Origin of the sequence: Nocardioides hankookensis (genome assembly GCF_042658885.1) — a bacterium.
Classification (GTDB): domain Bacteria; phylum Actinomycetota; class Actinomycetes; order Propionibacteriales; family Nocardioidaceae; genus Nocardioides; species Nocardioides hankookensis.
This window is the reverse complement of the sequence record NZ_JBHSRJ010000002.1, coordinates 279,793-336,906: the sequence shown is the minus strand read 5'-3', so window position 1 is coordinate 336,906 and position 57,114 is coordinate 279,793. Positions and strand designations below refer to the sequence as shown.

At 71.7% G+C, this 57,114-nt stretch carries 51 protein-coding genes and 1 tRNA gene (2 of these 52 cut by a window edge); 26 read left to right on the top strand and 26 right to left on the bottom strand.

Going from position 1 to position 57,114, the window contains the following annotated elements; all coding sequences use genetic code 11:
• On the top strand, positions 1-224 hold the end of the coding sequence (locus ACFPYL_RS04520) for a thioesterase family protein (RefSeq protein WP_379150817.1). Its footprint begins 616 nt before the window's first position; 224 of the gene's 840 nt are visible here — the last part of the coding sequence; the start codon falls outside the window, past its left edge; it ends in the stop codon at positions 222-224.
• Here the strand turns inward: ACFPYL_RS04520 and ACFPYL_RS04515 are convergent.
• From ACFPYL_RS04515 to ACFPYL_RS04505, 3 genes are read right to left on the bottom strand one after another with little or no spacing between them, the layout of a single operon-like run.
• Positions 167-1,579, bottom strand: a complete 1,413-nt coding sequence (locus ACFPYL_RS04515) for an amidase (RefSeq protein WP_379150815.1) — start codon at positions 1,577-1,579, stop codon at positions 167-169. The two genes, ACFPYL_RS04520 and ACFPYL_RS04515, sit on opposite strands and share 58 nt — an antisense overlap.
• 18 nt (positions 1,580-1,597) lie before the next feature.
• Positions 1,598-1,978 carry a DoxX family protein gene (locus ACFPYL_RS04510; protein ID WP_379150812.1) on the bottom strand — a complete coding sequence of 127 codons (381 nt, stop codon included), beginning with the start codon at positions 1,976-1,978 and terminating at the stop codon, positions 1,598-1,600.
• Between the two features lie 22 nt (positions 1,979-2,000).
• The gene (locus ACFPYL_RS04505; RefSeq protein ID WP_379150809.1) at positions 2,001-3,215 is read right to left on the bottom strand and encodes an ROK family protein; all 1,215 of its coding nucleotides are present in this window, start codon (positions 3,213-3,215) and stop codon (positions 2,001-2,003) included.
• A gap of 88 nt (positions 3,216-3,303) precedes the next feature.
• Here ACFPYL_RS04505 and zwf point away from each other — a divergent pair, with 88 nt between their 5' ends.
• Genes zwf through ACFPYL_RS04480 form a run of 5 tightly spaced genes read left to right on the top strand, consistent with a single transcriptional unit; the run spans position 3,304 to position 8,754 of the window.
• Complete coding sequence (zwf, locus tag ACFPYL_RS04500) at positions 3,304-4,800, top strand: glucose-6-phosphate dehydrogenase (protein WP_379150806.1); 1,497 nt, start codon at positions 3,304-3,306, stop codon at positions 4,798-4,800.
• The gene (gene edd, locus ACFPYL_RS04495; protein ID WP_449289702.1) at positions 4,797-6,659 is read left to right on the top strand and encodes a phosphogluconate dehydratase; all 1,863 of its coding nucleotides are present in this window, start codon (positions 4,797-4,799) and stop codon (positions 6,657-6,659) included. The genes zwf and edd overlap by 4 nt, the downstream gene beginning before the upstream one ends.
• On the top strand, positions 6,643-7,257 hold the full coding sequence (gene eda, locus ACFPYL_RS04490; RefSeq protein ID WP_379150804.1) for a bifunctional 4-hydroxy-2-oxoglutarate aldolase/2-dehydro-3-deoxy-phosphogluconate aldolase: 615 nt from the start codon (positions 6,643-6,645) through the stop codon (positions 7,255-7,257). The genes edd and eda overlap by 17 nt, the downstream gene beginning before the upstream one ends.
• A gap of 23 nt (positions 7,258-7,280) precedes the next feature.
• Positions 7,281-7,925 (top strand): class I SAM-dependent DNA methyltransferase, encoded by a 645-nt coding sequence (locus tag ACFPYL_RS04485; RefSeq protein ID WP_379150801.1) that lies wholly within the window; start codon positions 7,281-7,283, stop codon positions 7,923-7,925.
• A gap of 13 nt (positions 7,926-7,938) precedes the next feature.
• Positions 7,939-8,754 carry an alpha/beta fold hydrolase gene (locus tag ACFPYL_RS04480; RefSeq protein WP_379150798.1) on the top strand — a complete coding sequence of 272 codons (816 nt, stop codon included), beginning with the start codon at positions 7,939-7,941 and terminating at the stop codon, positions 8,752-8,754.
• Here ACFPYL_RS04480 and ACFPYL_RS04475 read toward each other — a convergent pair.
• Entirely contained in the window at positions 8,735-9,310 is a 576-nt protein-coding gene (locus ACFPYL_RS04475) for a DNA-3-methyladenine glycosylase I (RefSeq protein WP_379150795.1), read from the bottom strand. The genes ACFPYL_RS04480 and ACFPYL_RS04475 overlap by 20 nt on opposite strands.
• 65 nt (positions 9,311-9,375) lie before the next feature.
• On the opposite strand from ACFPYL_RS04475, the gene ACFPYL_RS04470 reads away from it, so the two are divergent.
• Complete coding sequence (locus tag ACFPYL_RS04470) at positions 9,376-9,813, top strand: CHRD domain-containing protein (RefSeq protein ID WP_379150792.1); 438 nt, start codon at positions 9,376-9,378, stop codon at positions 9,811-9,813.
• 15 nt (positions 9,814-9,828) lie between these two features.
• Here ACFPYL_RS04470 and ACFPYL_RS04465 read toward each other — a convergent pair whose 3' ends face one another.
• Both ACFPYL_RS04465 and ACFPYL_RS04460 read right to left on the bottom strand, forming a co-directional pair.
• Complete coding sequence (locus ACFPYL_RS04465; RefSeq protein WP_379150790.1) at positions 9,829-10,800, bottom strand: pirin family protein; 972 nt, start codon at positions 10,798-10,800, stop codon at positions 9,829-9,831.
• The gene (locus ACFPYL_RS04460; protein ID WP_379150787.1) at positions 10,797-13,157 is read right to left on the bottom strand and encodes an FdhF/YdeP family oxidoreductase; all 2,361 of its coding nucleotides are present in this window, start codon (positions 13,155-13,157) and stop codon (positions 10,797-10,799) included. The genes ACFPYL_RS04465 and ACFPYL_RS04460 overlap by 4 nt, the downstream gene beginning before the upstream one ends.
• 158 nt (positions 13,158-13,315) lie before the next feature.
• Here ACFPYL_RS04460 and ACFPYL_RS04455 point away from each other — a divergent pair, with 158 nt between their 5' ends.
• Positions 13,316-14,170 carry a hypothetical protein gene (locus tag ACFPYL_RS04455; protein ID WP_379150784.1) on the top strand — a complete coding sequence of 285 codons (855 nt, stop codon included), beginning with the start codon at positions 13,316-13,318 and terminating at the stop codon, positions 14,168-14,170.
• Between the two features lies 1 nt (position 14,171).
• A complete protein-coding gene (locus ACFPYL_RS04450) occupies positions 14,172-14,639 on the top strand; it encodes a nitroreductase family deazaflavin-dependent oxidoreductase (RefSeq protein WP_379150781.1) in 468 nt (155 codons plus the stop codon).
• Between the two features lie 153 nt (positions 14,640-14,792).
• Here ACFPYL_RS04450 and ACFPYL_RS04445 read toward each other — a convergent pair whose 3' ends face one another.
• Entirely contained in the window at positions 14,793-16,028 is a 1,236-nt protein-coding gene (locus ACFPYL_RS04445) for a homogentisate 1,2-dioxygenase (RefSeq protein ID WP_379150779.1), read from the bottom strand.
• Between the two features lie 71 nt (positions 16,029-16,099).
• Between ACFPYL_RS04445 and ACFPYL_RS04440 the strand changes: the two genes are divergently transcribed.
• The 4 genes from ACFPYL_RS04440 to ACFPYL_RS04425 are packed head-to-tail and all read left to right on the top strand — an operon-like array spanning position 16,100 to position 19,721.
• Positions 16,100-16,945, top strand: a complete 846-nt coding sequence (locus ACFPYL_RS04440) for a hypothetical protein (RefSeq protein ID WP_379150776.1) — start codon at positions 16,100-16,102, stop codon at positions 16,943-16,945.
• Positions 16,942-18,042, top strand: coding sequence for a fumarylacetoacetate hydrolase family protein (locus ACFPYL_RS04435; RefSeq protein ID WP_379150773.1), 1,101 nt, complete (start codon positions 16,942-16,944; stop codon positions 18,040-18,042). The genes ACFPYL_RS04440 and ACFPYL_RS04435 overlap by 4 nt, the downstream gene beginning before the upstream one ends.
• A gap of 28 nt (positions 18,043-18,070) precedes the next feature.
• The gene (locus ACFPYL_RS04430; RefSeq protein ID WP_379150771.1) at positions 18,071-18,421 is read left to right on the top strand and encodes a hypothetical protein; all 351 of its coding nucleotides are present in this window, start codon (positions 18,071-18,073) and stop codon (positions 18,419-18,421) included.
• Between the two features lie 40 nt (positions 18,422-18,461).
• Complete coding sequence (locus tag ACFPYL_RS04425; RefSeq protein ID WP_379150768.1) at positions 18,462-19,721, top strand: GNAT family N-acetyltransferase; 1,260 nt, start codon at positions 18,462-18,464, stop codon at positions 19,719-19,721.
• Positions 19,722-19,730: 9 nt separating this feature from the next.
• On the opposite strand, the gene ACFPYL_RS04420 is transcribed toward ACFPYL_RS04425, so the two are convergent.
• Positions 19,731-20,396, bottom strand: a complete 666-nt coding sequence (locus ACFPYL_RS04420; RefSeq protein WP_379150765.1) for a class E sortase — start codon at positions 20,394-20,396, stop codon at positions 19,731-19,733.
• Positions 20,397-20,440: 44 nt separating this feature from the next.
• Here ACFPYL_RS04420 and ACFPYL_RS04415 point away from each other — a divergent pair, with 44 nt between their 5' ends.
• Both ACFPYL_RS04415 and ACFPYL_RS04410 read left to right on the top strand, forming a co-directional pair.
• The gene (locus tag ACFPYL_RS04415) at positions 20,441-21,385 is read left to right on the top strand and encodes a metallophosphoesterase (protein WP_379150762.1); all 945 of its coding nucleotides are present in this window, start codon (positions 20,441-20,443) and stop codon (positions 21,383-21,385) included.
• A gap of 6 nt (positions 21,386-21,391) precedes the next feature.
• The gene (locus ACFPYL_RS04410) at positions 21,392-22,117 is read left to right on the top strand and encodes a ZIP family metal transporter (protein WP_379150759.1); all 726 of its coding nucleotides are present in this window, start codon (positions 21,392-21,394) and stop codon (positions 22,115-22,117) included.
• Between the two features lie 3 nt (positions 22,118-22,120).
• Here ACFPYL_RS04410 and ACFPYL_RS04405 read toward each other — a convergent pair whose 3' ends face one another.
• On the bottom strand, positions 22,121-22,831 hold the full coding sequence (locus tag ACFPYL_RS04405) for an acyltransferase (protein WP_379150756.1): 711 nt from the start codon (positions 22,829-22,831) through the stop codon (positions 22,121-22,123).
• 240 nt (positions 22,832-23,071) lie between these two features.
• Here ACFPYL_RS04405 and ACFPYL_RS04400 point away from each other — a divergent pair, with 240 nt between their 5' ends.
• From ACFPYL_RS04400 to ACFPYL_RS04375, 6 genes are all read left to right on the top strand, one after another.
• A complete protein-coding gene (locus tag ACFPYL_RS04400) occupies positions 23,072-23,749 on the top strand; it encodes a hypothetical protein (RefSeq protein ID WP_379150753.1) in 678 nt (225 codons plus the stop codon).
• Between the two features lie 98 nt (positions 23,750-23,847).
• Positions 23,848-24,771, top strand: a complete 924-nt coding sequence (locus ACFPYL_RS04395) for an ATP-binding cassette domain-containing protein (protein WP_379150750.1) — start codon at positions 23,848-23,850, stop codon at positions 24,769-24,771.
• The gene (locus ACFPYL_RS04390; protein WP_379150747.1) at positions 24,768-25,454 is read left to right on the top strand and encodes an ABC transporter ATP-binding protein; all 687 of its coding nucleotides are present in this window, start codon (positions 24,768-24,770) and stop codon (positions 25,452-25,454) included. Before ACFPYL_RS04395 ends, ACFPYL_RS04390 begins: the two co-directional genes overlap by 4 nt.
• 12 nt (positions 25,455-25,466) lie before the next feature.
• A complete protein-coding gene (locus ACFPYL_RS04385) occupies positions 25,467-28,628 on the top strand; it encodes an FtsX-like permease family protein (protein ID WP_379150744.1) in 3,162 nt (1,053 codons plus the stop codon).
• On the top strand, positions 28,625-31,306 hold the full coding sequence (locus tag ACFPYL_RS04380) for an FtsX-like permease family protein (RefSeq protein ID WP_379150741.1): 2,682 nt from the start codon (positions 28,625-28,627) through the stop codon (positions 31,304-31,306). The genes ACFPYL_RS04385 and ACFPYL_RS04380 overlap by 4 nt, the downstream gene beginning before the upstream one ends.
• Positions 31,307-31,335: 29 nt before the next feature.
• Positions 31,336-32,496: an alpha-hydroxy-acid oxidizing protein gene (locus tag ACFPYL_RS04375; RefSeq protein ID WP_379150738.1), complete on the top strand. Its 1,161-nt coding sequence runs from the start codon at positions 31,336-31,338 to the stop codon at positions 32,494-32,496.
• Between the two features lie 53 nt (positions 32,497-32,549).
• Here the strand turns inward: ACFPYL_RS04375 and ACFPYL_RS04370 are convergent.
• A tRNA-Tyr gene (locus ACFPYL_RS04370) sits at positions 32,550-32,631 on the bottom strand.
• Between the two features lie 92 nt (positions 32,632-32,723).
• On the opposite strand from ACFPYL_RS04370, the gene ACFPYL_RS04365 reads away from it, so the two are divergent.
• Both ACFPYL_RS04365 and ACFPYL_RS04360 read left to right on the top strand, forming a co-directional pair.
• Positions 32,724-33,215 (top strand): YajQ family cyclic di-GMP-binding protein, encoded by a 492-nt coding sequence (locus tag ACFPYL_RS04365; RefSeq protein ID WP_379150735.1) that lies wholly within the window; start codon positions 32,724-32,726, stop codon positions 33,213-33,215.
• Complete coding sequence (locus ACFPYL_RS04360) at positions 33,212-34,228, top strand: hypothetical protein (RefSeq protein ID WP_379150732.1); 1,017 nt, start codon at positions 33,212-33,214, stop codon at positions 34,226-34,228. The genes ACFPYL_RS04365 and ACFPYL_RS04360 overlap by 4 nt, the downstream gene beginning before the upstream one ends.
• Here ACFPYL_RS04360 and ACFPYL_RS04355 read toward each other — a convergent pair whose 3' ends face one another.
• The 4 genes from ACFPYL_RS04355 to ACFPYL_RS04340 all read right to left on the bottom strand — a co-directional run bounded on the left by ACFPYL_RS04355 (position 34,229) and on the right by ACFPYL_RS04340 (position 37,967).
• Positions 34,229-35,209 carry a sulfate/molybdate ABC transporter ATP-binding protein gene (locus ACFPYL_RS04355; RefSeq protein WP_379150729.1) on the bottom strand — a complete coding sequence of 327 codons (981 nt, stop codon included), beginning with the start codon at positions 35,207-35,209 and terminating at the stop codon, positions 34,229-34,231.
• A 76-nt stretch (positions 35,210-35,285) separates the two neighbouring features.
• A complete protein-coding gene (locus tag ACFPYL_RS04350; protein ID WP_379150727.1) occupies positions 35,286-36,119 on the bottom strand; it encodes a sulfate ABC transporter permease in 834 nt (277 codons plus the stop codon).
• Positions 36,112-36,957, bottom strand: a complete 846-nt coding sequence (cysT, locus tag ACFPYL_RS04345) for a sulfate ABC transporter permease subunit CysT (protein ID WP_379150725.1) — start codon at positions 36,955-36,957, stop codon at positions 36,112-36,114. The genes ACFPYL_RS04350 and cysT overlap by 8 nt, the downstream gene beginning before the upstream one ends.
• Positions 36,957-37,967 (bottom strand): sulfate ABC transporter substrate-binding protein, encoded by a 1,011-nt coding sequence (locus ACFPYL_RS04340; RefSeq protein WP_379150722.1) that lies wholly within the window; start codon positions 37,965-37,967, stop codon positions 36,957-36,959. Before ACFPYL_RS04340 ends, cysT begins: the two co-directional genes overlap by 1 nt.
• Before the next feature lie 332 nt (positions 37,968-38,299).
• On the opposite strand from ACFPYL_RS04340, the gene ACFPYL_RS04335 reads away from it, so the two are divergent.
• The 3 genes from ACFPYL_RS04335 (at position 38,300) to rarD (ending at position 42,358) form a co-directional block, all read left to right on the top strand.
• A complete protein-coding gene (locus ACFPYL_RS04335; protein WP_379150720.1) occupies positions 38,300-40,237 on the top strand; it encodes a 2-oxoacid:acceptor oxidoreductase subunit alpha in 1,938 nt (645 codons plus the stop codon).
• Positions 40,234-41,319, top strand: coding sequence for a 2-oxoacid:ferredoxin oxidoreductase subunit beta (locus tag ACFPYL_RS04330; RefSeq protein ID WP_379150717.1), 1,086 nt, complete (start codon positions 40,234-40,236; stop codon positions 41,317-41,319). The genes ACFPYL_RS04335 and ACFPYL_RS04330 overlap by 4 nt, the downstream gene beginning before the upstream one ends.
• Before the next feature lie 127 nt (positions 41,320-41,446).
• Positions 41,447-42,358: an EamA family transporter RarD gene (gene rarD / locus ACFPYL_RS04325; RefSeq protein WP_379150715.1), complete on the top strand. Its 912-nt coding sequence runs from the start codon at positions 41,447-41,449 to the stop codon at positions 42,356-42,358.
• A 59-nt stretch (positions 42,359-42,417) separates the two neighbouring features.
• Here the strand turns inward: rarD and ACFPYL_RS04320 are convergent, their stop codons facing one another.
• From ACFPYL_RS04320 to nuoE, 12 genes are all read right to left on the bottom strand, one after another.
• The gene (locus tag ACFPYL_RS04320) at positions 42,418-43,767 is read right to left on the bottom strand and encodes an MFS transporter (RefSeq protein WP_379150712.1); all 1,350 of its coding nucleotides are present in this window, start codon (positions 43,765-43,767) and stop codon (positions 42,418-42,420) included.
• A gap of 145 nt (positions 43,768-43,912) precedes the next feature.
• Positions 43,913-44,917 (bottom strand): polyprenyl synthetase family protein, encoded by a 1,005-nt coding sequence (locus tag ACFPYL_RS04315; RefSeq protein ID WP_379150709.1) that lies wholly within the window; start codon positions 44,915-44,917, stop codon positions 43,913-43,915.
• Complete coding sequence (nuoN, locus tag ACFPYL_RS04310; protein WP_379150706.1) at positions 44,914-46,512, bottom strand: NADH-quinone oxidoreductase subunit NuoN; 1,599 nt, start codon at positions 46,510-46,512, stop codon at positions 44,914-44,916. Before nuoN ends, ACFPYL_RS04315 begins: the two co-directional genes overlap by 4 nt.
• Complete coding sequence (locus tag ACFPYL_RS04305) at positions 46,512-48,041, bottom strand: NADH-quinone oxidoreductase subunit M (RefSeq protein ID WP_379150703.1); 1,530 nt, start codon at positions 48,039-48,041, stop codon at positions 46,512-46,514. The genes nuoN and ACFPYL_RS04305 overlap by 1 nt, the downstream gene beginning before the upstream one ends.
• On the bottom strand, positions 48,038-49,969 hold the full coding sequence (nuoL, locus tag ACFPYL_RS04300; protein WP_379150700.1) for an NADH-quinone oxidoreductase subunit L: 1,932 nt from the start codon (positions 49,967-49,969) through the stop codon (positions 48,038-48,040). The genes ACFPYL_RS04305 and nuoL overlap by 4 nt, the downstream gene beginning before the upstream one ends.
• Before the next feature lie 13 nt (positions 49,970-49,982).
• A complete protein-coding gene (gene nuoK, locus ACFPYL_RS04295; protein WP_028643381.1) occupies positions 49,983-50,282 on the bottom strand; it encodes an NADH-quinone oxidoreductase subunit NuoK in 300 nt (99 codons plus the stop codon).
• Positions 50,279-51,109: an NADH-quinone oxidoreductase subunit J gene (locus ACFPYL_RS04290; RefSeq protein WP_379150697.1), complete on the bottom strand. Its 831-nt coding sequence runs from the start codon at positions 51,107-51,109 to the stop codon at positions 50,279-50,281. Before ACFPYL_RS04290 ends, nuoK begins: the two co-directional genes overlap by 4 nt.
• On the bottom strand, positions 51,109-51,681 hold the full coding sequence (gene nuoI / locus ACFPYL_RS04285) for an NADH-quinone oxidoreductase subunit NuoI (protein ID WP_379150694.1): 573 nt from the start codon (positions 51,679-51,681) through the stop codon (positions 51,109-51,111). Before nuoI ends, ACFPYL_RS04290 begins: the two co-directional genes overlap by 1 nt.
• The gene (nuoH, locus tag ACFPYL_RS04280) at positions 51,681-52,982 is read right to left on the bottom strand and encodes an NADH-quinone oxidoreductase subunit NuoH (protein WP_379151168.1); all 1,302 of its coding nucleotides are present in this window, start codon (positions 52,980-52,982) and stop codon (positions 51,681-51,683) included. Before nuoH ends, nuoI begins: the two co-directional genes overlap by 1 nt.
• A gap of 5 nt (positions 52,983-52,987) precedes the next feature.
• Positions 52,988-55,387 (bottom strand): NADH-quinone oxidoreductase subunit G, encoded by a 2,400-nt coding sequence (locus ACFPYL_RS04275; protein WP_379150691.1) that lies wholly within the window; start codon positions 55,385-55,387, stop codon positions 52,988-52,990.
• A 76-nt stretch (positions 55,388-55,463) separates the two neighbouring features.
• Complete coding sequence (gene nuoF / locus ACFPYL_RS04270; protein ID WP_379150689.1) at positions 55,464-56,774, bottom strand: NADH-quinone oxidoreductase subunit NuoF; 1,311 nt, start codon at positions 56,772-56,774, stop codon at positions 55,464-55,466.
• 50 nt (positions 56,775-56,824) lie between these two features.
• Positions 56,825-57,114: the end of an NADH-quinone oxidoreductase subunit NuoE gene (gene nuoE / locus ACFPYL_RS04265; RefSeq protein ID WP_379150687.1), read on the bottom strand. The gene runs 463 nt beyond the window's last position; 290 of the gene's 753 nt are visible here — the last part of the coding sequence; its start codon lies off the right edge, out of view; its stop codon occupies positions 56,825-56,827.

Here is a 57,114-nt window from a genome sequence, read left to right as displayed (position 1 = left end):
ACGTGCGCGAGTGGGGTTTCCTCAACACGGAGCTGACCGTGCACGTGCTGCGCGAGCCGGTCGGCGAGTGGATCTGCCTGGACGCGGAGACCACCCTGGCCGACGGCTCGGTCGGCGTCGCGACCTCCGCGGTGCACGACGAGCGCGGCCTGGTCGCCCGGTCGGCTCAGGCGTTGCTGGTCGTGCCCAGGAGCGGCCAGGGGGCAGCCTCCTCGAGCTCGTAGGCGAGCTCCAGGAGGGTGGCCTCGTCCCCGGCACCAGCGGTGAACATCATCCCCTGGGGCAGCCCGGCGACCGTCGTCGCGAGCGGCAGGGAGACAGCCGGGTCGCCGGTGGCGTTCTGCCACGGCGTGAACGCCACCCAGTCGAGGACCCGCTCCATCACGACGTCGTACGACGCGGTGGGGTCCAGGTGCCCGACGAGCGGCGTCTCGTGGGCCAGGGTCGGCGAGAGCGCGACGTCGTAGGTGCGGTGGAAGTCGGCCGACACGGCCTGGAGGCGGCGCAGCCGGCGGATCGCGCCGGGGATCCGGTGCACGTTGCGGCGACTGTGCCGGTCCAGGCCGAGGGTGAGGTTGTCGAGCCGGGTCCGGTCCCAGGTCGGGCCGGCGGCGCGACGACCGGTGCGCACGATCATCATCGCGAGCATCGCCCAGTACAGGAGGAAGTCGTCGGGCACGGACGCCGGCGCGGGGTGCGCCACCTCCTCGACCTCGTGGCCGAGCTCCTCGAGCAGCTGCGCGGTCTTGAGGGTGAGCTCGACGACCTCGGGGGCGGCCGCGCGGCCGATGCCGGCGGTGTGCACGGCGACGCGGAGCCGCTTGCGGCCGGGCCGGGTGACGTCGCCGATCGGCGGCAGCCGGAGCTCGCGGTAGACGGCTTCGGACTCCCGCAGGAACGCCGCGGTGTCCCGCACCGAGCGGGTCAGCACGCCGTCCGAGACGATCCGGATCGGCATCTGCCGGCTGAGCGTGTCCTGGGCGAGCCGGTCGCGGGTGGGCTTGAGCCCGACCAGCCCGTTGACGGCCGCCGGGATCCGGATCGAGCCACCGCCGTCGTTGCCGTGCGCGAGGGGTACGGCGCCCGCCGCGACCAGCGCCGCCGTACCGGCAGACGAGGCGCCGGCGGTCCGCGACGTGTCCCACGGGGAGCGCACCGGGCCGAGCCGCGGGTGCTCGGCGGACGGGCTGAAGCCGAACTCCGAGAGCTGGGTCTTCCCGAGCGGCACCAGCCCGGTGGCGAGGAACATCCGGGCGAAGTCGCCGTCCACCGCGACCGGACGGGCACGGTAGGCGTCGCAGCCCTGCTGGGTCGGCATCTGGGCGACGTCGACGTTGTCCTTGAGGAAGGTCGGCACCCCGGCGAAGAAGCCGCCGCGGGGGTCGCGGGCCTCGGCCCGGGCACGGTCGTAGGCGACGTACGCCACCGCGTTCAGGTCCGGCTGGAGCCGCTCCGTGCGGCTGATCGCGGCCTCGACGACGTCCGGGATGGAGACCTCGCCCTCCTGGATGGCGGTGACCAGACCGACCGCGTCGAGGTCGCCGAGGGCATCGTCACCGAACGCGTGGACACGGCTCACGAGCCGAGGCTAGACCTCTCAGAAGGCCTCGGGACCGAATCGCCAGTAGGCGAGCACCACGCACATCACGATGAGGGCGATGGTGCGCAGTGCGTCGGGGAGCAGCTCGCCGCGGCGTACGTGCACGACGAGCGCACCCACGGTCAGCGCGGCCAGGCACGACGCGGCGACGGGGGTGATGACCCCCAGCCCGACCAGGGGCGGGACGACCAGGCCCACGGCCCCGAGGACCTCGGCCCAGCCGAGCGCACGCAGCTGTCGCTCCGAGTAGTCCTCCGCCCAGGTGAGGCCCTCGGCGACGATCTGCTCGCGCGTGCGCGTCAGCTTGAGGACGCCGGTGCCCAGGAAGAGCAGGGCGAGGAATCCGGCGAGGATCCAGAGCCAGGTGTTGGGTTCCACGCCCCGAACCCTAGGCCGAACCTCAGGACGCTGCGGCAGCCAGGCGGGCGTCGACGGCGACCGGCGCGAGCACGTGGTCGAGGGCGAGCGCGGCGCAGCCGACCAGGCCGGCCCGGTCGCCGTGCGTCGCCGACAGGAACTGCAGGTCGCGGGTGGCCAGTGGGGCGGCGAGCGCGTAGACGCTCTCCCGGATCCCGGCGACGTGGAAGTCGAAGGCCGACGCCATGTCGCCGCCGATCACGATCGCGGCCGGGTTGAGGAGGTTGATCGCGATCGCCAGCACCTCGCCCAGCTCGCGGCCGCTGTCGCGCAGCAGCCCGCGGGCGGTCGGGTCGCCCTGGAGCGCGAGCGCGACCAGGTCGCGCAGGTGGCCGACCTCGTGGCCGGACTCGCGGGCCCGGGCCACCAGGGCCCAGCCGCCGGCGAGGGTCTCGAGGCAGCCGGTCGCGCCGCACCGGCACGGGAGCCCGGCGGCCGCGTCGACCTTGGTGTGGCCGATCTCGCCGGCAGCGCCGAGGTGGCCGCTGAGCACCCGGCCGTCGGCGATGATGCCGAGGCCGAGGCCGGTCGAGGCCTTCACGACGAGCACGTCGTCGAGGGCGGCGGAGCGACCCAGGAGCTCGGAGCGGGCCAGCACGTCCGCGTCGTTGCCGACGAAGAGCGGCGCCCGGGTGACCCCGTCGAGGTACGGCGCGAGCTCGACGCCGTCCCAGCCCGACATCACCGGCGAGCCGATGCTCAGGCCGCGCACGGAGTCGAGCGTGCCGGGCAGGCTGAGCCCGATGCCGAGGACGGGAGGTTCGACCCCGTCGAGCAGGCCGGCGAGCCGGGTCGCGATCTCCGGCATCAGCTCGTCGGGCCCGACGCCGACCTCGTGGTCGCGGGAGTCGGACGCGATCTCGTCGCCGTCGAGGTCCATCACGGCCAGCTGGCTCCGGGACCGGCCGATCGCGACCGCCACGACCACGCCGGCGTGCTGGTTGAAGACCAGCGCCCCGGGCGGTCGGCCCCCGGTGGACGCGAGCTCCTCGCCGAGGAGCAGCAGTCCGGCCGAGGTCAGCGAGCTGACCCGGGTGGTGATGGCGGTCCGGGACAGGCCGGTGAGGGCGCGCAGCTGCGACCGGGTGCTGGCGCGGCCGCTGCGCACGAGGTCGAGCAGCTCGCCGGCGGTGGCCGGGGCGGCACTCTCGCGCACGTCGGTGCGCGGCAGCGCGCCACGGGTCGAGGTCTGCGTCACGGGCGAGAGCATAACGCGCCATACTTTGATCGTGAAAGAACCTTAGTTGTGCTTGCAATGAGCCGAACTAGTTCCTACCGTGGATGCCATGGACCCTCACCCCAGCCCGCACGTGCTGCCGGCCGCGTGCGACTTCACCGTCTTCGGTGGCACGGGAGACCTGGCCCTGCGCAAGCTGCTGCCGGCGCTCTACCACCGTGACCTCGAGGGTCAGCTGCCCGCGGACTACCGGATCCTGGGCGTCTCGCGCTCCGACCTCGACGACGCCGGCTGGCGTGCGGAGGTGCGTGCGGCGCTCACCCTGCACGTCGACGCCAGCGACCTCTACGACGGCGCGGTCGACCGCTTCCTGGCGCGGCTCTTCCACCTGATGCTCGACGCCGAGGTCCCCGAGGACTGGGACCGCTTCCACGCGCTGCTCAAGGACCGGCCGCACCCCGAGGACGCCGTCCGCGTCTTCTACCTCGCCGTCGCCCCGAAGCTCTTCGGCTCGATCTGCCAGCGCCTCGACGAGATCGGCGTCGTCGACGAGCACGCCCGGGTGGTCCTCGAGAAGCCGATCGGCCACGACCTGGCGTCGGCCCGCGAGGTCAACGACGCGGTCGGCCAGGTCTTCGCGGAGTCGCAGATCTTCCGGATCGACCACTACCTCGGCAAGGAGAGCGTCCAGAACCTCCTGGTGACGCGCTTCGCCAACACGTTCCTCGAGCCGCTGTGGAACTCGCGCTGGGTCGACCACGTCGAGATCACCGTCTCCGAGACCGTCGGCGTCGGCGGCCGCGGCGAGTACTACGACCACGCGGGCGCGCTGCGCGACATGGTGCAGAACCACCTGCTCCAGCTGCTGTGCCTGGTGGCGATGGAGCCCCCGACGTACGTCGGTCGCGAGACCGTGCGTGACGAGAAGGTCAAGGTGCTCCAGGCACTGCGACCGATGGGGCCGACCGACGTCGACCAGGACACCGTCCGCGGTCGCTACGAGGCCGGCCTCGTCGACGGCGTCGCCGTGCCGTCGTACGCCGAGGACCTCGGTCACGGCGGGTCTCGGACCGAGACCTTCGTGGCCCTCAAGACCGAGGTGCAGAACTGGCGATGGGCCGGGGTGCCGTTCTACCTGCGCACCGGCAAGAGGATGGACCGACGGGCGTCCGAGATCGTGGTGGTCTTCAAGGAGCCGCCGCACTCGATGTTCCCCGGGGCCGAGGGCGTCACCGCGCCGAACCGGCTGCACATCCTGGTCCAGCCCGACGAGGGCATGCGCCTGCACCTCACCGCCAAGGAGCCCGGGCCCGGGGGCTACCGCCTCCGGCCGGTCTCCTTGGACCTCAGCTACGCGACCGCGTTCGACGAGCGGCTCCCCGACGCCTACGAGCGCCTGCTGATGGACGTGATCAAGGGCAACCCCACCCTCTTCATGCGTCGCGACGAGGTCGAGGCGGCGTGGACCTGGACCGAGCCGATCCTTCGGCGCTGGGCGGCGACGCCCGACCGGCCGAAGAAGTACCCGGCCGGCACGACCGGTCCGACCGCCGCCGCGATGCTCCTCGAGCGGGACGGCCGAACCTGGCAGGAGCCCGACCAGTGACCCCTCCCCCGCAGCAGCTGCACCCCACCCTGGCGGCCGTCACCGAGCGCATCGTCGAGCGCAGCGCCGAGAGCCGCGCGGAGTACCTGCGGCGCATCGACGCGGCCGCCGTCGCCGGCCCGGCCCGCGGCCGGCTCGCCTGCGCCAACCTGGCCCACGGCTTCGCGGCCTCCGAGCCGACGGAGAAGCAGGCGCTGCGCGGCCACACCAAGCCGAACGTCGCGATCGTGTCGTCGTACAACGACATGCTCTCGGCGCACCAGCCCTACCGCGACTACCCCGAGGCGCTGAAGAAGGCCGTCATCCGCGGCGGCGGCATCGCCCAGTTCGCCGGCGGCGTGCCGGCGATGTGCGACGGGATCACCCAGGGCCGCGACGGCATGCAGCTCTCGCTCTACAGCCGCGACGTCATCGCGATGGCGACGGCGATCGCGCTCTCGCACGACATGTTCGACGGCGCCCTGATGCTCGGGGTCTGCGACAAGATCACGCCCGGCCTGCTCATCGGCGCGCTCTCCTTCGGCCACCTGCCGACGGTCTTCGTGCCGGCCGGTCCGATGACCTCGGGCCTGCCGAACTCCGAGAAGGCCCGCGTGCGCCAGCTGTACGCCGAGGGCAAGGTCGGCCGCGACGAGCTGCTCGAGGCCGAGGCTGCGTCGTACCACTCGGCGGGCACCTGCACCTTCTACGGCACGGCCAACTCCAACCAGCTGCTGATGGAGGTGCTCGGCCTGCACCTGCCGGGCTCGTCCTTCGTCAACCCGGGCACGCCGCTGCGCGAGGCGCTGACCCGCGCGGCCGGTCGCCGCGCCGCCGAGCTGCCGACGCCGATCGGCCGCGTCGTCGACGAGAAGGCGGTCGTCAACGCCTGCGTGGCGCTGCTCGCCAGCGGCGGCTCGACCAACCACACCATGCACCTGGTCGCGATCGCCCGGGCCGCCGGCGTCGCGCTGACCTGGGACGACCTGTCGGACCTGTCCGCCGTCGTGCCGCTGCTGAGCCGGATGTACCCCAACGGCGAGGCCGACGTGAACCACTTCCACGCCGCGGGCGGCATCGCGTTCATGGTGCGCACCCTGCTGGAGGCGGGGCTGCTCCACGACGACGTGCAGACCATCGTCGGCCATGGCCTGTGGCGCTACACGCAGGAGCCGGTGCTCCGCGGTGACGACCTCACCTGGGAGGACGGGCCGACCGAGTCGCTCGACCACGCTGTGCTGCGGCCCGCCGACGCACCGTTCTCGCCGGACGGCGGCCTGCGGATGCTCACCGGACCGCTCGGCCGCGCCGTCATCAAGACGTCGGCGGTCAAGCCCGAGCACCGGTTCGTCAGCGCACCGGCCGTCGTCTTCGACGACCAGCACGACTTCCTGGAGGCCTTCGGTCACGGCGAGCTCGACGGCCGCGACTTCGTGGCCGTGATCCGCTACCAGGGTCCGGCCGCCAACGGGATGCCCGAGCTGCACAAGCTGACCCCGGCACTCGGCGTGCTCCAGGACCGCGGCCAGAAGGTCGCGATCGTGACCGACGGCCGGATGTCCGGCGCGTCGGGCAAGGTCCCCGCTGCCATCCACGTGACGCCCGAGGCCGCGCTCGGCGGCCCGCTGTCGCGGATCCAGGACGGCGACGTGGTCACCGTCGACGCCGACGGCGGCCTGCTCGGCCTGCACGTCGACCACGAGGTCTTCGCCCGTCGCCCGATCACCGGGCGCGCCCCGCAGGGCCCCGAGTGGGCCGGCACCGGTCGCGAGCTCTTCGCGGCCTTCCGCGCCACGGTCGGCTCCGCCGACACCGGCGCCAGCGTCTTCCCGGGCGTCACCGCCCCCGGCCAGGAGGTCCCCGTTGTCCAGCCTGCTTGATGTCGTCCCCGTGATGCCGGTCGTCGTCGTCGACGACGTCGACCACGCCGTCCCGATCGCACGGGCACTCGTCGCGGGCGGCCTGCCGGCGATCGAGCTCACCCTGCGTACGCCGGTCGCGCTCGACGCGATCCGGGCGATCGCCTCCGAGGTGCCCGAGATCCTGGTCGGTGCCGGCACCGTCGTGGCGCCGGGTCAGGCCAAGCTCGCGGCCGACGCCGGCGCCCAGTTCCTGGTCTCCCCCGGCACGACGGTGCAGCTGCTGCACGCCATGCAGGACACCGGGCTGCCGTTCCTGCCGGGCACCGCCACCGTCTCCGAGGTGCTCGCCGCCCTGGAGGCCGGCTGCACGGAGCTGAAGTTCTTCCCGGCGGCGGCGTCCGGCGGCACGGCGTTCCTCAAGGCCGTCGGGGCCCCGGTGCCGGCGGCCCGCTTCTGCCCGACCGGCGGCATCACGCTCGGCTCCGCGCCGTCGTACCTCGCGCTCGACAACGTCGGCTGCGTCGGCGGCTCCTGGATCACCCCGGCCGACGCGCTCGCCGCCGGCGACTGGGACCGGGTCACCCGCCTCGCCGCGGAGGCTGCCGCGCTCGGCTGACGGTTCGTCCTAGTCTCGCGGGCGTGGACCGACAGACCGAGGAGCTCCGCGACGCCCACGACGTGCTCGCCGACGTGTACGTCGAGCGCCTCACGGGGCTGCTCGACCAGATGCCGATCGAGCGGGCGGTGCTCGGCCTCTTCGCCGAGCTGGTGCGCGACGCGGGCCCGGGTCGGGTCGTGGGCGACCTCGGGTGCGGGACCGGTCGGCTGGCGCCGTACTTCTCCGCCCAGGGGTTCAGGATCCGCGGCGTCGACCTGTCCCCGGAGATGGTGCGGGTGGCGCGGCGCGACCACCCCGACCACTCCTTCGAGGTCGGCGACCTGCGCGCCCTGCCGATCGGCGACGCGGAGCTCGACGGCGCCGTCGGGTGGTACTCGATGATGTACCTCGACCCCGACGACCGGGCGCTCGCCTTCGCCGAGCTCGCCCGCGCGGTGAAGCCCGGCGGGTACGTCGCGACGGCGTACAAGATGGGCGACGACACGCTCCGCCGGGACGGCAAGACGCTCGACCTCGGGATCGGCTTCGACATCTACTGGCACTCGCCGACGGAGGTCGAGCGGCGGTTCGAGGACGCTGGCTTCGAGGTCGTGTTCACGGCCGGTCGGCCCGCGGACCCCGACGAGGTGCAGCCGCAGGGCTACCTCGTCGCCCGCCGAGCCTGAGAGGAGCTCGATCATGCTGCCCCGCGTCCACGACGTCGACCTGCTGACCCACCGGGTCGGGCTCCTCGAGTGGGGCCCGTCCGACGGCCGTCTGGTCGTCGCGCTGCACGGCTTCCCCGACACGGCCTGGACCTGGCGGCGGGTCGCGCCGCTGCTGGCCGAGCACGGCCTGCGGGTCGTGGCCGCGTCGATGCGCGGCTACGCGCCCTCGGGGATCCCGGCGGACGGAGACTTCTCGGTGCGCGCCCTCGTCGCCGACGCGCGGGCGCTGCACGAGGCCCTCGGCGGTGACGCCGACAGCGTGCTGCTCGGCCACGACTGGGGCGCGATCACGACCAACGCGGTCGCGGCCGACCCGGCCTCGCCGTACGCCCGGCACGTCGCGCTGGCGGTGCCGCCGTTCTCGGCGATGAGCGGGTGGGATCCCGCCCTGCTGCGCCAGCCCCTGCATTCCTGGTACATCGCCTACAACCAGGTGCCCGGGTTGGCCGAGCGGACCTTCGACTGGCTCACCGAGCGACTGTGGCGCGCGTGGTCGCCGGCGTACGACGCCCGCGAGGACCTCGAGCTGCTGCGCGCCGCCGTGCCGGACCGCGAGCACGCGCGGGCGGTGGTGTCCTACTACCGCGCGATGCTCGGCCGCGGCATCACGCCGGCGCTGGCCGAGCCGGTGCACCCGCTGCTGGTCCTGCACGGTGACGGCGACCGCTGCATGGAGCCGGGCCTGGCGCGACGTGCGGGTGCGACCGTGGTGCCCGGCGCCGGGCACTTCCTCCAGCTGGAGCAGCCGGAGGCGGTGGCCGAGGAGATCAGTCGCTTCCTCGCCTGAAGCAGCCGACCAGGTGGGGATCGAAGATGCCGATCGCCTCCATCAGGGCGTACATCGTCGTCGGTCCGACGAAGGCGAACCCGCGCTTCTTCAAGCCCTTCGAGAGCGCCACCGACTCGACCGACGTGGTCGCCATCTCGGTGGTGTCGGCCCAGGCCGGCGGCTCGTCGGGGGCGAACCCGAGCACGAACGCCTCCAGCCCCTCGGCATCCCGCAACGCCACGCTCGCCCGGGCGTTGGTGACCGCGGCCTCGATCTTCATCCGGTTGCGGACGATCCTCGGCTCCTGCATCAGGCGCTCGACGTCCGACTCGTCGAACGCCGCGATGGCGCCGGCGTCGAACCCGTGGAAGACCTCGCGGAACGCCGGTCGCTTGTTGAGGATCGTGGACCAGGACAGCCCGGACTGGAACGCCTCGAGGGTCAGCCGCTCGAGGTAGGCCGCCTCGCCGTGGACGCGCCGGCCCCACTCCTCGTCGTGGTAGTCGCGCATCACGCCCGCGCCACCCGCCCATGGGCAGCGCGCGACCCCGTCCTCACCGATCAGCGGTCCCATGCCTCCATCCTGGCCCAGGCCGCCGACACCCTGAACCTCGCGGCGCCCACCCCCGTGTCATCCCCATGACGAACCGCACGCCCGCCGTGCTGGCGCTGAGCGCCGCACTCCCGCTCCTCACGTCGACGTTCCTGGTCGACACCTCCGCCCACGCCGATCCCGCCCAGCGCGCCGTCGTACGCCTCGAGACCCGGCTGCGTCCCAGCGGCGACCCGGACGGGGCGGGCCAGGCCCACCTCACCTTCGACCGGGCGCGCGGCCGGGTGTGCGCGACGGTCGAGTGGCGGCGGATCCAGCGGCCCGACTCCGCCCACATCCACCGGGTGTCCGACGGCAGCATCGTCGTCGACCTCGGCGGCTCCGTCACCGGCGGTCCGCGGTGCACCACGGGTGTGCCGAGCAGGACGATCGCGCAGATCCTCCGGCACCCGCGTCAGTACTACGTCAACGTGCACAACCCCACGTACCCCGCGGGCGCCATCCAGGGCACGCTGCACCGCTGACGGGTAGAGGAGGCGTCAGCGTCGCTCCTTCAGGCGGGCGTTGGGCAGCGGCGGCGCGGGGATCGGCGGGCGCTCGTCACCGACCGGGACGCCGAACCACCCGTCGGTGAGCCGGCCGTCGACGATCTGGTCCTGCCACGCGTTGCGCCACTCCACGACCTCCTCGTGGGTGCGAGCCACGATGTTCCACCACATGACGATGCTCTCGCCGAAGGGCGGCCCGCCCAGGAGCAGCAGCCGCACCGGCTCGTCGTACGCCGTCAGCGTGAGCGTCGTCGACCCGGGCGGGACGTAGGCGAGGTCGTGCTGCTTGGTCTCGGTGCCGTCGACCGTGAGCACGCCCGCGTCCACGAGGACACCGTGCTCGAAGGCCGGGTCGACGTCGAGCACCACGGTGGCGCCGGGCTCGAGCAGGATCTCGGCGCCGAGCAGGGGTGTGTACGTCGGGACCGGTGAGGCGTCGCCCAGCAGCGAGCCGAGGAAGACGCGCGCCACGTAGCCGTCACCGGTGACCGGCTCCGGCGCGTGGTGCGCGAAGTCGGGGTCGACGGCGCGCGACGCGTCGGGCAGCGCGACCCAGAGCTGGGCGCCGTGCAGGGTCGTGGTCGTCGGCGGCGAGACCTCGGAGTGGCTGATGCCGCGGCCGGCGGTCATCAGGTTGACCTCGCCGGGGCGCACCATCGCGTGGTGGCCGGCGCTGTCGCGGTGCTCGACCTCGCCGGTGAAGAGCCAGCTCACGGTCTGCAGCCCGGTGTGCGGGTGCGGCGGCACGACCATGCCGCCGGTGTCGGCGACGTCGTCGGGGCCGTAGTGGTCGACGAAGCACCACGCACCGATCAGTGACCGCTCGCGCTGCGGGAGGGTACGCCGCACCCGCATCGCCCGCGGCCCGCCCAGCGGCACGTCGCGGGGCGTCATGATCTCGACGCCGGACGCGGGCGCCGTACGGCAGTCGAGCTCCGGCGGCTTCTCCTCCAGGTTGCTCATGACAGGTGCTCGGGCTCGACGGTGCGCTTCTTGTCCCCGCCCTCGACCTGGCCGGCGTCGCTGCTCTCGACGCCCTGTCCGCCGGTCGGCGGCTCGAGCCGGACGATGACCGACTTCGAGGTCGGGCAGTTGCTGCCGATGGCTGTAGAACCCAGTGGGACAAGGGGATTCGTCTCCGGGTAGTACGCAGCCGCGCAGCCGCGGGGCTGCTCGTAGGGCACCACCCGGAACTCCGGCGCCCGACGCTCGGAGCCGTCCGACCACTCGCTGACCAGGTCGACGACGGACCCGTCAGCGAGCCCGAGCGCCGTGATGTCGTCGGGGTGCACGAAGACCACGCGCCGCCCGTTGTGGATGCCGCGGTAGCGGTCGTCGAGCCCGTAGATCGTCGTGTTGAACTGGTCGTGCGAGCGCAGCGTCTGGAGCAGCAGCCGGCCCTCGGGGACGTGCAGCACGTCCGTGGGACTCGTCGTGAAGATCGCCTTGCCGACCTCGGTCTTGAAGGTCCGCGAGTCCCGCGGCGGGTGCGGCAGCACGAAGCCGCCCGGCTGGCTGACCTTCTCGTCGTACGCCGCGCAACCCGGCACCACGCGGGCGATCCGGTGCCGGATCTCGGTGTAGTCGGAGCGGAACGCGTCCCACGGGATGCCGTGCCGGTCACCGATCGTCGCGATCGCGAGCGAGCAGATGATGTCGACCTCGGACCGCAGGTACGGCGAGGCCGGCTTCAGCGGGCCGTGCGAGGCGTGCACGGCCGACATCGAGTCCTCCACCGTCACGCGTTGCAGCCGCCCGCCGGTCAGGTCGCGCTCGCTGCGCCCCATCGCGGGCAGGATCAGCGCCTCGCGGCCGGTGACGACGTGTGAGCGGTTCAGCTTCGTGGAGACGTGGACGGTCAGGTCGGCGCTGCGCATCGCCTGCTCGGTGACCTCGGTGTCGGGCGCGGCCGAGACGAAGTTGCCGCCCATGCCGACGAAGATCTTGGCCTTGCCGTCGCGCAGCGCCTCGATGGCCTGGACGGTGTCGAAGCCGTGCTCACGGGGCGGGTCGAAGCCGAACTCCTTCTCGAGCGCGTCGAGGAAGTGCGCCGGCGGCTTCTCCCAGATCCCCATCGTCCGGTCGCCCTGGACGTTGGAGTGGCCGCGCACGGGGCACAGACCGGCGCCGGGCTTGCCGATGTTGCCCTGCAGGAGCGCGACGTTGACGATCTCCTTGACGGTCGCGACCGCGTTGCGGTGCTGGGTGATGCCCATCGCCCAGCAGATGACCGTCGCGTCGGACTCCTGGAACATCCGCGCCGCGGCCACGATCTCGGACCGGTCGAGCCCGGTGGCCCGGCGTACGGCGTCCCAGTCGAGGTCGCGCGCGGCCTCGGCCCACTCCTCGAAGCCGGCCGTGTGGTCGCGGACGAACTCGTGGTCGACGGCGTCCCACTCGAGCAGCAGCGCGCCGATCGCCTGGAAGAGCGCGAGGTCGCCGTTGACGCGCACCGGCAGGTGCAGGTCCGCGAGCCCGGTGCCCGCGCCGGCCCAGCCGCGCACCTTCTGCGGGTTCTTGAAGCGCACCAGCCCGGCTTCGCGGAGCGGGTTGATCGCGATGATCCTGGCGCCGTTCTGCTTGGCGATCTCGAGTGCACTGAGCATCCGCGGGTGGTTGGTCCCGGGGTTCTGCCCGGCGATCACGATCAGCTTGGAGCGGTGGATGTCCTCCAGGCTGACCGATCCCTTGCCGATGCCGATCGCCTCCGCGAGCGCGACCGAGGTCGACTCGTGGCACATGTTGGAGCAGTCCGGCAGGTTGTTGGTGCCGAAGGCACGGGCGAAGAGCTGGTAGGCGAACGCCGCCTCGTTCGACGTCTTGCCGGAGGTGTAGAACACCGCCTCGTCGGGCGACGCCAGCCCGTTGAGCAGGCCACCCATCAGCTCAAAAGCCTGGTCCCACGCGATCGGCTCGTAGTGCGTGGCCCCGGACCGGAGCACCATCGGCTCGGTGATCCGGCCCTGCTGGCCCAACCAGTAGTCCGTCTTGTCGCGCAGGTCGTCGATGGAGTGCTCGAGGAAGAACGCCCGGTCGACCCGGCGCCGGGTCGCCTCCTCCGTGACCGCCTTGGCGCCGTTCTCGCAGAACTCGGCCGTGTGCCGGTGGCTCGGGTCGGGGTCGGGCCAGGCGCAGCCCTGGCAGTCGAAGCCGTCGGCCTGGTTGAGCCGGAGCAACGTCTGCGCCGTACGACGCACGCCCATCTGCTCGACGGCGAGCTTCATCGAGATCGCCACCGCCGTCGCGCCCGCCGCCGCCTGCTTCGGCCGCTCGACCTCGAGACGCTCCTCGTCGATGTCGTGCTTCGGTGCCTTCCTCATGCCACCATCCTGCCGCGCGACTCCATGGAACCGACGTACCCATCGGCCCGGCAAGGGATGTGCCAGTCTCAATAGCCCGTCCCGGCCCTGTCCGCGAGCGCCCCGATCCCGCTAGGTTGCAGGGGTCTGCCGCTCGAGCGACGAACGAGGAGTCATCCATGTCCACGAACGAACCCCCTCCCGAGCAGCCCGCACCGCCGCCCTCGGGCGAGTACGGCGAGGCTCCCCCGCCGCCTCCGCCGCCGCCGCCGACCGGCGGCTACGGGCAGGTGCCCCCGCCTCCCCCGCCGGCACCTCCGGGCGGCAGCGGCGGCTACAGCGTCGGCAACGCCTTCTCCTACGGCTGGACGAAGTTCACCCAGAACGTCGGGCAGATCCTGATCGCGGTCCTGGTGCTCGTCGGGGTCCTCATCGTCATCCAGGCCATCGGGTTCTTCCTCGGCCGCGCGGCGGCCTGCGACCCCTCGTTCACCTACAACTCGTCCACCGGCGAGTCGCACCTGGAGACCTGCAACGGCGGGATCTTCGTCGTCCAGAACATCATCAGCTGGACCTTCAGCCTCATCTCCTGGGTCATCTCGATGATCATCGGCGCCGGCATCGTGCGGGCCGCGCTCGACATCACCGAGGGCAAGGAGCTCAACCCGAAGACGATCCTCACGCCGACCAAGCTCGGCGAGGTGATCGTCGCGTCGCTGCTGATCGGCGTCGCGACGTTCGTCGGCTTCATCCTCTGCGTGATCCCGGGCCTGCTGGTCATGTTCTTCACGTCGTACACGCTCTACTTCCTGATGGACAAGCAGGAGCTCGGGGCGATCGACGCGATCCGTGCCAGCTTCGAGTTCACGAAGAACAACGCCGGCAACGTCATCCTGTGGTTCCTGCTCAGCGTCGTGGCGTGGCTCGTCGGTGCGTGCCTGTGCGGGATCGGCCTGATCGTGGCCGTTCCCGTGGTGCTCATCGGCACGGCGTACACGTACAAGACGCTCAGCGGCGAACCGGTCGCCGCCTGACGTGGGGCTGCTGACGCCGCTGGCGATCAGGATCGGCGCCATCCCCTGGATGCCGAAGCTGCTGCCGCAGATCGTCTGGACCGATCGCGGGCTGCAGCGCCTGACGAGGGGACGGATCTCCGTCCTCGACGTCGCCGGGTTGCCGAACCTGGTCCTCACGGTCGTCGGCCGCAAGAGCGGGGTGCCTCGCAGCACCCCGCTCCTGTGCGTGCCCGACCAGGGCACCTGGCTGATCGCGGGCTCCTACTTCGGGGGGCCCGACATGCCCGTCTGGGTGGGCAACCTGCGTGCGGCCGGCGAGGCCCAGATCGCGTACGACGGGCAGCGGGTGCCGGTCGTGGCCGCCGAGCTGGCTGACGACGACCGGGCCGCGGCCTGGCAGGTGATGCTGCGGACCTGGCCCAACTTCGCGAAGTACGAGGAGCGCACCGACCGGCTGATCCCGGTCTTCCGGCTCACGCGCCGTTAGCGGTGGCGATCGGCTGGTGGGCCCGAGCAGCTGATTCGGCCCCGCGCCGCCGTACTCCTGGGGCACTTCGCCAACTTCTGGGGCTTTGCAAAGGCCCAGAAGTTCAGGGATACCCGGTTAACCGGGTATCCCTGGGACGGACGGCAGCACGCCTCAGCTGTTCGAGAACACCGCCGGGTCGTCGGGTCCTCGTCCGGCCCAAGTCCACGCGTACGCCGGGTCCTCGACGGCCAGCCCGCCCTCGCCGAGGTCGAGCGGGGCGAAGGTGTCGACCATGACGGCCGACTCGTCGAAGTAGTCGACCCCCAGGGACGCCTCGATCGCGGACGGCTGCGGGCCGTGCGCGTAGCCGCCGGGGTGCAGCGAGATCGAGCCGAGCCCGATGCCCGAGCCCTTGCGGGCCTCGTAGTCGCCGCCGACGTAGAACATCACCTCGTCGCTGTCGACGTTGGAGTGGTAGTAGGGCACCGGGATCGACAGCGGGTGGTAGTCGACCTTGCGCGGCAGGAAGTTGCAGACCACGAAGTTGTGGCCCTCGAAGACCTGGTGCACCGGCGGCGGCTGGTGCACCTTGCCGGTGATCGGCATGTAGTCCTCGATGTTGAACGTGTACGGGTAGAGGCAGCCGTCCCAGCCGACCACGTCGAAGGGGTGCGTCGCGTAGGTCATCCGGGTGCCCACGATCCCGGCGCTGGTGCGGTGCTTGACGAGCACCTCGACGTCCGCGCCCTCCTGGAGGAAGGGCTCGGACGGGCCGTGCAGGTCGCGCTCGCAGTACGGCGCGTGCTCGAGCAGCTGGCCGTAGCGGGACAGGTAGCGCTTCGGCGGCGCGACGTGGCTGTTCGCCTCGATCGCGTAGAGCTGGCTCGGCTCCGCCGGCACCCACCGGTGGGTCGTCGCGCGCGGCACGATCACGTAGTCGCCGGTGCGGTAGGCGACGACGCCGAACACGGTCTCGACGACGCCGGACCCGGCCTCGACGTACACGCACTCGTCACCGATGGCGTTGCGGTAGTACGGCGACGGCTCGGTGCCGGTGACGACGTACGAGATGCGCACGTCGTTGTTGCCCAGCACGAGCCGCCGGTCCTGCACGGCGTCGGGGTTTCGAGACAGGCGCTGCGCGCCTTCCTCAACCACCGGAAACAAGGAGTGCAGCTTGAGGTGACGCGGCTTGAGCGGGTGGTTGGGGGTCCGGCTCTGGTCCGGCAGCTCCCAGACCTCGCTCGCGACGATCGCCGACGGCACCCCGCGGTGGTAGAGCAGCGAGGAGTCGGAGGAGAAGCCCTCCTCGCCCATCAGCTCCTCGTAGTAGAGGTGCCCGTCGGGGTCGCGGTGCTGGGTGTGCCGCTTCGGCGGCACCGAGCCGAGGCATCGGTAGTGGGCCATGACGTCGTCTCCATTAGTCCGATAATCGAACACATCTGTCCGATATCTGATCTCTGGCTAGAGTAGCCAGCGTGTCAACGGAACCACTCCCAGCGACCTGGCGCGGCCTCGTCGACGACGCCGCCATCTTCCCCCCGGGCGACGCGCCCCTGCACCAGGCGTCAGCCGCGCACGCCGAACGCCGGCACGCGCCGTACGCCGACCTGGTCGGCACCTTCGTCGCCCGCGACACCGACATCCCGCTGCTGCGCGGCACTCCCCTGGCCCTCTCGGTCGTCGTGACCGGCGGCGCCGGACAGGTCGCCGGCGCGGCCGGTCTGGGTCGCAAGCTGCACGTCGCGATCGAGGGCCTCGAGATCGCGCTGCGCGACCCGGCCGACCCGGTGGGTGCCGCACGCCGGGTCGTCGCCGCCGTCGACGCGGCCCGGGCGGAGGGCGTCCTGGACGACCACGTCCCCGTCTTCGTCGAGATCCCCGCCTCGTGCCCGGAGCCGCTCTGGCTCGCGGCCGCCGACGAGGTGGCCGCGGCCGAGCACCGGCTCAAGCTCCGCACCGGCGGGCTGGAGGCGCACGCGTTCCCGCCCGCGACCACGCTGGCCGGCTGGATCGACGCGGCCCTGGACCGCGAGACGCCGTTCAAGTGCACGGCCGGCCTGCACCGCGCGGTCCGTCACACCGGCGAGGACGGCTTCGACCACCACGGCTTCCTCAACGTCCTGGTCGCCACCCGGCAGGCCTTCGACGGCAGCAGCCCTGACGAGGTCGCGGGCGTCCTCGACGAGCGCGAGCCCGCCGTGCTGGTGGAGTCGGCGCGCGACCTCGACCTCGCCGGCGCCCGCCGGTGGTTCACGTCGTTCGGCTCGTGCTCGGTCAGCGAGCCGCTCGATGACCTGCTCCAGCTGGGCCTGGTCGGATGAGCGGCTTCGGTCTCGACCACCTCCCGTACGGCGTCTTCTCGTACCTCGGCGACGCACCGCGCGTCGGCGTCCGGTTCGGCGACGCCGTCCTCGACCTCGCCGCCGCGACCGGTCGGCCGGAGCTGGCGACCTCCTCGCTGAACGCCTTCCTGGCACTCGGGCCCGAGGTCTGGAGCGAGACGCGCGCGCAGGCCCGCAGGCTGCTCGAGGACGGGACGCAGACGATCCCCCTGGCCGACGTGGTGCTGCACCTGCCGGTCGAGGTGGCCGACTACGTCGACTTCTACGCCTCCGAGCACCACGCGACCAACGTCGGCAGGATCTTCCGGCCCGACGGCGACGCGCTGCTGCCGAACTGGAAGCACCTGCCCGTCGGCTACCACGGCCGCGCCGGCACCGTCGTCCCGTCAGGCACCCCGGTCGTGCGACCGAGCGGCCAGCGGAACGGCGGCACCTTCGGCGCGTCGACCCGCCTCGACATCGAGGCCGAGCTCGGCTTCGTCGTCGGCGTCGGATCACGGCTCGGGACACCGGTGCCGTACGACTCGTTCGCCGACCACGTGTTCGGCATCGTCGGCCTCAACGACTGGTCGGCGCGCGACATCCAGGCCTGGGAGTACGTGCCGCTCGGACCGTTCCTCGGCAAGTCCTTCGCGACGTCCATCTCGCACTGGGTGACTCCGCTCGAGGCCCTGGACGTGGCCTGGGTGGACCTGCCCGGCCAGGACCCGGAACCGTTGGCCTACCTGGGTCCTGGCGCCACCCGAGGTCTCGACATCGAGGTGGAGATCGAGGTCGGCGGCGAGGTCGTCAGCCGACCGTCGTACCGCGACATGTACTGGTCGCCGGCCCAGATGCTCGCGCACCTCACGGTCAACGGCGCCTCGCTGCGCACCGGCGACCTCTACGGCTCCGGGACCATCAGCGGGCCTGCCGAGGACCAGCGCGGGTCGCTGCTGGAGATCGGCTGGGGCGACGAGTCGGCGTTCCTCTCCGACGGCGACGAGGTGGTGCTCCGCTACTCGGCGCCCGGCACCGGTGGTGGTCGGATCACCCTCGGTGAGGTCGTCGGACGGATCGAGCCCGCCCGGGAATGACGCAGCCGCAGCGGGGAAGACCGGAACCATGAGCGATCGGACCAACGCCGGCAACCTGGTCGGTGTCCTGGCGATCGGTGGCATCGTCGCCATCGGCCTCGGCACGTTCGTGGCCACTGTCGAGTGGCCCCACGACTCGGTCTACAACGGCGACGACGACGGCAGTGCCGCACTCGCCTACCTCGGGCTGGTGATCGCCGGGATCGGGCAGCTGGCGCTCTTCGCGGCCGTCGTCGCGTGGGCGGTGACCATCGGCATCCGCTGGTCCGGTCTGCGCGAGGACATCCAGTACTCGATCACGCGTGCGGGCGAGCGGACCGGCATCGAGCCGCTCGGACCGGTCAGCGACGTCAGCTACCTCGACGAGGACAACCGCTAATCCGGTTGTGGGCGCCGGTCCGCGGCGGTTTGCTGAGGACATGACGGACCTGCGCGTGGGCCTGGCCTCGGACGCCGACCGGTATCTCGCGACCGACCAGACGGTGTGGTTCGCGGAGGTGCTGTCAGCCTCGACCGAGGAGCAGCTGCTCGGGCTGCCCGTCGACCAGCGCTTCGCCGTCGACGTCGACGGCGCCGACCCGGCGACGTACCCGGGCATCTACGGCGTCTTCCCGATGACGCTCGCGATCCCCGGCGCGGCGGACGCGCCCCGCCAGGTGCCGTGCGCCGGGCTGACCTGGGTCGGCGTACACCCGGACCACCGCCGGAAGGGCATCCTGACCACGATGCTGCGCCACCACTTCGAGGAGGTGCACGCGGCGCCCGGCACGCACGTCTCGGCGCTGCACGCGAGCGAGCCGGCGATCTACGGGCGGCACGGCTACGGCCTGGCCTCCCACGAGCTCGTCGTCACCCTGTCGCGGGGCGCGACGCTCACCGCGCCGGACCTGGAGGACGCGGCGGGCACGATCACCACGCAGATGGCCACTGCGACCGACCCGGGCGTGCCGGCCCGGCTGCGCGAGTGCCACCTCGCTGTCGCCGAGCTGGGCTCGGTCGTCGGCGAGCAGGCGTACTACGAACGCGTCTGCCAGCAGCTCCCCGAGAACCTCCGCGGCAAGGAGCCGTGGCGGGTGCTCTTCGCCCGGCGCGACGGCGTCGACGTCGGGTTCGCGGCCTTCCGCCGCAACGAGAAGTGGGAGCACGCCCGCCCCAGCAGCACGCTCGACGCCTGGGCCGTCGTCGGAGAACCCGCGACGCGACTGGCGCTGCTGCGACGCCTCCTCGACTTCGACCTCGTCTCGACCGTCAAGGTCGGGACCGTCGGTGCCGACGACCCGCTCGTGCTGTGGGCCGGCGGCCCGCGCGCCACCGGCGGCATCGAGACCTACGACAGTCTCTGGATCCGGCTCGTGGACCTGCCCGAGGCGCTGATGGACCGCGCCTGGAGCGCACCGTGCGACGTCGTCGTCGACGTGGTGGACCGCGCCGCACCCTGGAACGAGGGCCGCTGGCGGATCCGTGCCGACGACACCGGCGCCGCGACGGTGGAGCGGTCCGAGGCCGACGCCGACGTACGGCTCCCGGTGGCGGCGCTGGGCTCCGGCTACCTGGGCGGCGCCAACCTGCTCGGCCTCGCCCGGGCGGGCCTGGTCACCGAGCAGCGTCGTGGCGCGGCCCGCGAGCTCTGGCACGCGCTGCGCGCGGACGTCACTCCGGTGGCCGCCGTCGGCTTCTGAGCCGGGCGTTCAGTCGATCGGTCGCTTCGAGACGAGGTGACCGAAGGCCACCAGGCGCTCGTCGGTGTGGAACAGCTCCGCGCAGGTGACGAGGGTCAGCAGCCGCTTCGACCCGGCAGTGGTCGAGACGGCGGTCCCGGTGTCGGGGTCGACGGGGTCCGGCGCGACGACCCAGCCGGCGTCGTCGTCGACAGTCAGCGCGTCGCCGTCGGTGTCGAGGACGTAGGTGTAGACGGCGTCCCGGGTCTCGACCAGCACCTCGTCACCGGCGTCGAGGTCCGGCATGTGGCGCAGCGGCTCGCCGTGGGTGATGCGGTGCCCGGTCATGGCGAAGTTCCCGACACCGCCCGGCGCCGGCGAGCTCTCGAAGATCCCGAAGCCCCGGGCCAGCACGTCGTCGCCCGTGCCCTCGGCGGCGGGCACGACGTAGTCGTCGCCGAAGGCCGGGATCCGGATCAGCGCCACCACGTCGGACGCCACGTCGTCGTCGTGCGAGGAGACGGAGCCCTGGCCCCAGGAGCGCTCCGTGGACTCGACGATCGAGCGCTGCTCGCGCTTCGAGACCCAGGTCGTGCCCCAGAGCTCCCAGCCGATGTAGCCGATCACGCAGAGGCCCGCGAGCATCATCGCGACACCGACCCACACCAGGGGACGCCCGCGCCGCTTCCGTGCCACCGGGCCAGTCTGCCGTGTCCCCGCCGCCCCGGTAGCGTGTCGACGTGCAGTTCGGTCAGTACCCCGCGCCCGGCCACACGGTGGCCCACCTCAGCGACCCGCACCTGCTGGCCGCCGGGGAACGCCAGTACGGCGTGATCGACACCGAGGTCGGCCTGGCCCTCGCGCTCGCGCGGATCGCCCGCCTCGACCCGCTGCCCCAGGCCCTGGTCTTCACCGGCGACCTCGCCGACAAGGCCGAGCCGGAGGCGTACGCACGCCTGCGTGAGCTCGTCGAGCCGATCGCCGCGGAGATGGGCGCCCAGGTGATCTGGGTGATGGGCAACCACGACGAGCGCGCGACGTACGCCGACGCGCTCTTCGACGAGAAGCCGGGCGAGGGCGAGGCGCGCACCCAGGACCGCGTCCACGACGTCGACGGACTGCGGATCATCTCGCTCGACACCAGCGTCCCGGGCTACCACCACGGCGAGGTCACCGACGCCCAGCTCGCGTGGCTCGCGGCCGAGCTGGCGACCCCGGCCGCGCACGGCACGCTGCTCGCGCTGCACCACCCGCCGATCCCGATCCCGATGATGCCCGCCGCCGAGGTGATCGAGCTGCTCGACCAGTCGCGCCTCGCCGAGGTGCTCGAGGGCACCGACGTGCGCTGCATCCTGGGTGGTCACTTCCACTACTCGACGTACTCGACCTTCGCCGGCATCCCGGTCTCGGTCGCCTCGGCGACCTGCTACACCTCCGACCCGGCGCCCCTGGCCCGTTTCGTCTCCGGGGTCGACGGCCACCAGGCGATGACGATGGTGCACCTCTACGAGGACCGGATCGTGCACACGGTCGTCCCGGTCGATGAGGCACCCGAGGTGAGCGGCTTCCCGTCCGACGTACGCGAGCAGGTCGAGGCACTCTCGCCCGAGGACCGACGGGAGCTGCTGTCGCGCAAGGACTCCCCGATCTACACCGGCGAGATGCAGGTCCCGGGGATGGTCTGACGGGCCATGTGGTCTGCGCTCTTCTGGGGTCTCCTCTCCTCCGCCGCGCTGTTCCTGGGCCAGGCGCTCGCGAAGCCGCTCGGCAGGTCCGAGCGCGCGATCGGCCTGATGATGGGCTTCGGCGGCGGCACCCTGCTCGCGGCCGTCGCCTACGAGCTGATCCCCGAGAGCACGCTCACGGACGGCTGGCAGATCTGCGGGTGCGCGCTGGTCGGCGCGCTCGTCTACTACGTCGGCGACCGGCTGGTCGACCAGGGCGGCGGTGCCGCGCGGGTCTCGGTCGCCACCGGCAAGGGCGAGGGCGGCTCGGGGATGGCGATGTTCCTCGGCGCCCTGCTCGACGGCATCCCGGAGGCCTTCATCCTCGGCCTCGGGCTGGCGCTGGGCGGCCAGATCAGCCTCGCGTTCCTGGCCGCGATCTTCGTCTCCAACATCCCGCAGGGCCTCGCCGGCACCACCAGCCTCCAGGAGGCGGGCACGCCGGACCGCCGGATCACCGTGATGTGGGGGCTGCTCACCGTCGCCTGCGGCCTGGCGTCGTGGCTCGGCTACCTGATGGCCGACCACCTCAACCACGTCGGCACCTACGCGAGCGCCTTCGCCGGCGGCGCCGTGCTGATGATGCTCGCCGACTCGATGATCCCGGAGTCCTACAAGCACGGCGGCCGGACCGTCGGCCTGCTGACCGTGGTCGGCTTCCTGGTCGCCGGGGTGCTGACCGTCCTCCAGTAGGACCTACGCGGTCTCCTCGGCCTCGGCCTCGGCGGCGGCCGCCGCGGCGAGGCCGAAGGGCCCGTGCAGCACCGGTCGTACGTCGCCGCGGGTGCCGACCCAGCCCACGCCCGGCTCGAGGCGCCGCAGCACCTTCGCGGGCGCGCCGCCGACGACGGTGTGGTCCTCGACGACGCCGCGGACGACGGAGCCCGCCGCCACGACGACGTTCCGCCCGATCCGGGCACCCGGCAGGATGATCGCGCCGTGCCCGATCCAGGTGCCGTCGCCGATCTCGACCGGGTCGTGGGTCCCGAACTGCTCCCCGATGGGCAGCTCCGGGTCCTGGTAGCCGTGGCTCGCGTCGGAGACGAAGATGTCCTGGCCGAACCACACGCCGTCGCCGATCACGATCGACTCGTGGGCGATGATCGTGCAGCGGGCGCCGATCACGCTGCGGTCGCCGATCACGAGGGCCCGCTCCGGCGCCCGGGTGTCGAGCACGCCGTACCCGACCGCGAGGCTGACGTGGCGCCCGACCAGGGTGTCCTCGCCGATGTGGATCGAGCGCTGCCCCATCAGGGTCGCCATCGGGTAGCCGATGCTGCTCCCCCGGCCGAGGCTGCCGAACTGCTCCGCCGCGCGCGTCCCGGGGACGATCTGGCCGACCTTGTCGAGCCAGCGCGAGGACGCCAGCACGGCGCGGTTGAGGAGTCGGTTCATCGGGCCGGTCACGACCGCGAGGCTAGCGGTTCCAGCGGACGTTGTGGCGAAGACCACGACGACCTCCCCGCGTATATGCGACAGGTCACGTCCGAATCGGGATAACGGAGCGGGTCCGGGTCGTTGATCCCCGTAGCGCCTGCGGTGGGTGATGACCCGCCGCGCGCCCTCCCTCGCCAGGACCGCGCGATCAGGTGTCGTCGTCAGGCCGCCGTACCGGCCGCCGCTGGCTCGTCAACGAAGGAGTCAGCAATGCCATCGTCCCTGTCCGTGCTGCGCCGCGCCGCGAACGCGCCCCGGTGGGTCGCCGTGGTTCTCGCGGTCACCGTCGTCGCGAGCATCGTGGTCGTCGCCGGCCACCGGCACCTCGCGCCGACCCCGGCGGCCGACGCAGCCCCGGCACCGTCCGCCCCGGCAGCCGTCGTACGCCGGGAGCCGGTCGCGTCGCGCGACCTGGACCGGACCGCCGACCGCGAGGTCGAGCAGCGTGTGCGACCGTCGATCCCGGTCGTCCGCAAGCCGATCCCCACCGTGCCCGTGGCGAGCAGCGACGCCGCCGAGACGGTCGCCGCCGCCGAGGCCTCGACGTACAACGTCCCCGGACAGTGCCTCGGCTGGGCGCGCGAGCAGGCCGACATCCCGTCGCGCTACTCGACCGCCGCCACCGCCTGGGACCACGCCACGGGCCGGCACCCGCACGACCTGACGCCTCCGAAGGGCGCGGCCGTCTACTGGACCGGCGGCAGCGCCGGCGCCGGGCACGTCGCGATCTCCGTCGGCCACGGCCGGGTGCGCTCGTCCGACGCCGGTGGCTCGGGCGTGGTCGCGACCATCTCGGTGCGCAAGCTGACCCGCGACTGGCACCTGACGTACGTCGGCTGGGCCGACTCGATCAACGGCTACCGGATCCAGGGCGTCGCCCGGACCTGAGTCGCCACTCGCCTCCCGCGCGACGCCTGACCGATTCCCGCCGACGAGACCCCGAGAAGAACTAGGATCACGCGGGGTCGCCGACGGGAGGGAACGCGATGGGACGAGAGCTGGCACTGCCGGCGGCTGCCCCCCACGAGGCGGAGTTCGGGCACGACGCCCTGATCGTGTGCGACAACGTCGTGCGGATCTACCAGACCGAGAGCGTCGAGGTGCAGGCGCTGCAGGGCCTCGACCTGCTGGTGCACCAGGGCGAGATGATCGCGCTGGTGGGCGCGTCCGGGTCCGGCAAGTCCACCCTGCTGCAGGTCCTGGCCGGGGTCGACGCACCGACGGCGGGCCGGGCGCGCGTGGCCGGCCACGACCTCGTGGACATGAGCCGCTCCGAGCGGGTCGACTACCGCCGGCACGTCGTCGGGTTCGTCCGCCAGCAGTCGGCGCGCAACCTGGTGCCCTACCTGACGGCACGCCAGGTGGTCGACCTCCCGATGACCATCGCCGGCGTACGACGCAAGGAACGTCGGGCCCGCACCGACAGCGTGCTGGAGACGCTCGGGGTCGCGGACTGCTCCGACCGCCGGCCCGATCAGATGTCGGGCGGTCAGCAGCAGCGGGTCGCGATCGCGGTGGCGCTGGCGAACCAGCCGCGCGTCCTGCTCGCCGACGAGCCGACCGGCGAGCTGGACAGCGAGAGCGCCGCGGAGGTCTTCGCCGCGCTGCGCACCGCCAACCGCGAGCTCGGCGCCACGGTCGTGGTCGTCACGCACGACGCCGCGGTCAGCGGGCAGGTGGCGCGCAGCGTCGCGATCCGCGACGGCCGGACCAGCAGCGAGACCCTGCGCAGCGAGGCGACGGGCGATGCGCCCGGTGCCTCCGAGGAGTACGCCGTCATGGACCGCGCGGGGCGGGTGCAGGTGCCGCGGGAGTTCCGGGAGGCGCTCGCCCTCACCCGCCGGGTCCGGCTCGCGCTCACGGCCGACCACGTCGAGATCCGCTCCGACGACCGCGGCGAGGAGGCATGAGCGCGACCGACGAGCCGGTCATCGAGGCGCGGGGACTCACCCGCACCTACGGGTCGGGCCCCACGACGATGCACGCCCTGCGCGAGGTCTCCTTCGACGTCCGACCCGGGGAGATGGTGGCCGTGGCCGGCCGGTCGGGCTCGGGCAAGACCACCCTGCTCAACCTGCTCGGCGGCCTCGACAAGCCCGACGGGGGCACGCTGCGGGTGGTGGGCAGCGACGTCGCCGCGCTCGACGACCAGGAGCTCAGCCGCCTGCGCCGCGAGCGGATCTCCTACGTCTTCCAGACGTTCGGGCTGATCCCGGCACTCACGGCGAGCGAGAACGTCGGCGTACCCCTGCGCATGCGACGCATGCCGGTGGTCGAGCGCGAGCAGCGGGTCGCGTTGCTGCTCGACCTCGTCGGGCTCCGCGACCACGGCGGACAACGGCCCGGGGAGCTCTCCGGCGGTCAGCAGCAGCGGGTGGCGATCGCCCGGGCGCTCGCCGGGTCACCCCGGCTGCTCCTGGCGGACGAACCGACCGGCCAGCTCGATGCCGAGACCGGCCTGGCGGTGATGGCGCTGCTGCGTGCCATCGTCGACTCGGAGGGTGTCACCGCGGTGATCGCCACCCACGACCCGACGATGATGGCGCTCGCCGACCGGGTGCTCACGATCGCTGACGGGCGGGTCGAGGGCTGAGATGACGGACCGGTGCTGACCCTGACCCTCCGGCGCGCTCGCGTGCAAGGAGGGATGCTCGCCGCCGTCGTCCTGCTGATCGCCGCGGCCGCCTGCCTCGTCGGCGTCTGCGCTCTGTTGCTGAGCGCCACCCAGGCGCGGGCCTTCCACGCCGACGTCGAGCGCGCCCAACCCGACGACGTCGACGTGACGGCGTTCCTGGTCGACCTGCCGGGCAGCGAGCTCGAGGATGCTCGGTCGCAGGCCCAGGACGTCGTGACCGACGTCCTGGCCCCGATGCGTCCGACGGTCAGCGCCAGCGCGGTGGGGGCGATGCGTCAGCTCGACGGCGACCGGGTCGCCTACCTCGGCACCGACGACGACCTGGCCGGCCGTGCCGTGCTGACCAGCGGGCGCCTGCCGGAGGACACCCGTGCGGCGCGTCCCGAGGCCGTGGTCCCCGCCTCGGCCGCCCGCCAGCTCGGCCTGCACCTCGGCGACACCGTGACGCTGGACCGCGAGCTCGGCCTGTCCGGCGTGACGAGCGTGGCGAAGCCCGTCACCATCGTGGTCGTCGGCACGTTCGACGCCCGTCCCGGCGGCGGCTGGGAGACGGACCCGCTGACGGGCCAGGGGGTCGGGACCTGGACGCACGGGTCGGCCTCGGCCGCGGCGTACGGGCCGTTCCTGGTCGGCGACGCGGCGTTCCGCTCGACCGCGTCGTACGTCACCGGGCTGCGCGTCACCGGCCACCCGACGCTGGCGCTGGCCCAGCGCTCGACCCTGGCCGACGCGTCCCAGGGTCTCGGTCGTGCCTCGGCACTGCTCACGGACGGCGTCGGCGACGACGTGCAGATCACCCGGGTGGGGTCCAACCTGACCGGCACGCTCGACCGGATCGAGGCCCAGCAGGCGACCACCCGGTCGACGGTGCTGGTGGTGGTGCTCCTCGGCGCGGCCCTCGCCTTCGCGGCCGCGCTCCTGGCCGGCTGGCTGGTCGCCTCGCGGCGCGACGACGAACGCGCCCTGCTCGTCGCCCTGGGCCTGAGCCGGCGCCAGCAGGTCACGGCCGCCCTGACGGAGGCCGGGCTGCTCGCCGCCGCGGCCGCGGCGCTGGCCGTCCCGGCCGCCGCGCTGACCCACTCCCTGCTCACCCACGCTCCCGACCTGCGGGCGGCCGGCCTCACGCAGGGGCCGACGGTCACGGTCGCGCTGGTGGCGGGCGTGCTGGTCACCAGCTTCCTGCTCGCGCTCGCCCTGGTCCTCACCGCCCTGGACACCGGCACGGCGACGGACCGCGGCGCGCGGCACCGAGCGGCGGTCCGCGGCGGTCTCGACGTCCTGGTCGCGGTCGTGGCGGTCGCGTGCTGGCTCCAGCTGCGCTCCCGGCCGGCGACGACCGGCAGCGGCGACCTCGTCCTGACGGTCGCGCCCGTGCTCTGCCTCGCGGCGGTGACGGTGCTGGCGGTCCGACTGGTGCCGATCGCGCTCGGCGCGGCCGCCCGCGTCGGCGCGCGTTCGCGCGGTCTCGTCCTGCCGCTCGCCGCCCAGCAGGCGGCCCGCCGTCCGCACACGGGCACCGCCATGGTGGCGATCGCCGCCGCGGTCGCGGCCGGGACCTTCGGGCTCGGGCTGCACACGACCTGGGAGCGGTCGCAGGACGACCAGGCCGCACTGCTCCTCGGCACCGACCTGTCCCTCGTCCCGGGGGCGACGGCCGGCCAGCGGGCGACGACGGCCGTCGAGTCCGCGACGGAACGCGGCACCCTGGGCGCGACGGTCTCCCCCGTCATCGACCGGCCGCTGACGCTCGGCAGCTACGTCGGGCAGAAGGGTGAGCCGCCGGTCCTGGTCGCCGTCGACACCACCCACGCCGGGACGCTGCTGCGCGGCCGCCTCGACGACGGCAGGTCCTGGGGGCAGATCGGCGCAGGACTGGCCCCGTCGGCTCCGGTGCAGGGCATCCCGCTGCCCGCCGACGGCGCGGGCATCGAGGCCCGCGGGCAGGCACCGTCGCGGGCGGCCCTGCGGATGACCGTGACGGCCGTCCTCCAGGACGCGGCGGGGATCCGCAGCTCCGTCGATGCCGTACCCCTGCCGATGGACGGGCGCACCCATCCCGTGTCGTGGCTCGGCCCGATCAGCTCGGAGCAGGCGCTGGTCGGCGTCCGGCTGGACCTCGACGGGCCTGGCGCTCCGACGACGGCCGACCTCTCGGTCTCCCTCCGGGTCCCGGGCCCGGCGGCGCCGGCCGGCACGGCCTGGACCGCGATGCCGCCGGGCGACAACAGCGTGCTGAGCCGGACCGACGCCACCGTCGAGCCCGACGGCAGCGGCACGGTGATCACCGCGACGGCCAACGCCGACCTCACCTACTTCGGCTACGCGAGCAACACGCTCCTCGCCACCGGCATCCCGGTCGCCCCGGACGTCCCCGTGGCCGTCTCGCAGGACCTGGTGGACGACCTCGACGCCCCGGTCGGCAGCCGGCTGACCGCGAGCCTGGACGCCACGACGGTGACGCTGCGGGTGGTCGACGTCGTGCCCGATGTCCCGTCGGCACCCGGCCGGCCGGCGGTGCTCGCCGACGGTGACCTGCTCACCCGCGCCCTGGTCGACGCCGGGGACCTCGACCCGGGCTACGACGCCTGGTGGATCGCCGACACCTCGCCCGCGAGCGTGCGGGCGGCGGAGCGGCTCGGGGTCGGCGAGGTCACGAGCAGGTCCGAGGTGGCAGCGCAGCTCGCCACCGGGCCGCTGCGCGTCGGCGTACCGACCGCCCTGCTGACCCTCGTGGTCGTCGCGACCCTGATGCTGCTCCTGAGCGTCGGCCTGCTGCTGGCCAGCGACCGGCACCGGCGTTCGGCCGAGGTCTCCCGGCTCCGGGCCCTGGGCATGTCCGCTCGCGACGCGCGGCGGCTACTCCTGGCCGAGAACGCCGCGTTCCTGCTGCCCCTGGTGGTCGTCGGCGCCCTCGTGGGCAGGGCGATGTCGGGCGTGCTGGGTCCGCTCCTGATCCGCTCCGACCTCGGCGGCGCGCCGGTCCCCCCGGCCGTGGAGGCCTGGCCGTGGGGGGCGGAGGCACTGCTGGTCGGCGGATCGGTCGTCGGCGCCCTGGCCATCGCCGCGGCCCTCACCGCCGCCCACGTCCGCCGCGCTTCTCCGGCACGCCTGCACGCCGGGGAGGCGGGATGATCCGGCGCCCACGCTGGCACCTGCCGACCATCGTCGGCCGCGTGCGCGGTGACGCCCCGCTCCTGGTGCTGACCGGTCTGGTGGTGGCGGTGACGACCCTGCTGACGGCGGCGGTGGCGCCCGTGAGCGACCGCGCCGCCGACCGCGCGATCGTCGCGGCGGTGCGCGACGCCGGGCTCGGTGGTGCTGTCGTCGCCACGCTGCCGCGCGACCCCTACGCGCCCATCGCCACGATCCGGGACCCGCACTCGCCCCGGACGCTGCGGGCGGTCATCGGCCAGGCCCAAGACGAGCTCCCGCCCGGGCTCGCCGCGATCCTGGACCCCGGGATCGCGACGGTCGCGACCCCGTCGCTGCACCTGCTGGACCGGGGCCCGGGCCGCTCCCTCCGGCTGACGTACGCCGACACCCCGGCCGGCCCACCCGCCGTGACCTACGTCGCCGGCCACGCACCCCGCTCCAGCGCGCCCGCCGGCGACGCCGACGTCACGCTGGAGCCCGACGGCGCGCCGTGGCCCGTCCAGGTCGCCGTCTCTCGGCGGGTGGCCCGGGCCCTCGGCGTCGGGCCCGGCGACCGGCTGCCCGCCGAGGACGACGACCACAACCCGGTCCGGATCCGCGTCAGCGGCGTCTACGTGCCCGCCGACCCGCAGGACCCGGTGTGGCAGCTCGCGCCGGACCTGCTCGAGCCGTCGCAGGGCGTCTCGGAGGGCCTGCAGCGGACGGCGGGGGGCGCCCTGGTCGCCTCGGCGTCGCTGCCGGACCTGCAGCTCGCCGTACGCACGGACGAGCTGGCGCAGCACGTCACCTTCCTGACCCGACCGTCCACGGTCCGCTGGCGCGACACCGGCACGATCGCGGGCGAGGTCGCCCACCTCCAGGCCGCCGACGTGACGGGGAGCGACCTGCGGTGGGACAGCGCCCTGGGTGGCGTGCTTGCCGACGGACGGGACCGGGTCGTCGCCGCCCAGGGACAGGCGCAGGTCGTCCTCGTCGGGCTGGTCGTCGCCGCCCTGCTCGTCCTCGCCCTCGCGGCGCAGCTGCTGGTCAGCCGTCGCTCGGGCCCGGTCACGGTCGCACGCGAGCGTGGCGCGTCGCTCCTCGACATCGCAGGCGAGCTCTTCGTCGAGGCGCTCCTCGTCGCGGTGACCGGCACCGCGCTCGGGCTCGTCGCCGCGAGGCTGCTGGCCGGCGGCGTGGGCTGGGCCTGGTGCGTCCCCGTCCTCGTCGTCGCGGTGCTCGCGACACCCGTGCACGGCGCTGTCGTGGCCGCCCGCTCGACCAGCGTCCGGCGAGCCCCCGCCAACCGCTCCGCGCGACGCACGCTCGACCGCGCCCGGCGGACGCGGAGGCTGGCGGTCGAGGTCACCGTGCTGGCGGCGGCGGCCCTGTGCCTCGCGGCGCTGCACCAGCGTGGCGTCACGCAGGGCAGTGGATGGGGTGGCCTGACGGCAGCGGCCGCTGCCACGGCGTGTGCCGTCGCCGGCACCCTGGTCGCCGTGCGGTTGCTGAAACCGGCGCTGCAGGTGGGCCTGCGCGCGGCCCGCCGTTCGGAGCACGGCGTCGGCCTCCTGGTCACGGCGCGGCTCAGCCAGACGGCGGCACGGGTGCTCCCGGTGCTCGCCGTCTCGGTGGCGGTCGCCCAGCTCACGTTCGGCGTCGCCCTGGCCGCGACCGAGCACCAGGGGCAGGGGGCCGGAGCTCTGCTGGCGGTGGGCGGCGACGCGCGACTGACGTCGACGACGGGCGGCGATCTCGAGGCGACGGCACGCCAGGTCGCCGCAGCGCCAGGCGTGCGGGCCGCGGTCGCCGGGCTGGTCGCGGACGACGTCAAGCTCGTCTCCCGGCGCACCGCCGCACCGGTCCGCCTGGTGGTCGTCGACGCGACGGCGTACCAACGGCTGCTCGCGAGCAGCCCGCTCCCCGACGCGCCCCAGCTGGCCGGGCTCGGCGACGGCGAGGGGACCCAGGTCCGTGCCCTGCTGCTCGGGGGCTCCCCGGACCTCCGGGACGACCCGACCGTGCGGTGGCAGGACGTCACCGTCCACCTCGACGTCGTCGGCACCGCCCCGCGCGTGGACGCCTCGATCGAGCCCGTCCTGGTCGTGGACGCGGAAGCCTTCGCCGGCGCCGGTGCGTCCGCGACGCCGAGCACGGTGTGGGCGGTCGGGCCGGGTGCGGCCGAGGCCCTGCGCGACAGCGGCGCCGGCTCCGTCACGACGTACGCCGACGAGCTGGACGTCCGCCGCGACGCTCCGCTCTCCTCCGCGTTGTTCCTGCTCGCCGCGGCGTCGTCGGTGCCGCTGCTGCTCTTCGCCGTCCACTCCGTGGTCCTCGCTGCGGCCGCCGAGGCTCCCGCCCGGGGCCAGTCCCTCGGGCGGCTGCGCGCGCTCGGCATGACCGACCGGGACCTGCGCCGAGTCCTGTCGGGCGAGGTGCTGACAACGGTCGCCGTCTCCACGCTGCTGGGCCTGGGGCTCGGTCTCGGCTGCATCGTCGCGACCTTCGGATCCCTGTCCCTGGAACGGATCACCGGTCAGACACTGACGCCGGACGTCGTCGTGCCGTGGTGGGTCACCCTCTGCGCCGGCCTCGTCGTGCTGAGCGCCCTGGGCGTGGCGCTGTGGGAGTGGCGACACCTGCAGCGGCGGGTCCTGGCCGAGCTGCTCCGCAGCTGAACCGCGGGCCGGCTGCTTGGATGGGCGGCATGGCGAACTACTCCGACTTCCAGCTCGGGCTCTACTTCGCGGGACTCGGCGGCGAGACGCCGGCGTACCCGCTCACCTTCGCCGGGCTCGAGGCCGCGGCGCAGGAGAAGATGGAGCACCGGCTGTGGGACTACGTCTCCGGCGGCGCGGGCGACGAGCACACCCAGCGGGCCAACGTCGCGGCGTTCGAGCGCTGGGGCATCCTGCCGCGGATGCTCTCCGGCGCCGCGGAGCGCGACCTGTCGGTCGACCTCTTCGGCCACACCCTGCCGGCGCCGGTCTTCATGGCGCCGATCGGCGTGCTCGGCGTGATGACGGACGACGAGCACGGTGACGTCGCGACGGCGGCTGCCGCTGCCGCGTCCGGAGTGCCGATGGTGGCGTCGACGCTGATGCAGGACCCGATGGAGGACGTCGCCGCCGCCCTCGGCGACACCCCCGGCTTCTTCCAGCTCTACACGCCCAACGACCGCGAGCTCGCCGAGAGCTTCGTACGCCGTGCCGAGGCGGCCGGCTTCCGCGGCATCGTGGTCACCCTCGACACCTGGACGCTCGGCTACCGGCCGCGCGACCTTCAGCACGCGACCTTCCCGCAGCTGCGCGGCGCCTGCCTGGCCAACTACACCTCCGACCCGGTCTTCCGCGCCAAGCTCGAGGTGCCACCCGAGGAGGACCTCGGCGCCGCCGCGATCCAGTGGGCCTTCACGTTCGGCAACCCGACGCTGACGTGGGACGACCTCGCCTGGCTCCGCGAGCTGACCGACCTGCCGCTGCTGCTCAAGGGGATCTGCCACCCCGACGACGTACGCCGGGCCAAGGACGCCGGCGTCGACGGCATCTACTGCTCCAACCACGGAGGTCGTCAGGCCGCCAGCGCACCGGCGCTCGACCTGCTGCCCGGAGTCGTCGACGCCGCCGAGGGCATGCCGGTCCTCTTCGACTCCGGCGTGCGCTCCGGCGCCGACGTGGTCAAGGCGCTCGCGCTCGGCGCCACCGCGGTCGGCATCGGCCGGCCCTACGGGTACGGCGCCGTGCTCGGCGGGACGGCCGGCATCGAGTTCGTGCTCTCGTGCCTGCTCGCCGAGGCGGACCTGACGATGGGCCTCAACGGCTACGCCAGCGTCGCCGAGCTCACCCGCGACGTGCTCGTCCGCGTCTGAGACACCCGGAAAGCGCGCTGGCCCCCGCCTGAGGCGGGGGCCAGCGTTCCCTGTGGCAGGTGAAGGATTCGAACCTTCGAAGGCAAAGCCGACGGATTTACAGTCCGCTCCCATTGGCCGCTCGGGCAACCTGCCTGGGTGTCCTCGCGAGCCGTTTGGCTCCACGACAACAAGGCGAAACAATAGCGCAGGCTCACCAGCATCAGGAAAACGCCAGAGGAGAAGACATGGCCGACTCGTCGTTCGACATCGTCAGCAAGATCGACCGCCAGGAGGTCGACAACGCGCTCGGCCAGACCGCCCGCGAGATCGCGACCCGCTTCGACTTCAAGGGCACCGGCGCCACCATCGAGTGGCAGGGCGAGCAGGCGATCGAGATCTCCGCGTCGGCCGACGACCGGGCCAACGCCGTGCTCGACGTCTTCAAGGACAAGCTGATCAAGCGTCAGCAGAGCCTCAAGATCCTGGACGCCTCCGAGCCGCGTCAGTCCGGCCAGCAGTCCAAGATCGGGATCGCGCTCAAGGAGGGCATCTCCTCGGAGGACGCCAAGAAGATCTCCAAGCTGATCCGCGACGAGGGCCCCAAGGGCGTCAAGGCGCAGATCCAGGGCGACGAGCTGCGCATCTCCTCCAAGAAGCGCGACGACCTCCAGGCCGTGCAGGCCCTGGTCAAGGGGCAGGACTACGACTTCGCGGTGCAGTTCACCAACTACCGGTGAACCGGTACGCCGCCCTGCTCCTCGCCGTCGCGCTCGCGACGGCGGGGTGCTCGGGCGGTGATGGCGGCGATCCCGCGGCGGATCGAGGCGGCGGCACGACGCGGCAGGAGCCCCGACCCTTCCGTCCGGCGACGAGCGGCGTGCCCACGGGGTTCACGTTCGCGCAGTGCTCCGACCTGCGCCGCCCGGACAGCAACACCGGGCTCGCGGTCCAGGTGAGCGTCCCGCCCGGTTACCACCCGACGTCGCGCGGCGGCGCCGGCTGCGACTTCGCCGGGCCGGGCTTCGGGCGAGACCTGGCCATCTCGGTCGGCCCGCTGGGGACGCTGAAGGCGGAGAAGGAGCGCGACGTCGACCCGTTCGAGGACGAGGGAGGCGACGACTCCGTCAGCGACATCCGCTACGCCGCCGACGTCCCGGTCTTCGACCCGCACCGCGGCGAGCGGCTGGCCTACTACTGCTACTGCGACGGCCAGGACCTCGACGTCCGCGTCGTCCAGGCCCGCGGCGTACGCCTGAGCTGGACCACCCCGCACCGCAAGGGCCCGGACGCAGCGACCTCGCGCGCCGTACGCCGGAGCGTGGGGCTGGTGCGCAGCGACCGGAGCACCTGTCGCTCGCGCGGCCGCACCGTGACCTTCCGGCCGCCGGTCCCCCAGACCGAGTCGATCGACTTCTACTCCGACCGGTGCCACCTCTACCTGCGCCCCGGCCGGGCATCGCTGCTGAGGTACGCCGAGATCGAGCTGGACCCGCCGATCACGCTCGACGAGCGTGCCGACCGGCTGCGCGCCCGCAAGAGCGTCACCGAGGTCGAGCACGAGCCGGGCTCCGACCGGCTGACCTGGCTCACGGTGCGGCGGAAGCCCGGTCCCTACCAGGCGCCGACCGGCACGTGGCGGGCCGTCACGGTCGCCACCGGCGACGCCTGGGTCACCTGGAGCGCCCGGCCGAGCCAGTGGCGGACCGAGGCCGACGACGCTCGACGCTTCGTCTCCTCGGTCCGCCCCTGATCAGCCGGCGGCCGCGCTCAGCGCCGGCATCGTCAGCGCACCCGACGCGGCGGTGACCCAGACCCGCACGCCGGTGTCGAGACCCAGCTGGCGGGCGTGCGTGCGGGTGAGCACGACGGTGACCTCGTCGCCGTCGTCGGTGAGCACCGTCGCGCGCACCTCGAAGCCGACCCGGAGCAGGCGCGAGATGGTGCCCTCGGCCGCGCCGGGCAGCTGCGGAGCGAGCGAGATGTGCACGTCGTGCGGGCGCAGCATCACGCCGTTGAGCGTGGTGATCTCGCCCAGGAAGCCCATCACGAAGTCGTTCGCCGGCTCGTCGTACAGCTGGTCGGGGGTGCCGACCTGCTCGACCCGGCCCTCGTTGATGACGACGATCTCGTCGGCGACCTCCATGGCCTCCTCCTGGTCGTGCGTCACGAAGACGGTGGTCACGTGCACCTCGTCGTGCAGGCGACGCAGCCAGTCGCGCAGCTCCTTGCGGACCTTCGCGTCGAGCGCGCCGAACGGCTCGTCGAGCAGCAGCACGGTCGGCTCGACGGCGAGCGCCCGCGCCAGCGCCATCCGCTGGCGCTGACCGCCCGAGAGCTGCGACGGCAGCCGGTGGGCGAACTGCGAGAGGTGCACCAGGCGGAGCAGCTCGTCGACCTTCGCCGCCACCTCCGCCTTCGGCCGCTTGCGGATCTCCAGGCCGAAGGCGACGTTCTTCGCCACCGTCATGTGCTTGAAGACCGCGTAGTGCTGGAAGACGAAGCCGACGTTGCGCTTCTGCGGCGGCAGCTCGGTGGCATTGGTGCCCTCGATGCTGATCGTGCCGGAGTCGGCCGAGTCGAGGCCCGCGATGATGCGCAGCAGGGTCGACTTGCCGCCACCCGACGGCCCGAGCAGGGCGGTCAGCTGGCCGGTGGGCAGGGACACGTTGACGTCGTCGAGCGCGACGAAGTCACCGAACTTCTTGTTGACGCCCTTGATCTCGATGCTCATGCACGTACTCGCTTCGCTCCGTGCGCGCATGAGGCACCTAGCACGCTGTACTGAATGGTTCGCTCACTTCGTTCGCTCATGACTCTTGCTCCTTCGGACGCAGCAGGGCGACGACGACCAGGCACAGCACCGCCATGAAGACGAGCATGAATGCCACGGAGTACGCCGTGTCCTGCTGGAAGTTCTGGTACTTCTGCTGGACGAGGACGGTGGCCACCTGGGTCTCGCCGCCGACGTTGCCGGCGACGACCTTGACGGCCCCGAACTCACCGAGGGCGCGGGCGAGGCTCAGCACCACGCCGTACACGACCGCCCACTTGATGCCGGGCAGGGTGATCCGCCGGAAGGTCTGCAGCGCGTTCGCCCCGAGGCTGCGCGCCGCCTGCTCCTGGTCGTCCCCGAGCTCCTCGAGCACCGGCACGACCTCGCGGATGACCAGGGGCAGGATCACGAAGCAGGTCGCCATGATCATGCCGGGCTTGGCGAAGATGACCTGGATCCCGTGGTCCTCCAGCCAGGGCCCGAACCAGCCGAACCGGCCGTTGTAGACGAGCACCAGCGCGAGGCCGACGACCACCGGCGACACCGACAGCGGCAGGTCGATCAGCACCGACAGCGCGCGCTTGCCGATGAACGTCTTGCGCACCAGCAGCAGGGACATCCCGACACCGAAGACAGTGTTGATGACGACCGCGATCACGGCGATCTGGGCCGTGAGCTTGAGGGCATGCACGACGTCCGGGTCGGCGAGTGCGTCCTGGATGCCGGTGAGGCCGTCGGCGAACGTGTGCTTGACGACGTACGCCGTGGGCCACGCGACCAGCATGAACAGGTAGCCGATGACCAGGAGCCGCAGCACCCACTTCACGACCGGCGACCCGTTGGCGACGGCCCGGCTCGAGCTAGCCACGTCGGGCCACCCGTCGCTGGATCACGTCGAGCGCGACGATCGCGAGGAGCGCCACGAGCAGCATGATGGTCGCGACCGCGGCAGCTGCCTCGGTGTTGCCGCCCTCGAGGAACGAGAACAGGCGCACCGAGACGACCTCGGTCTTGCGAGGCAGGTTGCCGCTGATCAGCACCAGAGCGCCGTACTCACTGATCCCTCGGGCGAAGGACAGCGCGGCACCGGCGAAGATCGCGGGCACCAGCGAGGGCAGGACCACCCGGCGGAACGTCGTGAACCGGGTCGCGCCCAGCGACGCCGCGGCGTCCTCGACGTCGGTGTCGAGCTCCTCGAGCACCGGCTGCACCGTGCGCACCACGAAGGGCAGCGTCACGAAGGCGATCGCGAGCAGGACCGCCCAACGGGTGCTGCTGACCTCGACGCCGATCGGGCTCTCCGGCCCGTAGAGCGAGAGGAGCACCAGGCCCGCGACGATCGTCGGCATCGCGAACGGGATGTCGATGATCAGGTCCAGCAGCGCCTTGCCCGGGAACCGGTCGCGGACCAGCACCCACGCGATGATGGTGCCCATCACCATGTTGATCGCGGTGATGATGAGCGAGGACACCACGGTGAGGGTGAGCGCGGCTCTGGTGTTGTCGTTGGTGAGCACGTCCGTGAACGTCGACAGGCCACCACCGGCGGCCTTGACGATGATCGCGGACAGCGGGATCAGGACCAGCAGGCTGAACCAGATCATGGAGACGCCGAGCCCGAAGGCCGACCCTCGTGTCAGGGAACTGGACGAGGCCGACCGACGCTTGCGCGTCGGCCGGCCGCCCACTGCTACGGCTGAGGCCATTACTGGCCCGATTCCGCCTGGATCTTGGTGAGGATGCCGTCGTTCTCGTCGAAGAACTTCGTGTTGGCCTCGGCCCAGCCACCGAAGTCGTTGTCGATCGTCAGCAGCTTCGCCGGGTCCGGGTAGGGGTCGCTCTCGTCGTTGGCGCCCTTGACCTCGAGGTCACCGACGTCGGTCAGCGGGCGGTAGCCCGTCTCGGCGTACAGCTTCTGGCCGTCGGCGCTCTTCTGGAAGTCGAGGAACGCCTTCGCCGAGTCCGAGGCGTCCGTCGTCAGGGCGCACGGGTTCTCGATGAGCAGCGTCGAGTCGGGGATGACGTAGTCGAAGTCGGTGCCGCTCTGGCGGGCCAGGATGGCCTCGTTCTCGTAGGAGAGGAGGACGTCGCCGGTGCCGCTGGTGAAGGCGGTGGTCGCGTCGCGGCCCGAGTCGGGCAGCGCGACGACGTTGTCGAAGAAGCTCTTCATGTAGGTCTCGGCCTCGGCCTCGGTGCCACCGTCGCCGATGACGGAGCCGTACGCCGCGAGCAGGTTCCACTTCGCGGAACCGGAGGAGGCGGGGTTGGGGGTGACGATGCCGACACCGGGCTTGGCCAGGTCGTCCCAGCTGTCGATGCCCTTCGGGTTACCGGACTTGACGACCATGACCACGACGGAGGTCGTGCAGATGCCCTTGGTCTCGTTGTCCTTCCAGTCCTTCGCGACGATGCCCTCGTCGACCAGGCGGGTCACGTCGGGCTCCAGCGACAGGTGCACCTCGTCGGCCTTCTGGCCGGCGACGACGGCGCGGCTCTGGTCGCCCGAGGCGCCGTACGAGCCCTTGATGTCGACGTCCTTGCCGGCGTCGGTGTCGTTGAAGGCGTCGATGACTCCCTCATTGGCCTGCTGGAGAACGGAGTAACCAACGACGTTGACGGTGTCGCCACTGTCGCCGGACGAGTCACTGGAGCACCCCGTCAAGGCCAGCACCCCGGCGGCCGACAGGGCCACCGCAACCTTGATCGTCTTGTTCATCGCCTTCTCTTTCCTGACCCCGCACCCGGGACCATTTTTAGTCAATGACGAGCAGAGTAGTGAACTTAGTCAAAGTAACTGGCATTGGGGTCATTGTGGCGGGAAAATATATGATGTGTGGTGGATCACGGATCCATCAGGGGAGACGCGTCCGACGGCCAGGGGCGGCGGACTATCGTGGGAGGCCGTGCACGCGGGGTCCACGCGAGAAACTGAAACGTGTTCCAGTTTCTCCGTACCGTGAGTACGATCGAGGAGGCCGTCCGCCGCCCTGCGGCTGGAGTGCGGGCACCGACAGCACGAGCAGAGCAACAGAGGGAAGTGGGCGCACAGTGTCCAAGCAGGTCAAGCAGCTCGACCGGGTGATCATCCGGTTCGCGGGCGACTCCGGTGACGGCATGCAGCTCACCGGTGACCGGTTCACGTCGGAGTCGGCCGTCTTCGGCAACGACCTGATGACGCTGCCGAACTTCCCGGCCGAGATCCGGGCGCCGCAGGGCACGCTGCCGGGCGTCTCGTCCTTCCAGGTGCACTTCGCCGACCACGACATCCTCACCGCCGGCGATGCGCCGGACGTGCTGGTCGCGATGAACCCGGCCGCCCTGAAGGCCAACGTCGGAGACCTGCCCAAGGGCGCGGCGATCATCGTCGACACCCACGACTTCACCAAGCGCAACCTCGACAAGGCGGGCTACGAGGCCAACCCGCTCGACCTGCTGGGCGACGCGAACGACCCGCTCGGCGAGTTCCAGGTGACCCCGGTCGACCTGACCGGCATGACCGTCGAGGCGGTCAAGGAGTTCGGCCTGTCCCGCAAGGACGCGGCCCGTGCGAAGAACATGTTCGCGCTCGGCCTGCTGTCGTGGATGTACGGCCGTCCGACCGACCCGACCATCGCGTTCCTCGAGAAGCGCTTCGCGAAGGTCGCCGACATCCGCGACGCCAACATCACGGCGTTCAAGGCCGGGTGGAACTTCGGCGAGACGACCGAGGCCTTCGTAATCCAGTACGAGATCAAGCCGGCCCCGATGTCGCAGGGCACCTACCGCAACATCACCGGCAACCTGGCGCTGGCCTACGGCCTGATCGCCGGTGGCGTCCAGTCGGGGCTCCCCGTGTTCCTGGGCTCCTACCCGATCACGCCGGCCTCCGACATCCTCCACGAGCTCTCGAAGCACAAGGCGTTCGGCGTGACGACGCTGCAGGCCGAGGACGAGATCGCCGGCATCGGCGCCGCGATCGGCGCGTCCTTCGCGGGCTCGCTCGGGGTCACCACCACCTCCGGCCCGGGCATCGCGCTGAAGTCCGAGGCGATCGGCCTCGCCGTGATGACCGAGCTCCCGCTGGTCGTCGTCGACGTCCAGCGCGGCGGCCCGTCCACGGGCCTGCCGACGAAGACCGAGCAGGCCGACCTGCTCCAGGCGATGTTCGGCCGCAACGGCGAGGCCCCGGTCCCGATCGTCGCGCCCCAGTCACCCGGTGACTGCTTCACCGCCGCGCTCGAGGCGGTCCGGATCGCGATCACCTACCGCACGCCGGTGATGCTGCTCTCCGACGGCTACCTGGCCAACGGCTCGGAGCCGTGGCGGATCCCCGAGATCGCCGACCTCCCGTCGATCGACCCGAAGTTCGCCACCGAGCGCAACCAGACCGTGGTCGCCAAGGACGGCACCGAGTCCGAGGAGTACTGGCCCTACCTGCGCGACGAGGACACCCTCGCCAGGCCGTGGGCGATCCCGGGCACGCCCGGCCTCGAGCACCGCATCGGTGGCATCGAGAAGGCCAAGAACACCGGCAACATCTCCTACGACCCGGCCAACCACGACTACATGGTGCGGATCCGCCAGGCCAAGGTCGACCGGATCGCCGACTCGCTCCCGCCGCTCCAGGTCGACGACCCCAGCGGCGAGGCCAAGGTCCTGGTGATCGGCTGGGGCTCGACGTACGGCCCGATCGGCGCCGGCTGCCGCCGGGTCCGCAAGGCCGGCTTCAACGTCGCCCAGGTGCACCTGCGTCACCTCAACCCGTTCCCGAACGACCTCGGCGAGATCCTCAAGCGCTACGACAAGGTGCTCGTGCCCGAGATGAACCTCGGCCAGCTCTCCCTGCTGCTGCGCGGCAAGTACCTCGTCGACGCCATCGGCTACAACCAGGTCAACGGCATGCCCATCAAGGCGGCCGCGCTCGCCGAGGCCATCGGCGGCCTGGTCGCCGAGGCCGAGGGCGTCGAGATCGACCTGTCCGTCACGACCTCCGAGGAGGCGAAGTGAGCACCAGCACCGAGCTGCCCTTCCCCGGGCTGCGCTCCGGCGTCGAGCTCGTCCCGACCAACGACCAGCCGCAGACCGGCAAGGAGTACACCTCCGACCAGGAGGTCCGCTGGTGCCCCGGCTGTGGCGACTATGCGGTCCTCAAGGCGGTGCAGGGCTTCCTGCCCGAGCTGGGCCTGCGCCGCGAGAACATCGTCTTCGTCTCCGGCATCGGCTGCTCGTCGCGGTTCCCCTACTACCTCGACACCTACGGCATGCACTCGATCCACGGCCGGGCGCCGTCGATCGCGACCGGCATCGCCACGGCCCGCGAGGACCTGTCGGTCTGGGTGGTCACCGGTGACGGCGACGCGCTCTCGATCGGTGGCAACCACCTGATCCACGCGCTGCGCCGCAACGTGAACATGACGATCCTGCTCTTCAACAACCGGATCTACGGCCTCACGAAGGGTCAGTACTCCCCCACCTCCGAGGCCGGCAAGATCACCAAGTCGACCCCGATGGGCTCGCTCGACCACCCCTTCAACCCGGTCTCGCTGGCGCTCGGCGCCGAGGGCTCGTTCGTCGCGCGCACCATCGACTCCGACCGCAAGCACCTCACCTCGGTGCTCTCCGCGGCCGCCGCCCACCGCGGCACGTCGTTCGTCGAGATCTACCAGAACTGCCCGATCTTCAACGACGGCGCGTTCGACGCGATCAAGAACAACGACACCAAGGCCGACGCGATCATCCCGCTGGTGCACGGCGAGCCGATCCTCTTCGGCAACGGCTCGAAGGGCCTGGTCCGCGACACCGAGACCGGCGGCGTCAAGGTCGCGCTGGTGGCCGATGTCGGCGAGGACGCGATCATGGTCCACGACGCGCACAACACCGACCCGACGACGGCGTTCGCGATCTCGCGGCTGACCGACTCCGGCTACCTCAACCAGTCGCCGATCGGCATCTTCCGTCAGGTCGAGCGGCCGACGTACGACGACGGCGCCCGCGCCCAGATCGCCTCGGCCCAGCAAGCGGCTCCCGGCGACCCCACCGACCGCCTCGCAGCGCTCATCGGCGGTGGCGACACCTGGACGATCGTCTAGGTCACCGCACCGCACCACCGGCACAGACAAAGGGTCCCCGCCCGAGAGCGGGGACCCTTTTGTGTATCAACGCACCGCCCGAATACCCATTGGCGGCGCCCCCTAACCATCCCCCTATCCTGAGCCGGTGCCCGATGCCCGCCGTGGTCTGCTGCTCGGCGTCGCGGCGTACGCGATGTGGGGCCTCTTCCCGCTCTACTGGCCCCTGCTCGAGCCGGCCGGCGCGTTCGAGATCCTGGCCCACCGGGTGCTGTGGTCGTGCGTCACGATGTTCGTGCTGCTGCTGGTGCTGCGCCGCGGCCCGCAGCTCCGGGCGATCTGGCGCGAGCGGCGGGTTCGGCTGCTGCTGACGGTCGCCGCCTTCGTCATCAGCATCAACTGGGCGACGTACATCTGGGGCGTGAACAACGGCCGCGTCGTCGAGACGTCGCTCGGCTACTTCATCAACCCGCTGGTGACGGTGCTGATGGGCGTGGTGATCCTGCACGAGCGGCTGCGACCGCTCCAGTGGGTCGCCATGGGCATCGCGACCGGTGCCATCGTCGTGCTGACGCTCGACTACGGGCGCCTGCCGTACGTCGCGCTCGTGCTGGCCTTCACCTTCGGCAGCTACGGGCTGTGCAAGAAGACGGCGAACGTGGGCGCCACCGACAGCCTGACCTACGAGACGGCGGTGATCGCGCCGTTCGCGCTCGCGTACGTCGCGTGGCTGGGTGCGACCGGTGGCTCGAACTTCGCCTCGCACGGCGTCGGGCACTCGCTGCTCTTCATGACCACCGGCATCATCACCGCCGTCCCGCTGATCTGCTTCGGGGGCGCCGCGACGCGGGTCTCGATGGTGTCGCTCGGGCTGCTCCAGTACCTCGCGCCGATCATCCAGTTCGCGCTCGGCGTGCTGTGGTTCCACGAGGACATGCCGGCCGGGCGGTGGGCCGGCTTCGTGCTGGTCTGGATCGCGCTGGTCATCTTCACCGTCGAGGCGGTCAACCACCGGCGCCGGCAGCTGCGCCTCACGGTCGAGGCGACGACCGCCGCCTGACGCTCCCGGCCCGACTCGGGCGCGCACGAGGCCCAACTCGAGCGTGCGCGAGGCCCAGCTCAACCGCCAGGACGGGTCGCCGGCTGCTCGGTGTCGATCAGCGAGGGCGGGCCGGTCGCGATCTCGTCCTCGGCGACGTGCGTGGACGCCCGGGCGTCGGCGAGCACATCGGCCGGGACGTGCTGCTCGAGGAAGCGCCGAGCGAGGCGGGTCGAGGGGTGGATGGCGATCGTCGCCACCACGATGATGCCGGCGATGACGATCCAGCCGGCGGCGCCCCAGCTCATCGCCAGGAAGGTGTAGAGCGCCGGCGCCCACACCTTGCCGAGGGTGCCGCTGAACTCGGCGGCACCGTTGTAGGCGCCGCGCTGGCGCGGGTCCATCAGCTCGGCCTCGAGGGCCCAGGTCGCGGCGGAGAGGTAGAGCTCGGCGCCGGTCACGGTGACGTGACCGAGCCAGACGAGGGCGATCGTGGTCCACCCGAGGGTGTCGTGCGTCGCCAGCGTGATCAGGCAGGAGACGACGAAGAAGGTGGAGGAGATCCGGACCGCCTTCAGCGCCGTCGGCACGTCCTCGACGCCTCGCGCCGCCGCCATCGGCAGGAAGATGCACATCACGGTGTTGGTGCCGAACAGGAACGCCAGCAGGACCCGGGGGGCGTCGGTCTGCTCCACCAGCCAGAGCGGGATGACGATGTTGAGCAGCACCTGGTTGGTCCAGAAGACGCCGGTGAAGAACGACGTCAGCAACCAGCCCAGGTTGCGCATCGGACCGGGTCCGGGGACCTTGGCCTTGCGGTCCTCCGGCGTACGGTCGTCGTGCGGAGCCCGGGGCAGCCGGCTGATCGCGACCGCGTTGACCAGGAAGACGGCCGCGGTGAACCAGGGCACCGAGTGCAGCAGGTCGTCGGAGTGGAAGGCGAGCGCGATGCCGCCGACCAGGGAGCCGAGCGTGAAGCCGACGTTGAGCGCCGAGTACATGTAGGCCCGCGAGCGCACGCGCTCGTCGGGCGGCAGCACGTCGATCGTGTAGGCGCCGTGCGCGGCTCCGCCGAGTGCGCCGATGACCTCCATGCCGACGGCCATCAGGACGTAGCCCTGGAAGTCGGTGATGAACGGCCACAGCGCGAACATCGCCGCCTGGCCGGTCGCGCTGAGCGCCCACATCTTCTTGGGGCCGAAGCGGTCGACCAGCTTGCCCATCGGCAGGGCGGCGAGGAAGGACGCCACCCCGGCCAGGGTCAGGCCGAGGCCCACCTGGGCGGCCGAGAGCCCCACGATCTGGGTGAAGAACACGGCCGAGCCGGTCATGAACGTCCCCTCGCCCAGCGCGAAGAGGAGCGACTGGACGGCGAGGCGACCGGCGAGGGGCGACGGCGGGCGCGCGTGGCGCAGGAGGGCGGCGAACATCACCGACACTCTCTCCCGCGGGGACCTCCCCCGTCGCCCCAGTTTCCGCCGAATCGTGAGTTCTGGTCACTCCAATCGGGAGTTCTGGTCACCAGGACTGACCAAGACTCCCGAATCGAGTGACCAGAAGTCCGGACTCGGCGGTTCAGGTGGATCGGGTGGCGACGATGTCGGCGAACGCCTCGAGGGCGGCGCGGACCGGGCCCTCGGGGACGACGGCGAGGTGCTGCTTGGCGTCGTTGGCCTGGGCGACGACGTACGCGCGGGCCTCGTCGAGCGCCGGGTGCTTGCGCAGCAGGTCGAGCGCCTCGGCGTGCAGGTCGTCATCGGTGAGCTCGCCGTCGAGCAGCTCGTGCAGGCGGGCGTCGGCGGGGTCGGTGGAGGCGCGGGCCATCAGCACGGGGAGCGTCGGGACGCCCTCGCGCAGGTCGGTGCCGGGGACCTTGCCGGACTCGACCGAGTCGGAGGCGATGTCGAGGATGTCGTCGGAGAGCTGGAAGGCCGCGCCCACGATCTCGCCGTACGCCGTGAGCGCGTCCTCGACCTCGCGCGTGGCGCCGCCGAAGCGGGCGCCGTAGCGGGCGGAGGTGGCGATCAGCGAACCGGTCTTGCCGGCGACGACCTCGAGGTAGTGCGCGAGCGGGTCCTCACCCGGACCGGGCGCGACGGTCTCGAGGATCTGGCCCTCGACCAGCCGGGTGAACGTCTGCGCCTGGATCCGCACGGCGTCGGCGCCCAGCTCGGCGGTCAGCTCGGAGGACTTCGAGAAGAGGAAGTCACCGGTGAGGATCGCGACGTGGTTGCCCCAGCGCGTGTGCGCGGCGACGGCCCCGCGGCGCAGGTCGGCCTCGTCCATCACGTCGTCGTGGTAGAGCGACGCCAGGTGGGTCAGCTCGACCACGCAGGCCGCGGTGATGACCTCGTCGGAGCCCGCGCGGTCGCCCAGCTCAGCCGCGAGCAGCACGAGCAACGGACGGAACCGCTTGCCGCCGGCCTCCATCAGGTGGCTGGCCGTCTCGGTGACGAACTCGGCCCGGCTGCGGACGTGACCCGCCAGCGCCACCTCGACGAGGTCGAGGCGTTCGAGCAGCCGGGCGGCGAGGGCGTCGTCGCCGACGGGGAGTGCGAGAGCGGCAGATCCGGACGTCACCTGAGGAATTGTCCAGCATGGTCGGCCAAAGTGAGCACCGGGCCGGGTACGACGCCCAGGACGATCGTCGCGGCGAGGCCGACGGCGATGGTCGCGGAGGTCAGCACCGAGGGCCGCGCGACGCTGGCGAGCTCGCCCGCGTCGGGGGTCACGTCGACGAAGAACATCAGCACGATCACCCGCACGTAGAAGAAGACCGCGATGATGCTGCACAGGATCGCGGCGATCACGACCGGCCACGCGCCGGCCGACAGCGCGACCGTGAAGACCGCCCACTTGCCCACGAAGCCGGCGGTCAGCGGGATGCCGGCCATCGACAGCAGGAAGAACGCGAACAGCCCGGCCACCAGGGGCGAACGGCGTCCGAGGCCCTGCCAGCGCGCGAACGTCGACGCCTCGCCCGAGGAGTCGCGCACCAGCGTGACCACCGCGAAGGCGCCGAGCATCGCGAAGCCGTACGTCGTCAGGTAGAAGAGCACGGCCTGCATCGACGTGACCTCGCCGTCGGAGAGCTCCGAGGCCTGCTGCACGCCGAGCACGCCGGTGAGGAGGAAGCCGGTGTGCGCGATGGACGAGTACGCGAGCATCCGCTTCATGTCCGTCTGGACGACGGCGAGCACGGCACCGACGACCATCGTCAGGATCGCGATGATCCAGAGCATCGGCTGCCAGGTCCACCGCTCCGAGCCGAAGGCCACGTAGAAGAGGCGCAGGATCGCGCCGAACGCCGCGATCTTGGTGCCGGCGGCCATGAACGCCGTCACCGGCGTGGGTGCACCCTGGTAGACGTCGGGCGTCCACGAGTGGAACGGCGCCGCGCCGACCTTGAACAGCAGGCCGACGGTCAGCATGCCGAGCCCGAGCAGCAGCAGCGTCTGGTTGGAGAGGTCGTTGCGGACCGCCTCGTTGATGTCGGCGTAGGACATCGAGCCCGCGAAGCCGTAGGTCAGCGCCACGCCGTACAGGAAGAAGCCGGAGGAGAAGGCGCCGAGCAGGAAGTACTTCAGTGCGGCCTCCTGGCTGAGCAGCCGGCGCCGACGCGCCAGGCCGCAGAGCAGGTAGAGCGGCAGCGAGAGCACCTCGAGCGCGACGAAGAGCGTCAGGAGGTCGTTGGCGGCCGGGAAGAGCATCATGCCGAAGACCGCGAACATCAGCAGCGGATAGATCTCGGTGTGCTCGAGGCCGCTCTTCGACGCCTGGCGCTCCGCCTCGGTGCCGGGCAGCGCGGCGGCCTGGCCGGCGAACGCCGACACCCCGCCCTCGAGCCGGCGCTCGGCGAAGAGCAGCACGCCGCCGATGGCGACGACCAGGATGAGTCCCCAGAAGAAGACGGCGGGACCGTCGACGGCCAGGGTGCCCTCGACGTCGATGGCACCGCGGGCGGCGCCGTCGTTGTGCACGGTCAGGTCGCGGGCGACCAGGATCGTGCCGACCAGCGCCGCCACCAGGCCGGCGGCGGCAAGCACGGTCTGCACCAGGAAGCGGCGCTGCCGCGGGACGAACGCCTCGACGACGACTCCGACGCAGGCCACCCCGAAGACGAGGATGAGCGGCCAGATGTCGGCGTACTCGATGGTGGGCTTGGTGAAGTCCATCAGTGAGCACCTTCCTCAGCGGCAGGCACGGTCGGCGGGTCGTCCGTGACCCCGACGTGGTGGAGCAACGAGTCGACGGTCGGGTTGACCGCGTCGAGCATCGGCATCGGGAAGAAGCCGAAGACGACCAAGGCGGCGACGAGCGGTACGACGGCGACGAGCTCGCGCTTGTCGAGGTCGCGGATGCCCGCGTCCTCCGGCACCTCCGGTCCGGTCATCGTGCGCTGGTAGAGCCAGAGCACGTAGACGGCGGCCAGCACGATGCCGGTGACCGCGACCGCGCCGACCCACCAGTGGTAGTCGAACGCCGCGATCATCACCAGGATCTCGGAGACGAACTGGCTCAGGCCCGGCAGACCGAGGGTGGCCAGGCCGGCGACCAGGAAGAGACCGGCGAGCAGCGGCGCGCGGTGCTCGACGCCGGTGATCTCGCTGATCAGGGACGTGCCCTTGCGCTTGATCAGGTAGCCCGCGAGCAGGAACAGCGCGGCGGTGCCGACACCGTGGTTGACCATGTAGAGGATCGAGCCGGAGCCGCCCTGGCTGGTCAGCGCGAAGATGCCGAGCGTGATGAAGCCGAAGTGGCTCAGCGACGTCAGGCCGATGAGGCGCAGGATGTCGTCCTGGCCGATCGCCAGGAACGCGCCGTACACGATCGAGATCAGCGCCAGGGTGATGACGACCGGGGTCGCCCACTGCGAGGCGTTCGGGAAGATGCCGAGGCAGAACCGCAGCATCCCGAAGGTGCCGATCTTGTCGAGGATGCAGACCAGCAGCACGCTCGTGCCCGGGGTCGCCTTCTCGGTGGTGTCGGCCAGCCAGGTGTGCAGCGGGAAGAGCGGCGCCTTCACGATGAACGCGATCATGAAGCCGACGAAGAGCCAGCGCTCCCAGGTGGTGCTCATGTCGAGCTGCTGGAGGTCGGAGAGCAGGTACGACGGCTTGCCCGCGTCGGCGGAGACGACGTAGAGACCGATCACCGCGGCCAGCAGCACGAGGCCGCCGCCGAGCTGGTACATCAGGAACTTGAGCGCCGCGAAGCCGCGACCCTCGCGCCCGAAGCCACCGATCAGGAAGTACGCCGGGATCAGCGTCGCCTCGAAGACGACGTAGAAGAGGAAGACGTCGGTCGCGGCGAAGACGCACAGCGCGAAGCCCTGGAGTGCCAGCGCCCAGGCGAAGAACGCCGCCGGGTTGCGCCCGTCGGCCTCGTGCCACGACGCCACGAAGACGACCGGGACCAGCCCGACGGTCAGCAGGATCATCAGCAGGCCGAGCCCGTCGACGCCGAGGGCGTAGTGGACGCCCAGCGGCTCGATCCAGGTGTGCGTCTCGGTGAGCTGCATGCCGTCGCCGGCGTGGAACTGGGTCGCGATGACGACACCGACCGCCGCGGTGACGAGCGCGAAGGCCAGCGCCACCTGCTTGGGCAGCGCGGTCTCGCGTCCGGCCTTGGGCAGCAGCGCCGTGACCAGCGCGCCGACGAGCGGCACGACGATCAGCGTGGTGAGCCAGGGGAAGTCGCTCATGCGAGGTTCACCGCCAGGAGGGCCGCGGCGACGATGAGAGCGCCGACCAGGATGGACAGGGCGTACGAGCGGACGTAGCCGTTCTGGACGCGTCGGGCGAGCCCGGCGAGCGCCCCGACCGCGACCGGGCCCCCGGTGAGCACGCCGTCGACGGCGTACCTGTCGGTGGCCAGCAGCGCCGTCGTCAGGTGCGTGCTCGGGTTGACCACCAACGTGTTGTTGATGGTGTTGCCGTAGAGCTCCTCGCGACCGGCACGGGTGGCGAACGAGACGTCCTGGGGAGCCGTGCGCGGGACGTCCCGCTTGCCGACCAGGAACCAGGCCGCTGCGACGCCGACGGCGACGACCAGGACCGCGATCACGCTGACGGCGAGCGCCGGGATCGGCGGGTCCTCGTGCGGGGCCGTGCCGGTGACCGGGGCCAGGAAGTCGACGATCCAGTCGTTGATCAGCACCACGCCACCGAGCACCGACAGCGCGGCGAGCACCATCAGCGGCACCGTCATCACCGACGGCGACTCGTGGGGGTGGACGCCCTTCTCCCACCGCTTGTCGGTGAAGAACGTCATCAGCATCATCCGGGTCATGTAGAAGCCGGTGACGCCGGCGCCGGCGAGAGCGCAGAGCCCGATGATCCAGTTGTCGGCGAGCGCGGTCTCGATGATCTTGTCCTTGGACCAGAAGCCGGAGAAGCCCGGGAACCCGATGATCGCGAGGTAGCCCATCGAGAACGTCAGGAACGTCACCGGCATCATCGTGCGCAGGGCACCGTAGTGGCGCATGTCGACGTCGTCGTCCATGCCGTGCATGACCGAGCCGGCCCCCAAGAACATGTTGGCCTTGAAGAATCCGTGCATGAGCAGGTGCATGATCGCGAACGCGTAGCCCGCGACGCCGAGCCCGGCCGCGAGCATCATGTAGCCGATCTGGCTCATGGTCGATCCGGCGAGCGCCTTCTTGATGTCGTCCTTCGCGCAGCTGATCCACGCGCCCCAGAAGATCGAGATGACGGCGACGATCACGACGACCGTCTGCGCGTGCGGCGCGAGCTCGAAGACGAAGTTGGAGCGGACGATCAGGTAGACGCCCGCGGTCACCATGGTCGCGGCGTGGATGAGCGCCGAGACCGGGGTCGGGCCCTCCATCGCGTCCAGGAGCCAGGCCTGCAGCGGGAACTGCGCGGACTTGCCGCAGGCGCCGAGCAGGAGCAGCAGGCCGAGGATCGTCATCGTGGTGGTCGAGGCGTCCCCGGCACCGGCACTGATCACCGTGAAGCTCGTCGAGCCGAACGTGATGAAGAACAGCATGATCGCCAGCGACAGGCCCATGTCGCCGACCCGGTTGATGACGAACGCCTTCTTCGCCGCGGCGGCCGCGGTGGGCTTGTGCTGCCAGAAGCCGATCAGCAGGTACGACGCCAGGCCGACGCCCTCCCAGCCGAGGAACAGGCCGAGGTAGTTCTCCGAGAGGACAAGCATCAGCATCGCCGCGACGAAGAGGTTCAGGTAGCCGAAGAACCGGCGCCGGCGCGGGTCGTGCGCCATGTAGCCGATCGAGTAGACGTGGATCAGGGAGCCGACGCCGGTGATCAGCAGCAGGAAGAGCGCCGACAGCGGGTCGTAGAGCAGGTCCATGCCGACGTCGAGGTGGCCGGTCTGCATCCACTGGTAGAGGTGCTGGCTGACCTGACGGTCCGACTCGTCGCGACCGAGCAGCGAGATGAACATCGCCAGGCTGATCGCGAACGAGCCGATCGGCAGCAGGGTGCCGAGCAGGTGGCCCCACCTGTCGGTGTACTTCCCGCCGATGAGCAGGACCGCGGCGCCGGCGAGCGGCAGCGCGATCACCAGCCAGAGCAGGCCGAACACCCCGTCGGCCGACGTGGGGTCGACGACCGGGATGCTCCCGCCTTCGTGCAATGCGTACATCTGCGCAGGCCCCTTAGTACTTCAGCAGGCTGGCGTCGTCGACCGAGGCCGACCGCCGGGTCCGGAAGATGGTCATGATGATCGCGAGTCCGACCACGACCTCGGCCGCGGCCACCACCATCACGAAGAAGGCGGCGATCTGGCCGTCGAGGTTGCCGTGCTGCTTGGCGAAGGCGACCAGCGCGAGGTTCGAGGCGTTGAGCATCAGCTCGACGCACATGAACACCACGATCGCGTTGCGCCGGGTGAGGACACCCACGCAGCCGATGGTGAAGAGGATCGCCGAGAGGACGACGTACGCCTGGATGTTCACTGGCTGTCCTCGCTGCCCGTCGCGGGGGCCTCTTCGGTGGTCGATGCCGGCGGGGCGGCGTCACGACCCGCGTGCGGTGCCCAGCCGATCTGCTTCTCGATCTCCTCGATCGCGTCGGCGGTCGCCGGTGCGGACCGCACGGTGCCGCGGGCGGCGAGCACCCGGGAGACCGAGCTGGACGCCGCCGTGCCGTCGGGCAGCAGGGCCGGGGTGTCGACCGCGTTGTGGCGGGCGTAGACACCCGGAGGAGGCAGCGGACCGAGGTGCGTGCCCTTCTCGGCGTAGTCCTTGACCCGCTGCGCGGCGAGCTCGGCCTGGCCGGCCTTCGGGGTGAGGCGCTCGCGGTGGGCGAGCACCATCGCGCCGACGGCCGCGGTGATGAGCAGCGCGCTGGTCGTCTCGAACGCGAAGACGTAGCGCGAGAAGAGGATGTCGGCGACCGCCTCGATGTTGCCGTTGGCGTTCGCGGCGCCGAGCCCGACCGCCGGACCGAGCGAGATCTGGCCGAGGGCGACCACGAGGACCGTCCCGAGGACGACACCGCCGACCATGGCGAGCACGCGCTGGCCGCGGATCGTCTCGACGACCGAGTCGGAGGCGTCGACGCCGACGAGCATCAGGACGAAGAGGAAGAGCATCAGGATGGCGCCGGTGTAGACGATGATCTGCACCGCGAAGAGGAACGGCGCGTCCAGCGTGAGGTAGAGGACGGCCAGCGAGATCATCACGACCGCGAGCAGCAGTGCGGCGTGCACGGCCTTGCGGACGAAGAGGATGCCCAGGGCGGCGATCACCATGATCGGCGCGAGGATCCAGAACGCGACCATCAGTCGGCCTCCCGTGCGGCCGGGGCGGGAGCGGCGAACTCGCCCCGGTAGTAGGCGCCCTCGTCGTCGCCGAGCAGCATCGCGTGCGGCGGCTGCTCCATGCCGGGCAGGAGCGGGGCGAGCAGGTCGGACTTCTCGTAGATGAGGTCCGCCCGGTTGGTGTCGGCCAGCTCGTACTCGTTGGTCATCGTGAGCGCCCGGGTCGGGCACGCCTCGATGCACAGGCCGCACAGGATGCAGCGCAGGTAGTTGATCTGGTAGACGCGGCCGTAGCGCTCACCCGGGCTGAACCGGCCCTCGCCGTTGGCGGAGTCGTCGTTGGACGCGCCCTCGACGTAGATCGCGTCGGCCGGGCACGCCCACGCGCACAGCTCGCAGCCGATGCACTTCTCGAGCCCGTCGGGCCACCGGTTGAGCTGGTGCCGGCCGTGGAAGCGCGGCGCCGTCGGGAGCTTCTCGAACGGGTACTGCTCGGTGACGACCTTCTTGAACATGGTGCGGAAGGTGACCCCGAACCCGGCGATCGGGTCCCAGAGCTGCTCCTTCATGCTCTTGGACTGCTCGTCAGCCATCAGATCTCCTCCCCTGCGCTGCGCGTCGCGGCGACAGGCTCCGTGATGGGCGATCGGTTCTCGAAGGTCAGCGGCTGAGCAGCACCACGGACGGCGCCCCCGGCCGGCATCGGCGGGACCGGGAAGCCTCCCGGGTGCGCCACGGCCTCGACCTCCTCCGTCTCCTCGGCCGAGTCGCCGATGAAGAACAGGACGACGAAGATCACCGCGAGCACGCCGATGCCGATCAGCAGCCAGCGCCGGTCGATGCCGCCCTCGAGCGAGATCGAGCGGATGGTCGCGACGGCGACGATCCACACCAGCGCGATCGGGATCAGCCGCTTCCAGCCGAACGCCATGAACTGGTCGTAGCGCAGCCGCGGCAGGGATCCCCGCAGCCAGATGAAGACGAAGATGAAGAAGAGGACCTTGCCGAAGAACCACAGCACCGGCCAGTAGCCCTCGTTGGCGCCGGCCCACACGTGGTCGATCCAGAACGGCGCGTGCCAGCCGCCCAGGAAGAGCGTGGTCGCGAGCGCGGAGACCGTCGCCATGTTGATGTACTCGGCGAGGAAGAACAGCGCGAACTTCAGCGAGCTGTACTCGGTGTGGAAGCCACCGACGAGCTCGCCCTCGGCCTCGGGGAGGTCGAACGGCGCCCGGTTGGTCTCGCCGACCATCGCGATGCAGTAGATGACGAACGACGGCGCCAGGATCAGCCCGAACCACAGGTCGTCCTGCGCGTCGACGATCTGCGAGGTCGACATCGAGCCGGCGTACAGGAAGACGGCGACGAGGGCCAGGCCCATGGCGACCTCGTAGGAGATCATCTGCGCGCTGGAGCGCAGGCCGCCGAGCAGGGAGTACGTCGAGCCGCTGGACCAGCCGCCGAGCACGATGCCGTAGATGCCGATCGAGGCGATCGCCATCACGAAGAGGACGGCGACCGGCATGTCGGTCAGCTGGAGCGGCGTCTCCTGGCCGAAGAAGTTGACCGTCGGCCCGAACGGGATGACCGCGAAGGTCACGAACGCCGGCACGGTCGCGAGGACCGGGGCGATCAGGAAGACGACCTTGTCGGCGGCCTTCGGGGTCAGGTCCTCCTTGAGCGCCAGCTTCACGCCATCGGCGAGGGACTGGAGCAGGCCGAAGGGGCCGTGCACGTTGGGGCCGATGCGGTGCTGCATCCGCGCCACGACGCGGCGCTCCCACCAGATGTTGAAGAGCGTGAGCAGCACCAGGATCACGAAGATCAGGAGGGTCTTGATGACGATGACCCACCAGACGTCGTGCCCGAACTGCGACAGGGGCTCGGCCGCCATCGCGATCATGAGGTCACTCCCTTCGCGATGGTGACCCGGCTGCCGGGCGACGCCAGGTCGGCGAGCACGCCGTTGCCGAAGGAGTTCGCCGGGAGCCACACCACGTCGTCGGCCAGATCGGCCGCCTCGGCGGGGAGCGTCACCGAGCCGCGGTCACCGGTGAGGGTGACGGTCGGGCCGTGGGCGTCGTACGTCGTGCGCGAGACGCGGGCGACCGGGACCCGCGCGGTCGCCAGGTAGGCCTTGTCGCCGTGCTGCATCGAGCCGTTGTCGATGAGCAGCTTCCAGGTCGCCAGCGCGAGCGAGTCGTCCGAGCTCGGTGGTCGAGTGCCGTCGCGAGGGACGAGCGACGGCGTATCGAGACCGGCGCGCTCGCCGTCCCACGGCCCCATCTCCTCCATCTCGGCCCGCGCCTCGGCGACGGTGCGGAAGCCGAGGGGCCTGCCGAGCTCCTCGGCGATGCCGGCCAGGATGCGCAGGTCGGGCAGCGAGGTCGGGCTGGCGAAGACCGCGTCGAACGTGCGCGGGCGGCCCTCCCAGGTCACGAACATGCCGGCCTTGTCGGTGACGGGCGCGACCGGGAAGACGACGTCGGCGGCGCGGGTCACGTCGGTCTCGCGCAGCTCGAGCGCGACGACGAACGACGCGGCCGCGATCGCGGCGCGGGTGGCGGCCGGGTCGCTGGTGTCGTCGGGGTCGACGCCACCGATGACGAGACCGTGGAGCTCGCCGGCGTTGAGGGCGGCGACGATGCCGTCGGCGTCGCGACCCGCTGCCTCGGGCAGGTGGTCGACGCCCCAGTCGGCGGCGGCGTCCACGCGGGCCGCCGGGTCGGCGACCGGGCGTCCGCCCGGCAGCAGGTTGGGCAGGCAGCCGGTCTCGACCGCACCCCGGTCGCCCGCGCGGCGCGGGACCCAGGCCAGCCGGGCACCGGTCTTCGCGGCCAGGGCCGCAGCGGCGCTGAGTGCGCCGGGCACGGTCGCCAGCCGCTCGCCGACGAGCAGCACGGCGGTCTGGTCGACGCCGTACTCCCCCTGCTCGACGAGCGCCTCGATCGCGGCGGCCTCGTCGCCGGGCGCGGTGCGGACCAGGTGGGCGCCGAGCTTGGCGTTGCCACGCGAGAGGTACGGCGCGAGCGCGATCACCCGGGTGGTCCCCTTGGTGGCCTTGCGCAGCCGCAGGAAGATCATCCCGGCCTCGTCCTCGGGCTCCAGCCCGGCCAGGACGACGGTGCTCGCGGACTCGAGGTCGGCGTACGTGACCGTGCTCCGGAGCACCACCTCCGAGGCCAGGAACGAGGCCTCCTCGGCGGAGTGCGGACGCGAGCGGAAGTCGATGTCGTTGGTGCCGAGCGCGACCCGCGCGAACTTGCTGTAGGCGTAGCCGTCCTCGGCCGTCACCCGACCGCCGGTCAGGACGCCGGTGGCGCCTGCTGCCTGGAGCCCGCGGGCGGCGACGGCGAAGGCCTCGGGCCAGGACGCCGGTCGCAGTTCTCCGTCCTCACGGACCTGCGGGTAGGAGAGACGGTCGGCCTCGGTGGCGTAGTGGAACGCGAAGCGGTCCTTGTCGGTGATCCACTCCTCGTTGACCTCGGGGTCGTTGCCGGCCAGGCGGCGCATCACCTTGCCGCGCCGGTGGTCGATGCGGATCGCAGAGCCGCACGCGTCGTGCTCGGCGATGCTCGGGGTCGAGACCAGGTCGAAGGGGCGGGAGCGGAACCGGTACTCGGCGCTGGTGAGGGCGCCGACCGGGCAGATCTGGATGGTGTTGCCGGCGAAGTAGGAGAGGAACGGCGCGTCCTCGGCGATGCCCACCTGCTGCTGGGCGCCGCGCTCGATGAGCGCGATGAACGGGTCGCCCGGGATCTCCTCCGCGAAGCGGGTGCAGCGCTGGCAGACGATGCAGCGCTCGCGGTCGAGGAGCACGGTGGGCGACAGGTTGATCGGCTTCGGGAAGGTGCGCTTGACACCGCCGCCGTCGGAGAAGCGGGAGTCGCCGCGGCCGTTGGACATCGCCTGGTTCTGCAAGGGGCACTCGCCGCCCTTGTCGCAGACCGGGCAGTCCAGCGGGTGGTTGATCAGCAGGAACTCCATGATCCCCTGCTGCGCCTTGTCGGCGACCGGGCTGGTGACCTGGGTGTTGACGACCATGCCCTCGGCGACCGGGAGCGTGCAGGACGCCTGCGGCTTCGGGAAGCCGCGGCCGTTGCCGGCGTCGGGGATGTCGACCAGGCACTGGCGGCAGGCACCGACCGGGGCGAGCAGCGGGTGGTCGCAGAACCGCGGGACCTGGACACCGATCTCCTCGGCCGCCCGGATCACCAGGGTGTCCTTGGGGACGCTGACCTGGACGCCGTCGATGGTGAGCGTGACGAGATCGGTCGCCTTCTCAGGAGCCACACTCATGCGCGTACTCGCTTCGCTCCGTGCGCGCATGAGGCACATGTCGCGCTGTGTTGGATGACTCGCTCGCTTCGCTCGCTCATGCCGTCACCTCCTGTCCTGCCCAGGCAGTCGATCGGGCCGGGTCGAAGGGGCACCCGCCCTCGGTGAGGTGGGCGACGTACTCGTCGCGGAAGTACTTGATGGAGCTCATGATCGGGCTGACGGCACCGTCGGCCAGCGCGCAGAACGAGCGGCCGAGGATGTTGTCGCACTGGTCGAGCAGCAGGTCGAGGTCGGCCTCGCTGCCCTGGCCCTTCTCGAGGGCGGTCAGGGTCTGCACCAGCCACCAGGTGCCCTCGCGGCACGGGGTGCACTTGCCGCAGGACTCGTGCTTGTAGAACTCGGTCCAGCGCAGCGTCGCCCGCACCACGCAGGTGGTGTCGTCGAAGATCTGCAGCGCGCGGGTGCCGAGCATCGAGCCGGCAGCACCCACGCCCTCGAAGTCGAGCGGCATGTCGAGGTGCTCGGCGGTGAGCAGCGGCGTGCTGGAGCCGCCGGGCGTCCAGAACTTCAGCTCGTGCCCGTCGCGTACGCCGCCGGCGAGCTCGATCAGGGTCCGCAGGGTGATGCCGAGCGGAGCCTCGTACTGACCCGGCTTCTGCACGTGGCCGGAGAGCGAGAAGATGCCGAAGCCCTTGGACTTCTCGGTGCCCATCGAGGAGAACCAGCCGTGGCCGTGGGCGATGATGCTCGGCACCGAGGCGATCGACTCGACGTTGTTGATGACGGTCGGGCTCGCGTAGAGCCCGGCGACGGCCGGGAACGGCGGGCGCAGCCGCGGTTGGCCGCGGCGACCCTCGAGGCCCTCCAGGAGGGCGGTCTCCTCGCCGCAGATGTAGGCACCGGCGCCGGCGTGCACGACGACGTCGAGGTCGAAGCCCGAGCCGTGGATGTCCTTGCCGAGGTGGCCGGCCAGGTAGGCCTCCTGCACCGCGCGCTGCACGCGCCGGATGACGTGGAGGACCTCGCCGCGGACGTAGATGAACGCCTTGTTGGCGCGGATCGCGTAGGAGCTGATGATGACGCCCTCGACCAGCGTGTGCGGGCTGGCCATCATCAGCGGGATGTCCTTGCAGGTGCCCGGCTCGGACTCGTCGGCGTTGACGACGAGGTACTTCGGCTTCGGGTTGTCCTGCGGGATGAAGCCCCACTTCATGCCGGTGGGGAAGCCGGCGCCGCCACGACCCCGGAGACCGGACTCCTTGACCTCGTTGATGACCGCGTCCGGGTCCATGGCGAAGGCCTTGTCGAGCGCCTCGTAGCCGCCGCGGGCGGCGTACGACTCGAGCGTCCAGCTGCGGTCGTCGCCCCAGTTGTCGGTGAGGACCGGGGTCAGTGTGTCAGCCACGGAGTGCCCCCTTCCGGTGGTTGAGGTGCGAGCGGAGCGAGCCTCGGAACTCAGTCATCGCTGCCCTCCTCCTGCTTGGTCTCGGTCTCGGCGCGACCGGTGTCGGCCTGCGCGACGGCCTCCTGCTTGGAGTCGGCGGTGCGGCCGCTGCCGGCGTCGGTGTCGGTGTCCGGCGCCGTCCAGCCGCGGTCGCGGGCGATGCCGAGCCCCACGAGGGAAGCAGGCCCGGCGGCCGGACCGTCGTCGGCGAGGTCGTCCGGGAACCCGGCGAGCACCCGCTCCGCCTCGCGCCAGGTCACGACGCGGGGACCGCGGGTGGAGTGGACCTCGCGACCGTCAC

Coding starts and splice junctions, on each gene's coding strand:
- zwf (WP_379150806.1), top strand. CDS start 3,304: ATGGACCCTCACCCCAGCCCGCACGTGCTGCCGGCCGCGTGCGACTTC.
- ACFPYL_RS04480 (WP_379150798.1), top strand. CDS start 7,939: ATGCTGCCCCGCGTCCACGACGTCGACCTGCTGACCCACCGGGTCGGG.
- ACFPYL_RS04475 (WP_379150795.1), bottom strand. CDS start 9,310: ATGGGACCGCTGATCGGTGAGGACGGGGTCGCGCGCTGCCCATGGGCG.
- ACFPYL_RS04470 (WP_379150792.1), top strand. CDS start 9,376: ATGACGAACCGCACGCCCGCCGTGCTGGCGCTGAGCGCCGCACTCCCG.
- ACFPYL_RS04465 (WP_379150790.1), bottom strand. CDS start 10,800: ATGAGCAACCTGGAGGAGAAGCCGCCGGAGCTCGACTGCCGTACGGCG.
- ACFPYL_RS04460 (WP_379150787.1), bottom strand. CDS start 13,157: ATGAGGAAGGCACCGAAGCACGACATCGACGAGGAGCGTCTCGAGGTC.
- ACFPYL_RS04455 (WP_379150784.1), top strand. CDS start 13,316: ATGTCCACGAACGAACCCCCTCCCGAGCAGCCCGCACCGCCGCCCTCG.
- ACFPYL_RS04445 (WP_379150779.1), bottom strand. CDS start 16,028: ATGGCCCACTACCGATGCCTCGGCTCGGTGCCGCCGAAGCGGCACACC.
- ACFPYL_RS04435 (WP_379150773.1), top strand. CDS start 16,942: ATGAGCGGCTTCGGTCTCGACCACCTCCCGTACGGCGTCTTCTCGTAC.
- ACFPYL_RS04430 (WP_379150771.1), top strand. CDS start 18,071: ATGAGCGATCGGACCAACGCCGGCAACCTGGTCGGTGTCCTGGCGATC.
- ACFPYL_RS04425 (WP_379150768.1), top strand. CDS start 18,462: ATGACGGACCTGCGCGTGGGCCTGGCCTCGGACGCCGACCGGTATCTC.
- ACFPYL_RS04410 (WP_379150759.1), top strand. CDS start 21,392: ATGTGGTCTGCGCTCTTCTGGGGTCTCCTCTCCTCCGCCGCGCTGTTC.
- ACFPYL_RS04400 (WP_379150753.1), top strand. CDS start 23,072: ATGCCATCGTCCCTGTCCGTGCTGCGCCGCGCCGCGAACGCGCCCCGG.
- ACFPYL_RS04395 (WP_379150750.1), top strand. CDS start 23,848: ATGGGACGAGAGCTGGCACTGCCGGCGGCTGCCCCCCACGAGGCGGAG.
- ACFPYL_RS04390 (WP_379150747.1), top strand. CDS start 24,768: ATGAGCGCGACCGACGAGCCGGTCATCGAGGCGCGGGGACTCACCCGC.
- ACFPYL_RS04380 (WP_379150741.1), top strand. CDS start 28,625: ATGATCCGGCGCCCACGCTGGCACCTGCCGACCATCGTCGGCCGCGTG.
- ACFPYL_RS04375 (WP_379150738.1), top strand. CDS start 31,336: ATGGCGAACTACTCCGACTTCCAGCTCGGGCTCTACTTCGCGGGACTC.
- ACFPYL_RS04365 (WP_379150735.1), top strand. CDS start 32,724: ATGGCCGACTCGTCGTTCGACATCGTCAGCAAGATCGACCGCCAGGAG.
- ACFPYL_RS04355 (WP_379150729.1), bottom strand. CDS start 35,209: ATGAGCATCGAGATCAAGGGCGTCAACAAGAAGTTCGGTGACTTCGTC.
- cysT (WP_379150725.1), bottom strand. CDS start 36,957: ATGGCCTCAGCCGTAGCAGTGGGCGGCCGGCCGACGCGCAAGCGTCGG.
- ACFPYL_RS04340 (WP_379150722.1), bottom strand. CDS start 37,967: ATGAACAAGACGATCAAGGTTGCGGTGGCCCTGTCGGCCGCCGGGGTG.
- ACFPYL_RS04320 (WP_379150712.1), bottom strand. CDS start 43,767: ATGTTCGCCGCCCTCCTGCGCCACGCGCGCCCGCCGTCGCCCCTCGCC.
- nuoN (WP_379150706.1), bottom strand. CDS start 46,512: ATGGACTTCACCAAGCCCACCATCGAGTACGCCGACATCTGGCCGCTC.
- ACFPYL_RS04305 (WP_379150703.1), bottom strand. CDS start 48,041: ATGAGCGACTTCCCCTGGCTCACCACGCTGATCGTCGTGCCGCTCGTC.
- nuoL (WP_379150700.1), bottom strand. CDS start 49,969: ATGTACGCATTGCACGAAGGCGGGAGCATCCCGGTCGTCGACCCCACG.
- ACFPYL_RS04290 (WP_379150697.1), bottom strand. CDS start 51,109: ATGGTCGCGTTCTGGATCCTCGCGCCGATCATGGTGATCGCCGCCCTG.
- nuoI (WP_379150694.1), bottom strand. CDS start 51,681: ATGGCTGACGAGCAGTCCAAGAGCATGAAGGAGCAGCTCTGGGACCCG.
- nuoH (WP_379151168.1), bottom strand. CDS start 52,982: ATGGCGGCCGAGCCCCTGTCGCAGTTCGGGCACGACGTCTGGTGGGTC.
- ACFPYL_RS04275 (WP_379150691.1), bottom strand. CDS start 55,387: ATGAGTGTGGCTCCTGAGAAGGCGACCGATCTCGTCACGCTCACCATC.